Origin of the sequence: Streptomyces tuirus (genome assembly GCF_014701095.1) — a bacterium.
GTDB classification, from domain to species: domain Bacteria; phylum Actinomycetota; class Actinomycetes; order Streptomycetales; family Streptomycetaceae; genus Streptomyces; species Streptomyces tuirus.
Window position 1 is genome coordinate 2,176,730 of record NZ_AP023439.1, and the last position, 57,671, is coordinate 2,234,400.

The 57,671-nt window shown below is 73.5% G+C and carries 48 protein-coding genes and 3 tRNA genes (2 of these 51 running past the window's edge); 32 read left to right on the top strand and 19 right to left on the bottom strand.

The window, feature by feature from the left end; all coding sequences use genetic code 11:
• Positions 1-670, bottom strand: the 5' portion of a protein-coding gene (gene arfA / locus IGS69_RS10095; RefSeq protein ID WP_190898423.1) for an arabinosylfuranosidase ArfA. It extends 842 nt beyond the left edge of the window; 670 of the gene's 1,512 nt are visible here — the first part of the coding sequence; its start codon is at positions 668-670; its stop codon lies off the left edge, out of view.
• A gap of 381 nt (positions 671-1,051) precedes the next feature.
• Between arfA and IGS69_RS10100 the strand changes: the two genes are divergently transcribed.
• From IGS69_RS10100 to IGS69_RS10110, 3 genes are all read left to right on the top strand, one after another.
• The gene (locus IGS69_RS10100) at positions 1,052-1,660 is read left to right on the top strand and encodes a toxin-antitoxin system, toxin component family protein (RefSeq protein ID WP_190898424.1); all 609 of its coding nucleotides are present in this window, start codon (positions 1,052-1,054) and stop codon (positions 1,658-1,660) included.
• Positions 1,657-2,886, top strand: coding sequence for a DUF6545 domain-containing protein (locus tag IGS69_RS10105; protein ID WP_190898425.1), 1,230 nt, complete (start codon positions 1,657-1,659; stop codon positions 2,884-2,886). Before IGS69_RS10100 ends, IGS69_RS10105 begins: the two co-directional genes overlap by 4 nt.
• A gap of 179 nt (positions 2,887-3,065) precedes the next feature.
• The gene (locus tag IGS69_RS10110; RefSeq protein WP_190898427.1) at positions 3,066-4,466 is read left to right on the top strand and encodes an FAD-dependent oxidoreductase; all 1,401 of its coding nucleotides are present in this window, start codon (positions 3,066-3,068) and stop codon (positions 4,464-4,466) included.
• A 75-nt stretch (positions 4,467-4,541) separates the two neighbouring features.
• Here the strand turns inward: IGS69_RS10110 and IGS69_RS10115 are convergent, their stop codons facing one another.
• The 5 genes from IGS69_RS10115 to IGS69_RS10135 form a co-directional block, all read right to left on the bottom strand.
• The gene (locus tag IGS69_RS10115; protein WP_190898428.1) at positions 4,542-5,390 is read right to left on the bottom strand and encodes an SMP-30/gluconolactonase/LRE family protein; all 849 of its coding nucleotides are present in this window, start codon (positions 5,388-5,390) and stop codon (positions 4,542-4,544) included.
• Positions 5,387-6,160 carry an IclR family transcriptional regulator gene (locus IGS69_RS10120; protein ID WP_190898429.1) on the bottom strand — a complete coding sequence of 258 codons (774 nt, stop codon included), beginning with the start codon at positions 6,158-6,160 and terminating at the stop codon, positions 5,387-5,389. The genes IGS69_RS10115 and IGS69_RS10120 overlap by 4 nt, the downstream gene beginning before the upstream one ends.
• A 175-nt stretch (positions 6,161-6,335) precedes the next feature.
• Positions 6,336-7,295: a trypsin-like serine peptidase gene (locus IGS69_RS10125; protein ID WP_190898430.1), complete on the bottom strand. Its 960-nt coding sequence runs from the start codon at positions 7,293-7,295 to the stop codon at positions 6,336-6,338.
• Between the two features lie 374 nt (positions 7,296-7,669).
• Complete coding sequence (locus IGS69_RS10130; protein WP_190898432.1) at positions 7,670-8,923, bottom strand: helix-turn-helix domain-containing protein; 1,254 nt, start codon at positions 8,921-8,923, stop codon at positions 7,670-7,672.
• Positions 8,924-8,925: 2 nt separating this feature from the next.
• Entirely contained in the window at positions 8,926-9,078 is a 153-nt protein-coding gene (locus IGS69_RS10135; RefSeq protein WP_190898433.1) for a hypothetical protein, read from the bottom strand.
• Positions 9,079-9,292: 214 nt separating this feature from the next.
• On the opposite strand from IGS69_RS10135, the gene IGS69_RS10140 reads away from it, so the two are divergent.
• The 10 genes from IGS69_RS10140 (at position 9,293) to IGS69_RS10185 (ending at position 21,160) form a co-directional block, all read left to right on the top strand.
• Entirely contained in the window at positions 9,293-10,288 is a 996-nt protein-coding gene (locus tag IGS69_RS10140; RefSeq protein ID WP_190898434.1) for a DUF3068 domain-containing protein, read from the top strand.
• Positions 10,289-10,506: 218 nt separating this feature from the next.
• Positions 10,507-11,655, top strand: a complete 1,149-nt coding sequence (locus IGS69_RS10145) for a glycosyltransferase family 4 protein (protein ID WP_190898435.1) — start codon at positions 10,507-10,509, stop codon at positions 11,653-11,655.
• A gap of 113 nt (positions 11,656-11,768) precedes the next feature.
• Positions 11,769-12,461: a class I SAM-dependent methyltransferase gene (locus IGS69_RS10150; RefSeq protein ID WP_190904441.1), complete on the top strand. Its 693-nt coding sequence runs from the start codon at positions 11,769-11,771 to the stop codon at positions 12,459-12,461.
• Positions 12,458-16,636 (top strand): alpha-(1->3)-arabinofuranosyltransferase, encoded by a 4,179-nt coding sequence (locus IGS69_RS10155; protein WP_190898437.1) that lies wholly within the window; start codon positions 12,458-12,460, stop codon positions 16,634-16,636. The genes IGS69_RS10150 and IGS69_RS10155 overlap by 4 nt, the downstream gene beginning before the upstream one ends.
• Positions 16,633-17,880: a condensation protein gene (locus IGS69_RS10160; protein ID WP_190898438.1), complete on the top strand. Its 1,248-nt coding sequence runs from the start codon at positions 16,633-16,635 to the stop codon at positions 17,878-17,880. Before IGS69_RS10155 ends, IGS69_RS10160 begins: the two co-directional genes overlap by 4 nt.
• Positions 17,877-18,623 (top strand): class I SAM-dependent methyltransferase, encoded by a 747-nt coding sequence (locus tag IGS69_RS10165; protein WP_190898440.1) that lies wholly within the window; start codon positions 17,877-17,879, stop codon positions 18,621-18,623. Before IGS69_RS10160 ends, IGS69_RS10165 begins: the two co-directional genes overlap by 4 nt.
• 15 nt (positions 18,624-18,638) lie before the next feature.
• Positions 18,639-19,544, top strand: coding sequence for a hypothetical protein (locus IGS69_RS10170; RefSeq protein ID WP_190904442.1), 906 nt, complete (start codon positions 18,639-18,641; stop codon positions 19,542-19,544).
• Complete coding sequence (locus IGS69_RS10175; protein WP_190898441.1) at positions 19,541-19,762, top strand: Trm112 family protein; 222 nt, start codon at positions 19,541-19,543, stop codon at positions 19,760-19,762. The genes IGS69_RS10170 and IGS69_RS10175 overlap by 4 nt, the downstream gene beginning before the upstream one ends.
• Positions 19,759-20,586, top strand: a complete 828-nt coding sequence (locus IGS69_RS10180) for an FkbM family methyltransferase (RefSeq protein WP_190898443.1) — start codon at positions 19,759-19,761, stop codon at positions 20,584-20,586. Before IGS69_RS10175 ends, IGS69_RS10180 begins: the two co-directional genes overlap by 4 nt.
• Positions 20,552-21,160 carry a hypothetical protein gene (locus tag IGS69_RS10185; protein WP_190898445.1) on the top strand — a complete coding sequence of 203 codons (609 nt, stop codon included), beginning with the start codon at positions 20,552-20,554 and terminating at the stop codon, positions 21,158-21,160. Before IGS69_RS10180 ends, IGS69_RS10185 begins: the two co-directional genes overlap by 35 nt.
• Here IGS69_RS10185 and IGS69_RS10190 read toward each other — a convergent pair.
• From IGS69_RS10190 to IGS69_RS10200, 3 genes are all read right to left on the bottom strand, one after another.
• Complete coding sequence (locus IGS69_RS10190; RefSeq protein WP_190898447.1) at positions 21,151-22,551, bottom strand: MFS transporter; 1,401 nt, start codon at positions 22,549-22,551, stop codon at positions 21,151-21,153. The genes IGS69_RS10185 and IGS69_RS10190 overlap by 10 nt on opposite strands.
• 55 nt (positions 22,552-22,606) lie before the next feature.
• Entirely contained in the window at positions 22,607-23,476 is an 870-nt protein-coding gene (locus tag IGS69_RS10195) for an ATP-grasp domain-containing protein (RefSeq protein WP_190904443.1), read from the bottom strand.
• Between the two features lie 174 nt (positions 23,477-23,650).
• Entirely contained in the window at positions 23,651-24,358 is a 708-nt protein-coding gene (locus tag IGS69_RS10200; RefSeq protein ID WP_190898448.1) for a FadR/GntR family transcriptional regulator, read from the bottom strand.
• Between the two features lie 193 nt (positions 24,359-24,551).
• On the opposite strand from IGS69_RS10200, the gene IGS69_RS10205 reads away from it, so the two are divergent.
• The 8 genes from IGS69_RS10205 (at position 24,552) to IGS69_RS10240 (ending at position 36,668) form a co-directional block, all read left to right on the top strand.
• On the top strand, positions 24,552-25,982 hold the full coding sequence (locus IGS69_RS10205; RefSeq protein WP_190898449.1) for an SLC13 family permease: 1,431 nt from the start codon (positions 24,552-24,554) through the stop codon (positions 25,980-25,982).
• 57 nt (positions 25,983-26,039) lie between these two features.
• On the top strand, positions 26,040-27,497 hold the full coding sequence (locus IGS69_RS10210; RefSeq protein ID WP_190898450.1) for an acyl-CoA synthetase: 1,458 nt from the start codon (positions 26,040-26,042) through the stop codon (positions 27,495-27,497).
• A complete protein-coding gene (locus IGS69_RS10215) occupies positions 27,490-28,830 on the top strand; it encodes a carboxyl transferase domain-containing protein (protein ID WP_190898451.1) in 1,341 nt (446 codons plus the stop codon). The genes IGS69_RS10210 and IGS69_RS10215 overlap by 8 nt, the downstream gene beginning before the upstream one ends.
• 81 nt (positions 28,831-28,911) lie before the next feature.
• Positions 28,912-29,283 carry a CU044_2847 family protein gene (locus tag IGS69_RS10220; RefSeq protein WP_190904444.1) on the top strand — a complete coding sequence of 124 codons (372 nt, stop codon included), beginning with the start codon at positions 28,912-28,914 and terminating at the stop codon, positions 29,281-29,283.
• A gap of 32 nt (positions 29,284-29,315) precedes the next feature.
• Positions 29,316-31,004, top strand: a complete 1,689-nt coding sequence (locus IGS69_RS10225; RefSeq protein ID WP_190904445.1) for a VMAP-C domain-containing protein — start codon at positions 29,316-29,318, stop codon at positions 31,002-31,004.
• A gap of 200 nt (positions 31,005-31,204) precedes the next feature.
• Positions 31,205-32,212, top strand: a complete 1,008-nt coding sequence (locus tag IGS69_RS10230; protein WP_190898452.1) for an AAA family ATPase — start codon at positions 31,205-31,207, stop codon at positions 32,210-32,212.
• Positions 32,202-35,459, top strand: coding sequence for an HAD family hydrolase (locus IGS69_RS10235; protein WP_190904773.1), 3,258 nt, complete (start codon positions 32,202-32,204; stop codon positions 35,457-35,459). Before IGS69_RS10230 ends, IGS69_RS10235 begins: the two co-directional genes overlap by 11 nt.
• A gap of 171 nt (positions 35,460-35,630) precedes the next feature.
• On the top strand, positions 35,631-36,668 hold the full coding sequence (locus tag IGS69_RS10240) for a rod shape-determining protein (protein WP_190898454.1): 1,038 nt from the start codon (positions 35,631-35,633) through the stop codon (positions 36,666-36,668).
• Between the two features lie 14 nt (positions 36,669-36,682).
• Here the strand turns inward: IGS69_RS10240 and IGS69_RS10245 are convergent, their stop codons facing one another.
• Together IGS69_RS10245 and IGS69_RS10250 are read right to left on the bottom strand one after the other, a co-directional pair.
• Positions 36,683-37,636: an anti-sigma factor RsbA family regulatory protein gene (locus IGS69_RS10245; protein WP_190898455.1), complete on the bottom strand. Its 954-nt coding sequence runs from the start codon at positions 37,634-37,636 to the stop codon at positions 36,683-36,685.
• Positions 37,633-37,989 carry an STAS domain-containing protein gene (locus IGS69_RS10250; RefSeq protein ID WP_232543475.1) on the bottom strand — a complete coding sequence of 119 codons (357 nt, stop codon included), beginning with the start codon at positions 37,987-37,989 and terminating at the stop codon, positions 37,633-37,635. The genes IGS69_RS10245 and IGS69_RS10250 overlap by 4 nt, the downstream gene beginning before the upstream one ends.
• A gap of 189 nt (positions 37,990-38,178) precedes the next feature.
• Between IGS69_RS10250 and IGS69_RS10255 the strand changes: the two genes are divergently transcribed.
• From IGS69_RS10255 to uppS, 5 genes are all read left to right on the top strand, one after another.
• On the top strand, positions 38,179-38,877 hold the full coding sequence (locus IGS69_RS10255) for an ANTAR domain-containing protein (RefSeq protein ID WP_190898457.1): 699 nt from the start codon (positions 38,179-38,181) through the stop codon (positions 38,875-38,877).
• 89 nt (positions 38,878-38,966) lie between these two features.
• On the top strand, positions 38,967-39,146 hold the full coding sequence (locus IGS69_RS10260; protein WP_190898458.1) for a hypothetical protein: 180 nt from the start codon (positions 38,967-38,969) through the stop codon (positions 39,144-39,146).
• Between the two features lie 52 nt (positions 39,147-39,198).
• Positions 39,199-39,441 (top strand): DUF6411 family protein, encoded by a 243-nt coding sequence (locus IGS69_RS10265; RefSeq protein ID WP_190898460.1) that lies wholly within the window; start codon positions 39,199-39,201, stop codon positions 39,439-39,441.
• 67 nt (positions 39,442-39,508) lie between these two features.
• The gene (locus IGS69_RS10270) at positions 39,509-40,474 is read left to right on the top strand and encodes a YihY/virulence factor BrkB family protein (RefSeq protein ID WP_190898461.1); all 966 of its coding nucleotides are present in this window, start codon (positions 39,509-39,511) and stop codon (positions 40,472-40,474) included.
• 69 nt (positions 40,475-40,543) lie between these two features.
• Positions 40,544-42,421 carry a polyprenyl diphosphate synthase gene (gene uppS, locus IGS69_RS10275; RefSeq protein WP_332836552.1) on the top strand — a complete coding sequence of 626 codons (1,878 nt, stop codon included), beginning with the start codon at positions 40,544-40,546 and terminating at the stop codon, positions 42,419-42,421.
• Between the two features lie 80 nt (positions 42,422-42,501).
• Here the strand turns inward: uppS and IGS69_RS10280 are convergent.
• The 3 genes from IGS69_RS10280 to IGS69_RS10290 all read right to left on the bottom strand — a co-directional run bounded on the left by IGS69_RS10280 (position 42,502) and on the right by IGS69_RS10290 (position 42,916).
• Positions 42,502-42,575: transfer RNA gene (locus tag IGS69_RS10280), tRNA-Ile, on the bottom strand.
• A gap of 190 nt (positions 42,576-42,765) precedes the next feature.
• Positions 42,766-42,838, bottom strand: a tRNA-Asn gene (locus tag IGS69_RS10285).
• Between the two features lie 5 nt (positions 42,839-42,843).
• Positions 42,844-42,916: transfer RNA gene (locus tag IGS69_RS10290), tRNA-Asn, on the bottom strand.
• Positions 42,917-43,076: 160 nt separating this feature from the next.
• Between IGS69_RS10290 and IGS69_RS10295 the strand changes: the two genes are divergently transcribed.
• The 4 genes from IGS69_RS10295 (at position 43,077) to IGS69_RS10310 (ending at position 48,774) form a co-directional block, all read left to right on the top strand.
• Positions 43,077-43,382 carry a YtxH domain-containing protein gene (locus IGS69_RS10295; protein WP_190898462.1) on the top strand — a complete coding sequence of 102 codons (306 nt, stop codon included), beginning with the start codon at positions 43,077-43,079 and terminating at the stop codon, positions 43,380-43,382.
• 171 nt (positions 43,383-43,553) lie between these two features.
• A complete protein-coding gene (locus IGS69_RS10300) occupies positions 43,554-45,002 on the top strand; it encodes a xylulokinase (protein WP_190898463.1) in 1,449 nt (482 codons plus the stop codon).
• Positions 45,003-45,112: 110 nt separating this feature from the next.
• Positions 45,113-46,846 (top strand): ABC transporter ATP-binding protein, encoded by a 1,734-nt coding sequence (locus IGS69_RS10305; protein WP_190898464.1) that lies wholly within the window; start codon positions 45,113-45,115, stop codon positions 46,844-46,846.
• Positions 46,846-48,774: an ABC transporter ATP-binding protein gene (locus tag IGS69_RS10310; RefSeq protein WP_190898466.1), complete on the top strand. Its 1,929-nt coding sequence runs from the start codon at positions 46,846-46,848 to the stop codon at positions 48,772-48,774. The genes IGS69_RS10305 and IGS69_RS10310 overlap by 1 nt, the downstream gene beginning before the upstream one ends.
• A gap of 157 nt (positions 48,775-48,931) precedes the next feature.
• Here IGS69_RS10310 and IGS69_RS10315 read toward each other — a convergent pair whose 3' ends face one another.
• The 5 genes from IGS69_RS10315 to IGS69_RS10335 form a co-directional block, all read right to left on the bottom strand.
• The gene (locus tag IGS69_RS10315) at positions 48,932-50,227 is read right to left on the bottom strand and encodes an RNA polymerase sigma factor (RefSeq protein WP_190898467.1); all 1,296 of its coding nucleotides are present in this window, start codon (positions 50,225-50,227) and stop codon (positions 48,932-48,934) included.
• An 86-nt stretch (positions 50,228-50,313) separates the two neighbouring features.
• Positions 50,314-52,233: a DNA primase gene (gene dnaG, locus IGS69_RS10320; RefSeq protein WP_190898468.1), complete on the bottom strand. Its 1,920-nt coding sequence runs from the start codon at positions 52,231-52,233 to the stop codon at positions 50,314-50,316.
• A gap of 47 nt (positions 52,234-52,280) precedes the next feature.
• On the bottom strand, positions 52,281-53,546 hold the full coding sequence (locus IGS69_RS10325; RefSeq protein WP_190898469.1) for an NAD(P)/FAD-dependent oxidoreductase: 1,266 nt from the start codon (positions 53,544-53,546) through the stop codon (positions 52,281-52,283).
• A gap of 134 nt (positions 53,547-53,680) precedes the next feature.
• A complete protein-coding gene (locus IGS69_RS10330) occupies positions 53,681-54,958 on the bottom strand; it encodes a deoxyguanosinetriphosphate triphosphohydrolase (RefSeq protein WP_190898471.1) in 1,278 nt (425 codons plus the stop codon).
• A gap of 115 nt (positions 54,959-55,073) precedes the next feature.
• The gene (locus tag IGS69_RS10335) at positions 55,074-55,844 is read right to left on the bottom strand and encodes a sirohydrochlorin chelatase (protein ID WP_190898473.1); all 771 of its coding nucleotides are present in this window, start codon (positions 55,842-55,844) and stop codon (positions 55,074-55,076) included.
• A gap of 213 nt (positions 55,845-56,057) precedes the next feature.
• On the opposite strand from IGS69_RS10335, the gene IGS69_RS10340 reads away from it, so the two are divergent.
• Together IGS69_RS10340 and IGS69_RS10345 are read left to right on the top strand one after the other, a co-directional pair.
• Positions 56,058-56,780, top strand: a complete 723-nt coding sequence (locus tag IGS69_RS10340; protein WP_190898475.1) for a SanA/YdcF family protein — start codon at positions 56,058-56,060, stop codon at positions 56,778-56,780.
• Positions 56,781-56,897: 117 nt separating this feature from the next.
• Positions 56,898-57,671 carry the start of a molybdopterin oxidoreductase family protein gene (locus tag IGS69_RS10345; RefSeq protein ID WP_190898476.1) on the top strand. It continues 1,548 nt past the right edge of the window, so only the first 774 of its 2,322 coding nucleotides appear in the window; it begins with the start codon at positions 56,898-56,900; the stop codon falls past the right edge of the window.

The window sequence follows — 57,671 nt, forward strand, 5'->3', positions numbered from 1 at the left end:
CGAAGGTCGGCATGGACTGGCTGGAGGAGCCGCAGGCGACGAGTTCGACGTCCGGGTCGATCTGGCGCATGGCGCGGGCCGTCTCGGCGGCGATCCGGCCGTACTCCTGGGCGGTCTTGTGGCCGGTCTGCCAGGGGCCGTCCATCTCGTTGCCCAGGCACCACAGCTTGATGCCGAAGGGGTCCTTGTCGCCGTGCGCGGCCCGGAGGTCGGACAGGGCCGTGCCGGCCGGGTGGTTGGCGTACTCCTGGAGTTCCAGGGCCTCGGCGACGCCCCGGGTGCCGAGGTTGAGGGCCATCATGGGCTCGGCCTGGGGGCCGATCTTCTTCAGGAAGGCGATGTACTCGGAGAGGCCGAAGCGGTTGGTCTCGGTGGAGCGCCAGGCGAGGTCGAGGCGGCGGGGGCGGTCCTCGACGGGGCCTACGGAGTCCTCCCACTTGTAGCCGGAGACGAAGTTGCCGCCGGGGTAGCGGATGGCGGTGACGCCGAGTTCCTTGACGAGGTCCAGGACGTCCTGGCGGAGGCCGGCCTCGTCGGCTGTGGGGTGGCCGGGTTCGAAGATGCCGGTGTAGACGCAGCGGCCGAGGTGTTCCACGAAGCTTCCGAAGAGGCGGGGGTTGACTTCGCCGATGGTGAAGGCGGGGTCGAGGGTGAAGCGGGCGGTGTTCATGCTTGCCTTTCGAGGTCCGGTTTCGTCTGCGGGTGTGTCGTGGCCGGTCGCGTGGTTCCCCGCGCCCCCAAGAACCGAAGTCAGCTCGTCCCCTGCCCTGCCCTTGCGATCGATGATCAGGAACCGTTCGGTATTTCGGATTGCGCTCGCCACCTCGAACGGGACCGTAAATTCGAAGCGGTTGCGCGTCAATGGTCCGGCCGGATTCCGGACAGGAAGTCCGGTCGGGAGGTCAGGTCAGGAGGTCCGGGCGGGAACGGTCGTTGTCCGTTGAACATCGGACGTCTGATCGCATGACGCGCCCGCTTTCGGGCGCGTAGTCTCGGACCCGCCGGCAGGGGCCGTCGTCGGTCGACGGGCCGGCGGCGAGGAGGGGGAGCGATGGACATCGCGGGCGCGCGGATCAGGGCCGCCCGAGTCACCGCCGCGCTCAGGCGCCCACGCAGTGGCTCAGCCATGCGCGGCCTGGCCGCCGAGCTCGCCACCGCGGTCCGGGCACGCCCCGGGTACCCCGACGACGTACGGTCGCTGTGCCGGGCGCTGTGCGAGGAGATGAGCACCCGGCGCGGCGGACGCCCCGTCGAGCTCCGCTTCGAACGCTTCCCGGACGAGATCGAAGTGACCGGCCTGTGGATGGAGTTCCAGGACTTCGACCTGGTCATCGTCGAGGAACGGGCCGAGGCGGTGCAGCAACTGGTCATACTCGGGCACGAGTTGTGGCATCTGCACGCGGGGCACCGCCATCACCCGGGGGCGGGTGCGGCGGCCGACGCGTTCGCCGACCGGCCCGGGTGGGAGGACGTCGCGCTGACCGTGGCCGCCCGCAACGGCTCCCGGGAACGGGACGAGTCCGAGGCCGACGCCTTCGGACATCAACTGGCGGCGCGCTGCCGGGTCCTGCTGCCGGGCGGACGCCGACCGGACGTCCCCCTCGAACCCCTGCAGCGGTCGCTGGGCTACCGGGGACCGCGAGGAGGTGCGGCTCCGTGACGACGGTGGCGCTCACCCCGGCCGAGTTCGTCAACCAGTTCTATCCGAACTTCTGGTGGATCCCCGCGGGGGTCCTCGCCGCAGCCCTGGCCATCAAGCTGCCGAGCATCATCCGGCTCTGGAAGGACCCGCTGCTGCGGGCCGTCGGCGGGCTGCTGCTGCTCGCCTGCGCGGTGTTCGTCTTCGTGGCGCCGTCGACGATCGCCCGGGTCAACCGGCTCACCGGGGTGGCGAACTTCTCCGGCCCCTGGGTCTACTCGCTGCTCACCGCGTTCTGCGCGTCCTGCCTGCTGCTGATCATCTCCTGGCGCAACGGCCTGTCCGACCGCTCGGAGCACACCCGGCGCGCGATGCGGGGGGTCGTGGCGGTCTATGCGGGCGTGATCGTCGCGATGTGGGTGCTGTTCGCTCTCGCGGAGGTACCGCAGGAGCGGTTGCGGGACCTCGACACGTACTACGCGAACACCCCGTACATGCGCGAGATGATCGTGCTCTACCTGCTCGCGCACACCCTGGCCGCACTGGTCACCAACGGGCTGATCTGGAACTGGGTCCGCACGGACGGGCTCGACTCGCTGCTGCGCTGGGGACTGAAGTTCCTCGGCGTGGGCTACGCGGCGCAGCTGCTCTTCGACGCCGCCAAGATCAGTGCCGTGGTGGCCCGTTGGTCCGGGCGGGACGTGGACTGGCTGAGCACGGCCGTCGCCCCGCCGCTCGCCTGCCTGTCCGCCGTGCTCATCGCGGTCGGCTTCATCCTGCCGCACGCCGGGCAGTACCTGCACGGCCGCTGGCACGTCCGGCTCGCCCTCCACGAACTGCGGCCGCTGTACCTGCTGATGAGGACGGTCAACGGCGCGGGGGTGCCGCTCCTGCTGCGCGCGACGCCGGAACTGCGGCTGGTGCGCCGGGAGACGTTCATCCGCGACGTGCTGCTGCCGCTGGCCCGGCACATCGACGAGGACCGGCGCGCACGCTTCCACGAAGCCGCCCTCACCCTCGGCCACCCGCCCGGACTGGCGAAGGCGCTCGCCGCCACCGCGGCGATCCTGGACGCGATCGAGACCAGGAACCGGACCGGGGAGGACGACGGCACCGGTGCCCGCGACACCACGGACCTGCTGCGCGAGATCGGCGCCGTGTCCCGGGTGCTGCGCCGCCCGGAGGACCTCCGGGCGGTGCGCGCCCTGGCGCGTGACACCACGGACGGCAGGTCCCTCACCGGCTGAACCGCACAGGGGGGCCGCCGACACGGTACGTGAAGGTACGGTGAGAGCCGTCCGGGGCGGGGCCCGCATGGCTCGAAACCGGTGCCGGCGGAGGGTGTTGTGCGCTGCGCGGCTGTGGCCGGACGACGGGGAATGCCCGCAGGGCAAAGGAGCCTTCATGGCTGAGTGCGAGGAGTCGCATGTCGCGTAGAGCAGTCGTCATCGGGGCGGGTCTGGCCGGAATGCTGGCCTCGGCGGCCCTGTCCGCCGTCGCGGACGAGGTGATCGTGCTCGACCGCGACGATCTGCCCGAGGGGCCCGAGCACCGCAAGGGCCTGCCGCAGGGACGTCACGCGCATCTCCTCATGGCCGGCGGGCTGGCCCCCATGGAGGATCTGGTGCCGGGCGTGAGCATGCGCAAGCACCTGCTCGCCGCCGGTGCGCACGAGATACCGCTCGGCTCGGGCATGGTCGCCCTCACGCCCGAGGGCTGGCTGCGGCGCTGGCGTCACCCCGGGCCGCGGATGCTGACCTGCACCCGGGCCCTGCTCGACTGGGCGGTGCGGGGCGCCGTGCTGGACAGCACCGCGGTGGTGATCCGCAAGGCGCGGGTGCTGGAGCTGACGGGGTCGCGGCAGCGGGTGACCGGGGTGCGTCTGTCGACCACCGCCGGGGAGGAGGACCTCGCCGCCGACTTCGTGGTGGACGCGAGCGGACGGGGCTCCCGGATCGTGCACTGGCTGGCGCGACTGGGCATCGACGACGTGCGCGAGAAGACGGTGGACGCCGGCCTGGTGAACGCCACCCGCCTCTACCGCACTCCCGAGGGGGCCGGGCGTTTCCCCCTGACCATGGTGCAGGCCGATCCGTACCGGGGGCGGCCCGGCCGCAGCGGCATGGTGCTGCCGATCGAGGGGGACCGCTGGATGGTCAGCCTCGCCGGCACGCGAGGCGGCGGCGAACCGCCGTCGGACCCCGACGAGTTCCTCCGGTACACGCTGGATCTGCCCGACCCCATCGTGGGCCGGCTGATCTCCGGCGCGGAACCGCTCACCGAGGTCCACGTCAGCCGCAGCACGAGCAATCACCGCCGGTACCTGGAGAAGGTCCGCTCCTGGCCCGACCGCCTCGTCGTCCTCGGTGACGCGCTGGCCACGTTCAACCCCGCCTACGGACAGGGCATGTCGGTGGCCGCGCTGGGCGCACGGGAGCTGCACCACGAGCTGCGGCGGTCCGGACTCGGCGAGCCCGGGCTCGCCCGGCGGGTGCAGCGGCGGGCGGCCAGGCCGGTGGAGGCCGCGTGGACGATGGCGGTGAGCCAGGACGTCTGGTACCCGGGGACGCGTGGAGGCTCACCCGGGGTCGCCGACCGTCTGGTCACGGCGTACACCCGCCGCATGATCCGCACGGCGACCGCCTCGTACCCGGCGGCGTCGGCGCTCTGGGACGTGATGAGCATGACGACGGGGCCGACACGGCTGCTGCGGCCCTCGACCGTGCTGGCGACACTGAGCGGCCCACCGCTGCCGGCGGCGGTGGGCGCGCCGCTGACGGAGAACGAACGGACGGTCCTGCGCCGACTGGACCGGACGGGACGCTGAGGCCGGGGCCCGGGGAGCGGCCTTGGCCCCGCGCCCCCTCCCTCTGCTTCTGCCTCAGGCCCCTGGCCTCCGACGTCAGCCCGCGAACGGTGGGTGCGTCAGTCCCTTTCCCGCCCCTGGCACCACGAACAGGGACCCCGCCAGCGCGGGCGGGTCGGTGAGGCCCGCGCGGGCCGTGGTGATGTACAGGTCGCTCAGGTCGGCCCCGCCGAAGGCACAGGCCGTGACCAGCGGCACCGGCAGCTCGATCACCCGGTCCAGCTCACCGTCGGGGGTGTACCGCCGTACCGCCGACCCCTGCCAGAGGGCGACCCACACGCACCCCTCGGCGTCGACGGTCAGCCCGTCCGGGAAGCCCGCGCCCTCCTCGATCTCGGCGAGGGTCCGCCGCCCGGTGATCCGCCCGTCCGCGTGGTCGAAGACGTCGACCCGCCGGGTCGGGGAGTCGACGTAGTACATGAGGCGCCCGTCGGGGCTCCAGCCCGTGCCGTTGCTGACGGCCACGTCGTCGAGCACCACCTCGACCGAGCCGTCCGCGGTGACGCGGGACAGTGTCCCGCCCCCCGGGGCCTCGTCGTAGCGCATCGTGCCCGTCCACAGCGTGCCGTCGGGTGCGACGGCGGCGTCGTTGGCGCGGCGGCCGGGGACCGGCTCGTGGTGGAGCCAGCGGAAGCCGCCGTCGGGGTCGAGGAGGCCGATCCCGTCGCGCAGGTTCAGCACCAGTCCACCGCCGGCGCGGGGCTTGACGGCGCCGATGTGCTGTTCCGTGCGGCGCACGGCGCGGCGTCCGGTGGCCGGGTCGTAGCGGTGCAGGCGGGAGCCGAGGATGTCGATCCACAACAGCCGGCCGGCCGCCGCGTCCCAGGTGGGTCCCTCGCCGAGCTCGGCCTCGGCACGGACCGCGACCTCGTACGCCGTCGTCACACCGCGCCCCGGTGCCCGAGGTGCTCGGACAGCTCGGCGGCGCCCTTCGCGGCGAGCTGCTCCAGCTCGGCCCGGCGCTCCTCGCTCCAGCGGATCATGGGCACGGAGATCGACAGGGCGGCCACGACCTGCCCGGTGCGGTCGCGGACCGGCGCGGCCACGCAGGACACGTCCGGGTTGGACTCGCGGTTCTCCACGGCGAGGCCCCGCTCACGGATCCCGGCCAGGGCCTCGCGCAGGGCGCCCGGGTCGGTGATGCTGTTGGGGGTCATCGCGACCAGCTCGGCGCCGTCGGGGATGCGCGCGGTGAGCTCCGGCTCGGGGAGGGAGGCCAACAGCATCTTGCCGACGGACGTGCAGTGGGCGGGCAGTCTGCGGCCGGCCGCCGACACCATCCGCACGGCGTGGGTGGAGTCGACCTTGGCGATGTAGATGACGTCCGTGTCCTCGAGGATCGCCACGTGCACGGTCTCGTCGCAGGTCTCGGCGACGGTCCGGGCGACCTGCTGGCCCTCGGCCGCGAGGTCGAGCTGCTCGGAGTAGCGGGAACCGAGCTGGTACGGGCGCACGCCGAGCCGGTAGCGTCCGGGCTGGCCGGGCATCGCAACGATGTACTTCCGGGCCGCGAGCGTGGTCACCAGCTCGTGCACGGTGGTGCGCGGCAGCTGGAGCCGGCGCACGATGTCGGGGGCGGAGAGCGTCCCGTCCCCGTCGAGAAAGAGCTCGAGAATGTCGAGAGCCCGGGTCACAGCTGGTACGAGGCGTCCCACGACCGGCACCCTCCCTAAAGGTCTCAGGCGCCTGTGTTCGAGATTTCAACAGGCGATCGGCATGACGAACACAGGCTAGCCATAGAGGAATGCCCGGGCAATGGGCAGCGGCACACCGGCCGGAGCCGCGTTCCTGCGGCGGCTCCGGCCGGTGGGCCACTGGGAGGGCCGAGGATCAGGGGAAGTCGGCCCTGGCCTTCTTGACGAGCCGGGTGAGGTTGTTGCCGCCGGCGATGGCGTTGTAGCTGCCGAGGAACCCGCCGTTGGCTCCGGCGCTGGCCACGCCGACCACGAAGGGTCCCTCGGGCCAGAAGCCGAAGACCGGGCTGCCCGACATGCCCTTGAGGAAATCGCCGGTCTTGGTGATCAGCATGCGGCCGCCGCCGAGGTCGAAGTCGTCCTCGTCGAGGAAGAAGCCGGTCTGGAAGTTCGCCGCCGTGGCGTGGATGAGCGGCTCGTAGGCGATGTTGAACCAGTTCGCCGTCTCGTTGTCCCAGTCGGAGTCGTAGGTACGGCAGCCGAGGAATCCGAAGCCGTCACCCAGCCTGCGGTCCAGCATCACGACCGCGTAGTCGTCGTCGGCGTTGCTGTAGGTCACGTCCACGATGTGCTCGTAGGCCATGATGTGGGTCCCGCCGGCACTCGCGAGCTGGGTGGAGCCCTGGACCAGGCTGACGGAGACGGTGAGCGCCTGCCAGTCGATGACGTGGCTGGCGGTCAGTACGTGCCGCGGCCCGATCAGCACTCCGGACCCGTTCTTGGAGCCGGAGGACACCCTGCAGGACAGCACCCAGGGAAAGGTGCGGTCGTCGTAGGGGCGGCGGCCGTCGGGATTGAAGACCAGGAGCGGCTCCAGTTCCTGCCCGGCGAAGACCAACTGGGGAGGTTCGCCGACCTCGAAGCGGTTGGGTTCGAGCCGGATGCCGTCCTGCCCGTTCGGCATCGAGGGCGCCAGGTCGGGCCCCGGCTGCTCCTGGGCCGTCGGGGTCTTCACGGGAACGACCGTCGACTTGGGCAGTTCGACGGGCTTGAAGCCGTTGGGGTCCAGGGCGTCGTGCTGGGGGACCTGGAGGGGGGAGGTGCGGATCTCCGCGGCGGACAGCGGAGGGCGGTTGGAGTCCGGGGTGCCAGACATGAGGATGCTCCACGGAAGGGTGTGCCGATGGAGGGGCGCGGTGTGGTGGGGACGCGAGGGCCCGCGCCGGGATCGGGGGCGACCCGATGAAGTTGAATGTTGTGCCGTCCTGTTGAGGACTCCGCGCGGGCGGTGTGCCCTGCGCTTCTTCCATCAAACCTCGGATCCGCCCGTCACGCATATGCACATCGGGGGCTCCACGGCGGCCAGATGAGCCTGCGAACGCGGCCGGGCACTGCGCTGGCGACGGCCTGCGCGGCGTACGTCACTGGCCGAAACCCCACCTTCTCACTCCGACGGGCACCACCATGTCCGATCAGCGTCCCCACCGTACGGGCGCCATCGCCGTCCGGTCCGACTTCTGCGAGGCGTCCTCAGGACCGTCCCCGCCGCTCCCCCATCACCCCCAGCTCCCCTCGCAACCGCTGGGCCCGCAGCACCAGTTCCAGTTCGAAGCGGCGGTCGGGGTCGTCTATCTCGTCGCCCCACAGTTCGCGGATCTGGCGCAGGCGGTAGCGGACGGTCTGGGGGTGGACGCCGAGGCGGGTGGCCACCTCGGGGGCGCCGCCGCGGGTCTCCAGCCAGGCCAGGAGGGTTTCGGCCAGGCGGCGGCCGTGGGTCGGGCCGCAGTGGGTCAGGGGGGCCAGGCACCGCAGGGCCAGGTCGTCGATGAGTTCCTCGGGCTGGAGGAGGACCAGGGCCTCGGTGTGCTCGGTGCAGTAGAGGACCTCACCGGAGGGGAGCAGGCCGCGTTCCATCAGGCGGACCGCCGCCTCCGCCCAGCGCAGCGACTTCGCCGCGTCGGTGAGCGGGACGGGCGGGCCGATCGCGCCGGACCAGCCCGCCAGGGCCCGGTAGACGAGCTCGGGCCTGCCGGCCGCGTCCGGCTCGGGCACGACCATGCGGGGCTGCTCGTACTCCATGTCGAGCAGGACGCCCTGGCCGACCGCGGGGGCCATCGCCTCACGGGCCGGGCGCAGCAGCACGCCCACCGCGACCTTCGCCGGTAAGGGCCAGCCGATGCGGGCGGCGCGTTCGGTCAGGGCCTCGGCGGGGTCGCCGCGATGGTGCTCGGCGAGGAGCAGCTCCATCAGCCGGCGTTGCAGGCGCAGGCGTTCACCGGCCTGGCGGGCCGCCGCCTCGGCGTAGCCGCGTACGGACTGGTCGACCAGGCCGTCCAGGTACTCGTAGCCCGCGTCGACGAGTTCGTACATCGCCGGGGGCGGGATCTCCACGCGCTGGCCGATGTCGGCGAAGCGGCGCCAGGCCAGGCGCACGCCCATGCGGTAGATGGCCTGGAGGGAGTCGAGGGAGCGGCCGTCTCTGCCCTCGCCGCGGCCGAAGTCCTGGAAGACGCCGGGCGGGACGCTCGGGCGTCCCTCCGAGTGCTCCAGGTGCTGCACGAACACCTCGATGGCGCGCCGGATGCCGACCAGGGCCATCGGCTCGCCGGAGTCGTCGAGGACGACGGGCAGATGCGGGTACTCGCGCTGGATCTCGCGGAGGATCTCCTCGGCGAGCGCGGGCGCCTCTGCCATGGCGATCGCGGCGAACCGGCGCACCTGGAAGCGCGGTACGTCGTGCCAGGCCGAGCGGGTCGTGACGGCTGCGGTGCGGGCGGCCGTCACCGTCAACTCCCCTGCGCGTCTCGCTCGTACGTGATCAGGGGGGTGTTCGGCTGGTCGGGTGTGGCTTCGAGCAGCGCGACCACGCCGAGCGCGGCGCCCACGGCAAGGGCGGCGCCGAGCGCGACGGTCAGCGCCGCAGCGAGCAGTCTGGACATCGCAGGGTCAGCCTCTCTGTCCGGATTCGTCCGGAGAACATCCGGAGGTCTCCCCACCCCGGCATCCCGTCCCTGCCTGTCGCGCCCAGTCTCGACAAGCATTGACACCCCGTCAAGAGCGGCCTACGGTTCCCGGCCCAACCGCACGCGCTGTTTCCTCCGCCGTGTCGGCCCTCTCGTACGTCGAGCCGTCCCAAGCCACTGGAGTGCCCGGATGCGCCGTACAACCTCTCCCTTTTCCCTGGTCCTGCTGGGTCTCGGCACGTTCCTGCTGGTGCTGGCGCCCCTGCTCGCCTGGTACGTGGAGCCGCGTGCCGCGGTGAACCCGATCGACATCGACACCACCGCCGTCTACACCGGCCGGGGCAGCGTCTTCGACACCGACCGGATCGAGACGGTTCCCGACCGGACGATCACCGTGACCCAGCGGGTGCGGGGCAACGTCGAGGACAGCGAACGCAGCGGCAACGCCGTCTGGGACGTGACGACCACGGTCGACACCGACAAGTCGCTGCCGGCCGCCGATCCGCACGACGCGCTGGACTTCGTGCCGCACCGCTGGGTGATGGACCGGAAGACCACGCGGCCGGTGCACTGCTGCGGGGAGAAGCCGTACATCGAGGGCGAGGCGTATCTGAAGTTCCCCTTCGACGTGCAGAAACGCTCCTACCAGTGGTGGGACAACACCCTCGGCGACACGGTGGTGCTGCGCTACCGCGGCACCGCGAAGGTCCAGGGCTACACCGGCTACAAGTTCACCGGCTCCGTGCCGCCGACCAGGACCGGCACGCGCATGGTCCCCGGCAGCCTCGTCGACCAGCCGAACCGGCCGCAGGTGCTGGCCGAGGAGTGGTACTCCAACCACGGTTTCGAGCTGGTCGTGGACCAGGCGACGGGCCGGGTGATCTACGCGCAGACCGGCCCGAGGCGCACCCTGCGGGCGCCGGGCGCCGAGAAGGACGCGGCGGTGCTGCTGGACAGCCGGAAGGTCTCGTTCACCACGGCCACCCAGAAGGAGGCCGTGCGGCAGGCGAAGCGGGACAGCGGGCAGCTGCGGATGGTGGGCACGACACTGCCGATCGGGGCGGCGGTGGGCGGCTTCGTACTCGCGGTGGTGGGTGGCGTTCTCATGACGCGCGGGCGGAAGGAGCCGGAGAGCACCGTTCCGGCCGATACGTCCGGAACGCCCCAGCCCACTCTCACGAAATGATGTGACGTCAGCTTCAACAAAGCCCGAAATTGTCACGTCGGTGAGTAGCCGTGGCGAACGTCCGGGCGAAAACTGTCCAACCCCACCCCAGCACATCCCGTCCACACTCCCCTCCCAGGAAGAGCTCAGGCTCCCCACGAGCCGACTCCTCCGTGACGACCACACCCCCACGTTTTCCCCACGCTGAGTTCCGCACCCTGAGACGAGTTGGAGCACCCATGCCCCAGCACGTACCGTCCGCGCTGCGCACGGCGTCCCCCGGCGCGCAGCACCCCCCGGCGCTCCCCCCACATCCGCGCCGGATCGTCTTCCTCGCCCATCGTGATCTGGACAACCCGTCCGCCGGCGGCTCCGAGCTGCTGGTCGACAAGCTCGCCGAGGGCCTGACCCGCCTGGGCCACCAGGTGACCCTGCTGTGCGGGGGGCCCGCGGCCTTCCGCGACTACCGGGTCGTGTCGGCGGGCGGCCCGTACGGGCACTATCTGCGCGCACGGTCGGCCTTCACCCGCCAGGTCGGCGACTGCGACCTGCTGGTCGAAGTCTGCAACGGCATGCCGTATCTGGCGCCGCTGTGGCATCGGGGGCCCACGCTGACGCTGGTCAACCACGTCCACACGGACCTGTGGAAGATGCGCTTCGGCGGGCCGCTGGCACCGGCGGCACGGATCGGCCGAAGACTCGAGCACTGGGCGCTGACCGGGGCGCGGCAGCGGAATCTGCTCGTCGCGGTGTCCTCCTCGACCGCCCGCGCGCTGCGCGCGATCGGGGTGGAGCGGGACCGGATCCGGGTCGTCCACAACGGGGTCGAGGAGCCGGGCCCGCGGGCCGGTCGCTCGTCCGAGCCGCTGTTCGTCGCCGTCGGGCGGCTGGTCGAGTACAAGCGCATCGATCTGCTGCTGCGGCTGTGGGAGCGGGTGCGGCCGGTGACCGGCGGCCGGCTGGTGATCGTCGGTGACGGGCCCGAGCGGGAGCGTCTGGAGCGGCTCGCCGGTCCCGGTGTGGAGTTCACCGGGTATGTGACGGAGGCCGAGAAGCACCGGCTGCTGTGCGCGGCCTGGCTGTTGCTGCACCCTTCCGCCGTGGAGGGGTGGGGCCTGGTCGTGACGGAGGCCGCGGCCCGGGAGACGCCGAGCGTGGCCTTCGACGTGCCGGGGCTCAAGGACTCCGTGGTGGACGGTGAGACCGGCGTGCTCGCGCGCGGCGAGTCGTCGTTCGCCGCGGCCTGGTGCTCGCTCGCCCTGGCCGGGCGGGAGCGGGAGTTGATGGGGAAGGCGGCGCGCGAGCGGGCGGCACAGTTCCGGTGGGACCGGACGGTGCGGGCGTTTCGGGTGGTCGCCGCGGAGGCGGTGAGGGGCTGGGCTCCGTGAGGCGGCTTACGGTCCGTCGTGACTGGTCGCGCCCACGCGGCGGAGCCGCACATGTCGTAGCCCCGCGCCCCCCGGCTGCGCCGAAGGACCCCTCGTTCCGGCGCTCCCTCGCCCTGTTCCGCGCCTTCCTCCACGAACAGGACGATCCCGAGAGCTGCTACTCGCTGCTCGCACGCGACGCCGTGGACCAGGTCGAGGCCTACGACGGTCCGGTCGCCGGGCGTACCGTCCTGGACATAGGCGGCGGCAGCGGCTACTTCACCGAGGAGTTCCGGCGTCGCGGTGCCAAGGCCCATCTGTTCGAGCCGGACATGGCCGAGCTGGGCGAGAAGCCACCCGACGGCACGGTCGTCGCCGACGGGTACCTGCTGCCCCTGCGGGACGGCGTCGCCGACGTCACCTTCTCCTCCAATGTGCTGGAGCACGTGGCCGACCCGGAGACCTTCCTCAGCGAGCTCGCCCGGGTGACGCGGCCCGGCGGGCTGATCTACGTGTCGTTCACCAACTGGCTGTCGCCGTGGGGCGGGCACGAATGGGCCCCCTGGCACTACTTCGGTGCCGCACGGGCCCGGGCCCGCTACCTGCGGCGCACCGGCACGCCCGCCAAGCACACGCTCGGCGAGAACCTGTTCGCGGTGCACATCGGCTCCACCCTGCGGCAGGTGCGCGCCCGGGACGACGTCACGGTCGTCTCGGCGCGCTCCCGCTACTGGCCCTTCCTCGCGGAGACCGTCGTCAAGGCGCCCGGCATCCGCGAGTTCGCCACCTGGAACCTCCTCCTCATCTTGCGGCGGTGTCCCCCATGACGACCACGGTCCAGGCTCCTCCCCCGGCAGCCGTCCCCACCACCGCGACCACCGCGGGCCCGCCCGACGGCCCGCGGTCACGGCGCTGGCTGCTCGGCTTCTGGGCCGTGGTGTTCGTGCTGTTCCTCGCGGTGCGGCCGGGGCGGCAGACCTTCGACACCAAGCTCGGTGTCACGGTCGATCCGGGGCAGTTCCTCGCCGATCTCGGCCAGTTGTGGCACGACCGGGCCGGGTTCGGCGGGATCCAGGACCAGTACGTCGGCTATCTGTGGCCGATGCTGCCGTTCTACTGGCTGTGCGATCTCGTGCGGCTGCCGGTGTGGCTGGCGGAGCGGCTGTGGCTGTCGCTGATCGTGTCCGTCGCCTTCTGGGGGGCGCTGCGGCTGGCGGAGCGGCTGCGGGTGGGAAGCGGAACGTCCCGGCTGCTGGGCGCGGTGACGTATGCGCTGTGGCCGGTGTTCACCACCGTCATCGGGTCGACGTCGGCCGCGGCGCTGCCCGGCGCCTTCCTGCCGTGGGTGCTGCTGCCGCTGACGAACGAGCGGTACGCCGCCCGCGTGGCGGCCCTGCGGTCGGCGCTGCTCGTGCCGTTCATGGGCGGGGTGAACGCGTCGGCGACCCTGGCCTCCCTGCTGCCCGCCGGGCTGTATCTGCTGACCCGGCCGCCCGGGCCCCGGCAGCGCAAGCTGATCGCCTGGTGGGCCCCGGCCGTGCTGGTGGTGACCGCCTGGTGGTGGGTGCCGCTGCTGCTGCTCGGGATCTACGGCGAGAACTTCCTCCCCTATATAGAGACGGCGCGGACCACCACGGACACCATGTCGGCGACCGAGGCGCTGCGCGGCGCCGGGAACTGGGTCGCCTATCTGCACCTCGGGGAGGCGTGGCTGCCGGCGGGCTGGACCGTGGCCTCCTCCGTGGTCGTGATCGTCTGCTCGGCTCTCGCGGCCGGACTCGGGCTCGCCGGACTCGCCCGGCGGGACATGCCCGAGCGGCGGTGGCTGGTGCTGACGGTGCTCGTGGCGGCGCTGGTGCTGCTCGCCGGGTACGGCGGGGCGTTCGGGGCGCCGTTCCACGGGGTGGTGCAGGGCTGGCTGGACGGGTGGCTGTCGCCGTTCCGCAACATCTACAAGTTCCAGACGGGTGTGGCGCTGGCGCTCGCACTGGGTCTGGCGCATCTGGTGGGTGTGGCCGCCGAGCCGCGCGGCGCCCGGCGGGTACGCGGCCGGCGCTTCGCCCCGCTGATCGCGGCCGTGCTGATCCTGCCCGGACTGCTGTGGCCGTACCTCAACGGCTCGATCCTCAACCCGGGTTCGTTCCAGAAGCTGCCCGCCTACTGGCAGGCCACGGCCGACTGGCTCGAGAAGTACTCGCCCGACTCGCGAGCCCTGGTCGTCCCGGCGACCGCGCACGGCGTCTACTCCTGGGGCTCCCCCATCGACCAGCCGCTCGACGTGCTCGCCGAGTCGCGGTGGGCGCAGCGCGACTACGTGCCGTTCGGCACCCCCGGCAACCGGCGCGCGATGGACGCCGTCGAGCAGGCGCTGCTGACCGGTTCCCAAGTGCCGGGGCTCGCCGACTACTTGAGCCGGGCGGGGCTGTACTACGTCGTCGTCCGCAACGACCTCGACCCCGACCAGATCGGCTATGTGCCCACCGCGACCGTCAAGCGCACCCTGGAGCAGTCGGGGTACGAGCGGGTGACGGGCCTCGGGCCGGTGATGACCGGCGGCCGGATCGCGCAGGACGCGCCGCTCCAGGTGGAGGGGCTGTACCCGCGGCAGCGGGCCGTGGAGATCTACCGGCCCACGGGTGCGGACGTGGTCCGGCCCGGGCAGGCCGGGCTCGCCCCGGTCGCCGACACGGCCGTGGTGTCCGGCGGTCCGGAGGCGCTGCTGCCGCTGGCGGAGCGGCTGCGCGGGCGGGCTTCCGTGCTGACCGGCGACAACCACCCGGGGCTCGGCACCCCTGCCGTGCAGGTGGTGGGCGACGGGCTGCGGCGGGCGGACACCCGGTTCGGGCTGGTCAACTCCGGTACGTCTTACACGTACACGCGTGACGAGCGCAACGCGCCGGACGCGCTCCAGGACCCGGGCGAGAAGCCGCGCCAGATCCTGCCCGCCGAGGGCACCGCTCACCAGACGGTGGCCGAACTGCGCGGCGCGCGCTCGGTGTCGGCGTCCTCGTACGGCAACTGGCTGTTCCACCTCCCGCAGTACGACCCGGTGAACGCCTTCGACGGCAACCCGGACACCGCGTGGGCGGAGGGCGCGCCGGACACACCGGACGGGCAGTGGCTGCGCATCGGCTTCACCGGCTCCTACGACATGCCGTCCTCGTTCAAGGTCACGCCGCTGCCGCAGGAGAGCGTGCGCGCCGCCGCGACGAAGGTCCGGGTGGAGACCGAGAAGGGCGAGCGGACGAGCTTCCTCCGGCCGAACGGCATGACCCAGCGGATCAAGGCGCCCGAGGGCGCGACGGGCTGGATGAAGCTGACGATCGTGGACTCCGTGGAGCGCCGGACCGGTCTGACCGGCGCGGGCTTCTCCGAGATCGGCCTGCCGGACGTGCAGGTGACACGCCTGCTGCGGCTCCCGGCGGACGCCGAGGACGCCACGTCGGCCGCGACCGTCGTCTCCCTGCACCGCGCCTCCGACCCGACGGGTCTGTCCGCGACCGGCACCGAGGCGGGCCTGCACCGCCGCTTCACGACCCCGGCCGCCGGGACGTACGAGGTGACGGCGAGCGCGGTGCCGGTGCCGGGCAGGGAGTTCGACGAGCTGCTCTACGAGGTGGCGCCCGAGCAGCAGGCCCGGATCGTCGCCACCGCCGACTCCACGGCCCGCCTCGGCGCGGGCCTGACGGCGCGCAACCTCACCGACGGCGACCTGACGACGGCGTGGGTGGCCGGCGACCGGCCGACCATCCACCTGCGCTGGGAGGGCAAGCAGCCGGTCGGCGAACTGGTCCTGGCCCCTGCGGGCGGCCTGTCCGCCCGGGCCTCCGAGGTGCACATCAGCTCCCCCGACGGCGCGGCCATCGCCGGCGTCGACGAGAACGGCTGGGTCCGCTTCCCGCCGATCACCACCGACCGGCTCGACATCACGATCACCGAGACGGCCCCGCTGACCCTGCACAACCCGGTCGCCGACGAGGACCTGCGCCTCCCGGTGGGCCTCACGGAGGCGTATCTGCCCTCCCTCGACCAGTACCGCACCCCGCAGCCGGACGGCACCCGGACGTTCTCCCTCCCGTGCGGCAAGGGCCCGGACGTGGCACTGGACGGCGAGCTGTACCAGACCAGCGCGAAGGGAACCGTGCGGGACCTGGTGGAGCGGCGGGGCGTGCGGGTGACGCTCTGCCAGGACGGCCGGGACGACACGGAGGTGCGGCTCTCCTCCGGCGAGCACCGGCTGGAGGGCGGGGACGCCGGCCCGCTCGCGCTGACGGACGTGACCCTGACCCGCGGCACGCTCCCGGAGGCCGCGGCGGCCGGGCGCGACCTGCGGATCCGGGACTGGCTGGGCGACCGGCGCGCGGTGACGGTCGGCTCGGGCGCGGCCTCGTACCTGACGACGTACGAGAACTTCAACGACGGCTGGAAGGCCACCCTGGACGGCAAGGAGCTGACCCCGGTGCGGCTGGACGGCTGGCAGCAGGGCTGGCAGGTCCCGGCAGGGGCGGGCGGCAGCGTGACGCTGACCTACGAACCGGCCACGACGTACGACGCCGCCCTGATCGGCAGCGGCGCCGGCATCGCGGTCCTGCTGGGTCTGGCGCTGTGGCGCCGCCGCGCCCCCAGCCCCGACGCGCCGCAGCCGGTGCCGCCGCTGCCCGGGCTGTGGCTCGGCACGGTGGCGCTGACGCTGGTCGGGGTGGTGATCGCGGGCTGGTTCGCGCTGCTGGTCCCGGCGCTCGCGCTGCTCGCCGCGCGGCGGCACGCCCTGCTGGTGCCGATCGCCTTCGCCGCCCTGGCCGGTGCCGGGATCGTCGCGGCGTTCGGGGCCGGGGAGCCGGTGGGCGCGGGCGGGGGCGCGTTCGGGCATCTGGCCCAACTGCTGGCGCTGATCGGCCTGTTCGCGGGGCTGGTGAGCCTGCGCGAGGAGCAGCCGGCGCCGTCGGAGGCGCCGACGCGGCAGCTGCCGGGGACGGAGACCGGGGAGGGCAAGCCCGTATGACGGCACCGGTACGCATCCCGTTCCCGGTGGTGGACGAGGTGTCCCGGCACTGCCTCCAGGAGGCGGAGCCGGAGACGGTCCACATCGAGGTGCACCTGCCTGGCCCCCTCGACCACGCGCGGCTGCGCAAGGCGTTCCTGGAGGCCCTGCACCGGCATCCGCGGATCCTGATGCGGGAGGCGCGGGGGCCCTGGTACCGGCGGCAGTACGAGTGGGAGCTGACACGGGAGCCCGACGTGGAGGTGGTGACCTTCGCCCCGCCGGGTCCGCGCGCCCTGCGCGACGCGCGGACCCGGGCCCTGACGGACGCCCCGCCGCTGTCGGTGTCCCCGCCGGTCCGGCTCGAGGTGGTGGACTCGGTCCTGCTGCTCACCATCAACCACACCGCCCTGGACGGCCCGGCGTGCCTGCGCGTGCTGGCCACGGCCGCCGAGCTGTACGGGGGCCGGGACAACGCCCCCGCGGCGCCCCCGAACCGTGCCGCCGAGCCCCGGCAGGAGGTTCCGGACACCCGGGCGGGCTGGGCACCCCCCGCGCGGGTGGCGCACGGCACCCCCGAGCCCTCCCCCGGCAACGGCCTGCTCGTCACCGAACTCCCCCTCCCGCACCGCCCCAAGGGCTCCCCGTACACCGTCAACGACCAGCTCATGGTCACCACGGCCCTGACCATCGCCCACTGGAACAGGGAGCACGGCGCCCACCCCCGCCCCCTGCGCATCACGATGCCGGTGGACGACCGCCCCCGCGACACCACGATGCCCATCGGCAACGGCACCCGCCTGGTGGAGGTCCCCTACGCGCCCGGAGAACTGGACGTCACCGGCATGCCGGCCCTGCTGCGCCGCACCGCCGAGCGGACCCGCGCCCTGAAGTCCCTCCCGCGCCCCCAACTCGGCCACGGGGCGGCCCTCCTGACCTCCCCCTGGGCGCCCGTCACCGCCCGCGCCGCCCTCACCCGCACCCTGCGCCGGGCCGCCGCGCCCTGGACGTCGACGACCCTGCTCAGCAACATCGGCCGCATCCCCTACCCCCTGGACTTCGGCGAGGAGGCGGGCCGCGCGCACGCGGTCTGGTTCTCCGCGCCGGCCCGCATGCCACGCGGCCTCACGGTGACCACCGCCTCCACGGCCGGCCGTCTCCATCTGGCCCTGCGCTGGTCGAAGGCCCTGCTCAGCCATGGCGACGGCGCCCACCTCCGCGACCTCTTCGAGCACTACCTGCACACCACGGAGGTGACCCCGTGACCGCACCGGCCACCACCGGACCCCCGCCCCGGGACCTGCGCGACTTCTACGAGAACCCCGCCGTGCCGGTCGCCTCCGGCACCCCGCGCAGCCTCCGCCAGGCCCGCATGCTGGCCCGGGCCCTGAGCGGCCCGGCGAGCGCGAGCCCGCGGACGATCATCGACATCGGCTGCGGGGACGGCACCGCCGCCGCCACCGCCGCCCCGCTCCTGCCCGGCCACCGCGTCATCGGCGTCGACTGGTCCCAGGACGCCCTGCGGCGCGCCCGCACCCGCATCCCCCACGCGGTGCGTGGCGAACTCACCGGCGGCGGGCTGCCGTTCGCCTCCGGGTCGGCCGACGCCGTGCTGTTCAGCGAGGTCGTCGAGCACCTCGTCGACCCGGACGCCGCGCTCGACGAGATCCGGCGGATCCTGCGCCCCGGCGGCCATCTGATGCTGTCCACGCCCAACCTGGCCGCCTGGTACAACCGGGGCCTGCTGCTGGCCGGGGTGCAGCCGGTGTTCTCCGAGGTCAGCCTGCGCGGCATCCACGGCCGCCCGGGCACGGAGGTCGTGGGACATCTGCGGCTCTACACCGCCCGCGCGCTGAAGGAGTTCGTCGCCGCGTCCGGATTCACGGTCGTACGGCTCGAAGGGGCTCCCTTCCATGGGGTTCCGCGCCCGCTGCGCCCGCTGGACCGGCTGGCCTGCGCCCGGCCGCAGCTCGCGTCGATCCTGCTGCTGCACGCCAGGAGGACGTAGCCGATGTGGTGGGGAGTGGCCGCGGCCCTGCTGGCGAACACCCTCTACAGCCTGGGTTTCGTGCTGGAGAAACGTGCCCTCACCTCGCTTCCCGAGGTGACGATCCGGCAGCCGGCCCGGCTGCTGCGCCTCGTCCTCGGCAGCCCCCTGTGGATCGGCGGATCCCTCGCCCTCGCGGCCGGTTTCGCCGCGCAGCTCGTCGTCTACCGCACGCTGCCGATCGCCGCCGCCCAGGGCATCTTCGTCTCCGGTTTGGTGCTGCTGGTGCTGCTGTCGGCGCGGCTGCTCGGGGAGGAGACGTCCGGCCGGGAGCGGTACGCGCTGGGCGCGATCCTGCTGGCGCTGCTGATGGTGGTGCTGTCGCTGCGGGAAGGGTCGGACACCGTCAGCCAGGACGCGCCCTACCAGCTGATCCTGCTGGTGTGCGTGCCGTCGCTGGCGGCCGGGGTGTGGCTGTACGCCTCGGCCGAGCGGCGCACCCGCAACCGGCACCGGCGGCCGACGACCGGCGTCGAGTACGGCGTGGCCGTGGGCCTGCTGTACGGGGTCAGCTCGCTGGCCATCAAGGGCCTCTCCAGCCGGCTGACGACCCGCGGCATCGGCGGTGCGGTACTGGACGTGCTGAGCTCCCCCTATCCGTATCTGCTGCTGTTCACCGGTGTGTTCGGCCTGGTCATGTCGCAGGCGGCGCTGCAGCGCTGCCGGGCCTCGCTGATCGTGCCGGTGTGCACGACCGTGACGAGTCTGTTCACGGCGGTGCTCGGCACGCTGTCGTTCGGCGAGGCCCTGCCGGACGAGCCGCTGCGGCTCGCGCTGCGCGTGGCGGGCACGGCCCTGGCGGTGGCCGTGCTGCTGACCATGCCCAAGCACGACACCTCTCCCCACCCCTCCCCACCCGCCAAGGAGCTGGCATCCCCATGAAGCCCGACGACCCGCTGCTGAAGATCCTGGCCTGCCCGCTGGACAAAGGTCCGCTGCATCTGCTCCCGGAGGAGGCCGGGCGGGAGGAGGCCCTGTACAACCCGCGTCTGCACCGCCGTTACCCGATCACCGACGGCATTCCGCAGCTGCTGCCGTCCTCGGGCGAGCAGGTGCCGGACGACGAGCACGAGGAACTGCTGAAGAGGATGGCGCCATGAGCAGCCTGGCGGCCCGCGTCGCCCCTCTGCTGCCCACCCGTCTGGTGGCCGCGACGGCCCGGGCGCTCTACCCGCGGTTCGAGCCGGAGCTGGCCCGGCTCGCCGAGCTGTGCCCCCCGGGCTGCGGTACGGCGGTGGACGTCGGCGGCTGGTACGGGCCCTGGACGCACCGCCTGTCCGGCCTCGCCGAGCAGGTCGTGACGGTGGAGCCGGTGCCCCATCTGGCGCGGCTGCTGGCCGCCGCCGCCCCGCCGAACGTCCATGTGGTCCGGGCGGCGGCCTCGGACCGGCCGGGCATCGCCCGCCTGTGGCTGCCGTCGGACGACTCGGGCGACCGGGGCGTGTCCTCGCTGGTACGGCGCGACATCCACGGCCGCGCGCTGGACGTCCCCTGCGTCACGCTGGACGAGCTGGGCCTGCGCGGCGTCGGCTTCGTCAAGATCGACGTGGACGGCAGCGAGCCGGCGGTGCTGCGCGGCGCGACGGGACTGCTGGCCCGGGACCGGCCGGCCCTGTTCGTGGAACTGGAGTCCCGCATCCAGCCGATCGCGCCGGTGGTGACCTATCTGTCGCTGCTGGGCTACGACGGCTGGGTGCTGCCCGGCGACACCTGGGTGCCGCTGGCGAAGTTCCCGCTGGAGGAGCACCAGGCCGGCGCGTCCCACGTCGTTTCCCACGGCCTGCTCCGCCGCGTCCTGCCCTCCCCGCTCCTGCGCGGCCCCCGCTACGTCAACTCGGTGCTGTTCCTGCCCGACGGCCGCCGCCCCGGCAGGGACCCGGTGGGCGACCATGGGTCCCATGGCCTCCGCAAAGCACCCCGCTAGCCCGTTCACCCCGCTCGACTTCCAGCTGGTGCTGCTGCGCCGCATGGCCGACCACAACCCCGGGCTCGTGGAGGACGCGCGCCATGAGCTGGGGGTGTCGATCGCGGACATGCGCGAGGCGAACAGGCGCTGGCAGGCGATGGTCCGCTCCCCGCGCTCCCGCGCGTCCCTGGCCCGCTATCGCCAGGTGCTGGGCGACCCGGAGTCCCGCACGCCGCGCCGGATCGGCGATCTCGACTGCGAGGCCTGGCGGTGGCCGGTGCCGCTGTGGCCCTCCTTGCGCTTCGAGGTGCTGACCGCACCGAACGGCGCGGTGTGGAACGAGTGGCTGGTCCGCGCCCCCGGCGCCCCGGGCCCGGAGCTGCGCACGCTCGACGATCTCACCCCCTGGTCCTGCACCGTCGACGAGGTGGCCCGGGCCTTCGCCCCGGCCCGCCCCCTGGAGGGCACGGCTCCGACCCGGTGGGGTCTGGCGTTCACCGCGCCGGACGCGCAGGGGGTGCGGCGGGAGGCCGTCGCGGAGTTCACCTGGGGGCTGCTGCAGCGGGTGTCGGTCACCGGCCCTCAGGGCTGAGCCACGCGACTCCTGGAGGGCGGCTTCGCCGGTACGCACCACCACGCGAGGACCGCCGCGCCCAGATAGGCGAGGGCCCCGATGCCCATGCTGATCCGGATCCCGGTGCCGTAGTTCGCGGCCGAGGCAAGGAGGCTGCCGCCGAGGGCGACGCCGGTGGCGCTGCCGATCTGGCGGGTGGTGTTGAACAGGGCGGAGGCTGCGCCCGAGTAGGCCGGGGGCGCGGCGCCCATCACGGTGGCGGTCGTGCCGGTGAGGGCGAAGGAGGTGCCGAAGCCCGCAGCCATCATCGGGGCGACCAGCAGGGCGTAGGCCGGGTCGGCGCCCGCCGCGGCCCAGCCGGCCAGTCCCAGGGCGGCCAGGAGCAGGCCCGAGACCACCAGCGGCCGGTGGCCGGTGCGGCGGGACAGCCGGCCGGACAGCACCGAGGCGAACATGGTCATCGCCACCGCGGGGAACAGGGCCAGACCGGTGCCGAGGGCGCTGTAGCCGCGCTGATGCTGGAACTCCAGGCTGGCGGTGAACACCATGCCGTAGAAGCCGAAGTTGAACAGCAGGCCGATCACGGCACCGCCGCTCATGGCGCGTGAGCGCAGCAGGCTCAGCGGGAGGGCGGGGGACCGGGCCAGCCGCTCGCGCAGGACGAAGGCGACGGCGGACAGCACGGCCAGGCCCAGACCGGCGAGCACGGCCGGGTCGGACCAGCCGCGCCGCCCGGCCTCGTTGAGCCCCCCGGTCAGCAGGGCCACCGCCGCGACGACGGCGATCTGGGCGGGCCAGTCCAGGGCCCGGTCGGCGCGCCGGGGCGAGCGGGCCACGTGCCGCAGGGTGAGCGCCAGGCAGGCGGCGCCGACGGGCAGGTTGATGAGGAACACCCAGCGCCAGCCCACCGTGGAGACGAGCAGCCCGCCCAGCAGCGGCCCGGCGGAGGCCGCGATGCCCGCCATCGAACCCCACAGTCCGAAGGCCCGCGAGCGGACGTCCGGTTCCGGGTAGGCCTGCTGGAGCAGGGCCAGCGAACCGGGCACGATCAGCGCCGCGCCGAGCCCCTCCACCAGCCGGGCCACCACCAGGAAGGGCGTGCTGGGCGCGAGCGCGCAGGCCGCCGAGGACGCGGTGAACACCGTCACGCCCCAGCAGAAGACCCGCCGGTTGCCCAGCCGGTCCCCCAGCGCCCCGCCCGTGAGCAGGAATCCGGCGAAGACCAGGGTGTAGCCGTCGGTGATCCACTGGATGCCGGTGAGCGAGGCCGACAGCTCCCGCCCGACCACCGGCACGGCGACGTTGATGACCGTCACGTCCAGGATCACCATGAAGTACCCGGCGCACACCGCCAGCAGCGGTGCCCAGGACCGTCGCGCGGGCTGCGGGGCCGGCTCGGGAGAGGGCATGGCCTACCACTACACCAAAAGCCCCACCGAGGGACGTATGCCCCACCCGTGGTGGTCAGCCGGCGGCGGTCAGCACCGCCCGCACGACCCGCGGCACCGAGTCCGGGTGCAGATCGAGGAAGAGGTTCGGCTCGATCAGCTCCAGCTCCATCACACACGGCTCGCCGTCCGGCCCGGTGACGAGGTCCACGCGGGCGTACAGCAGCTCCGCGGCGACGGGTACGGCGGCCAGTGCCCGTTCGGCGACGGCCAGTTCGGCGGGGGCCGGCTCCCAGCGGCGCAGATCGGGGTGGGCGACCTTCTCCGCGTCGTACGGCGTGCCCGGCGCGAGGACGGCGCCCTTGACACTCGCGTGCAGCAGACGTCCGCCGAAGAACTGCAGGGCCCGCTCGCCGTGCGTGTCGATGCTGCTCAGATAGGGCTGCACCATGACGGTGAACCCCTCGGCGTGCATGCGCTCGGCCTGCCGTAGGGCGGCGTCCCGCTCCCCGGCCGGATGGCGGGCGGCGTACCGGGCACCGGCCCCGGAGGCGGGCTTCACGACGAACTCGCGGTCGGCGGGCAGCTCGACGGGGTCGCCGGGAGCGAAGTACCGGGTGGGCACGGTGGGCACCCCGGCCTCCGCGAGCTGCCCGAGGTAGCGCTTGTCGGCGTTCCACCGCACGACACCGGCCGGGTTGGCGAGCCGGGTCGCCTTCCCGCACCGCTCGGCCCACGCCGTGAACTCCTCGGCGCGCCAGCTGTAGTCCCAGGTGGAGCGGATCAGGGCGAGATCGAAGGCGGCCCAGTCGACGTCGGGGTCGTCCCAGAAGACGACGGCGGTCCTGGCCCCGGCCTGGTGCAGCGCGTCCGCCAGCACCGGCAGATCCTCGTCCTTGCTCACCTCGCCGCCGGGGTCGTAGGTGACGAGCGCGATGCGCGGGATCCCGGCCACGGCGACTCCACTCTCGGGCAGACGATCGATTCCGGAGCAGGCTAACAACTGCTGCCGCAACCGCGTACCCCCGTTGACCTCCCCCTTTGTCGACTGCTCCGCTCCACGGAGGAAGGGGGTTCCCGGCTCGGGCCGCCGCATCCCCGAGCAGCGCTCCGGGACGTCTTACTCGTCCTCCCCCGGCTCCCAGTCCAGCAGCCGCACCTTCGCCACCGTGCGGACGTGACGCCGCATGGCCGCGGCGGCCTGCCGGGGCTGCCCGGCGGCGATCGCGTCGAGGATCGCCCGGTGCTGGGAGAGGGAGCGGGAGGGGCGGCCGGGCTGACGCAGCGACTCGGTGCGGCTCTCGGCGATCTGCTCGGCGATGGAGCGCATGAACTCGGCGAGCAGACTGCTGTGGGCCGCCGCCGTCACGGCCGCGTGGAACAGCCGGTCGCCCTCGACGCCGTGGCCGCCCGCCTCGATCTCCTCGGTCATCACACCGAGCGCCGAGCGCATCGCCGCCAGGTCGTCCTCGGTGCGCCGCTCGGCGGCCAGTTCCGCGAGCTTCGTCTCCAGCGCCTCCCGCGCCTCCAGGACGTCGGGCAGGCGCCGGCGGCGTTCCACCATCCGCTCGACCGGTTCGGTGTCGAGGCTGTCCCGCACGAGGTAGGTGCCCCCGCCGTGCCGGGCCTCCACCAGGCCCTGGACCTCCAGCACCACGATCGCCTGCTTCACCGAGGCCCGGCTGACCCCGAGCCGCTGGGCGAGATCCCGCTCGGGCGGCAACCGGTCACCGGCCCGCAGACCGCCGTCGGCGACGTACTGGCGCAGCCGCTCCAGCACCTGTTCGTAGAGGCGCTGTTTGGTCATGGGGCGCAAGGCGTCGGTCACGGGCTCCCCCTCTCGCCGGGAGCGTAACACCGGACCTTCACAGTGGCGGAGTGGCTGAGCCAATTCTCGCGCACCCCCTTGACGGGCGCCCGGCCCGCACCCACGCTGTTCGACCAACGCACCTCAAGTGGCTCAGCCACTCGGCCACTGAAGGTGCGACCAGCCGCTCCGGGGCCCAACGACGGGAGCCCGTATGTCCCCCGAACTCATCTCGATCCTCGTCCTCGTCGTGGTGTTCGTCATCGCCACCACCCGTTCCGTCAACATGGGCGCGCTGGCCTTCGCCGCCGCGTTCGCCGTCGGGGGGCTGGTCGCGGACCTCGACGCCGACGGCATCTTCGCCGGGTTCCCCGGTGACCTGTTCGTCGTCCTCGTGGGCGTCACGTACCTCTTCGCGATCGCCCGCGCCAACGGCACCACCGACTGGCTGGTGCACGCCGCGGTCCGGCTCGTGCGGGGGCGGGTGGCGCTCATCCCCTGGGTGATGTTCGCCCTGACCGGCGCGCTCACGGCCATCGGCGCGGTCAGCCCGGCCGCCGTGGCGATCGTCGCCCCGATCGCCCTGAGCTTCGCCGCGCGCTACGGGATCAGCCCGCTGCTGATGGGCGCGATGGTCGTCCACGGCGCCCAGGCCGGCGGCTTCTCCCCGATCAGCATCTACGGCTCGATCGTCAACGGCATCGTGGAACGCGAGAAGCTCCCGGGCAACGAGGTCGTCCTGTTCCTGGCGTCTCTCGCGGCGAACCTGGTGATCGCGGCGGTGGTGTTCGTGCTGTGCGGGGGGCTGAAGCTGTGGGCGCGGGGGGCGGTGACCGAAGGCGACAGCACTGCCGGCGACCCGACCGGGGCAACGGGCGGCTCCGCACCGGCAGCGGGCAGTTCGGCCCCGGCCGCAAGCAGTTCGGTTCCCGCCGCGGGCAGTCCTGCCGCTGAGGCGGCACCGGGGGGCGCGGCGGCACCCGGCAGCGCCCAGTTGCGGACCCGCCCCGCCCCGGCCACTCCCGCCGCGAGCCCGGAAGAAGCCCGCCTCACCCCGGCCCGCTCAGCCACCCTCGCCTCTCTCCTGGCCCTGGTCGTCGCCGTCCTGGTCTTCGACCTCGATGCCGGACTGACAGCCATCACCCTCGCCGTCCTCCTCAGCACCGCCTGGCCGAAGGACAGCCGCAAGGCGACCGGCCAGATCGCCTGGCCCACCGTCCTCCTCATCTGCGGCGTCCTCACCTACGTCGGCGTCCTCGACGAGATGGGCACCATCACCTGGGCCGGCGAGGGCGTCGGCGGCATCGGCGTCCCCCTCCTCGCGGCCCTCCTGCTCTGCTACATCGGCGCCCTGGTCTCCGCGTTCGCCTCCTCCGTGGGGATCATGGGCGCCCTGATCCCGCTGGCCGTGCCGTTCCTGGAGCGGGGCGAGATCGGCGCGATCGGCATGATCGCCGCGCTCGCCGTGTCGGCGACCGTCGTGGACGTGAGCCCGTTCTCCACCAACGGCGCCCTCGTCCTGGCCGCCGCCCCGGACGTGGACCGCGAGCGTTTCTTCCGGCAGCTGATGGTGTACGGAGGGATTGTGGTGGCGGTCGTACCGGCGGCGGCCTGGCTGGTGATGGTCGTCCCCGGCTGGGGATGACCCGGCCGGGTCCACCGCCCACGGACAACGCAGGCAACAGTCAAGGAGATGTGACGCGTGCCCCCTCTCTTCCCGGCCCTGACCGACAGCCCGGCAGGCAGCCCGGCCGACAGCCCGGCCCTCCGGTTCGGCGAGCGCTCCCTCACCTACGCGCAGCTCGCCGCCGCTGCCGGAGCGCTCACGGGCCGCATCGGCGGAGCCACGCGGGTCGCCGTCTGGGCGACGCCCACGATGGAGACGGCCGTCGCCGTGGTCGCCGCGCTGCTGGCCGGAGTCCCGGCCGTGCCCCTCAACCCCAAGTCCGGTGAGAAGGAACTCGGGCACATCCTGTCCGACAGCGCCCCCGACCTCGTGCTCACCGCCCCCGACGACCTGCTCCCCGCACCCCTGCGGGACCTGACCCGCGTCGACGTCGACGTGCACGCCACCGGCCCGGCCCCCGAGGACCGCGCCGCGGACGAGGACCCGGCCCTGGTCGTCTACACCTCCGGCACCACCGGCCCGCCCAAGGGAGCCGTCATCCCGCGCCGGGCCGTCGCGAGCACCCTGGACGCGCTGGCCGACGCCTGGCAGTGGACCGGCGACGACGTCCTCGTCCACGCACTGCCGCTGTTCCATGTGCACGGCCTGGTCCTGGGCACCCTCGGCCCGCTGCGCCGCGGCGGATCGGTGCGGCATCTGGGCCGCTTCAGCACCCAGGGCGTGGCGCGCGAGCTGAACAGTGGCGCGACCATGCTGTTCGGCGTGCCGACGATGTACCACCGCATCGCCGAGGCCGTGACGAGCGATCCGGACCTGGTGAAGGCGCTGACCGGGGCCCGGCTGCTGGTCTCCGGTTCCGCCGCGCTGCCCGTGCACGACCACGGCCGGATCGCGACCGCGACCGGGCGGCGGGTGATCGAGCGGTACGGCATGACGGAGACGCTGATGAACACCAGCGTCCGTGCCGACGGCGAGGCCCGCCCGGGCACGGTCGGCGTGCCGCTGCCGGGCGTGGAGCTGCGGCTGGTCGAGGAGGACGGCTCGGAGGTCACCGCGTACGACGGGGAGACGGTCGGCGAGATCCAGGTGCGCGGGACGAACCTGTTCACCGAGTACCTCAACCGCCCCGACGCGACCGCCGCCGCCTTCACCGCCGACGGCTGGTTCCGCACCGGCGACATGGCGGTGCGCGACCCCGACGGCTATGTCCGGATCGTCGGCCGCAAGGCCACCGACCTGATCAAGAGCGGCGGTTACAAGATCGGGGCCGGTGAGATCGAGAACGCGCTCCTCGAACACCCCGGAGTGCGGGAGGCGGCCGTCACCGGGGAGCCGGACGCCGATCTGGGCGAGCGGATCGTCGCGTGGATCGTGCCGGCGGATCCCCAGGCACCGCCCGCGCTGGAGGAGCTGGCGGACCATGTGGCGCAGCGGCTCGCGCCGCACAAGCGGCCGCGGGTCGTGCACCACCTGGACGCGCTGCCCCGCAACGACATGGGCAAGATCATGAAGCGGGCGCTGGCCCATGGCTGAACGCCTCTCCGCGCGCGAGGTCGTCACCGCCCTCGCCGACGACGCCACCTTCGCCGAACTCCCCGCCCCGGCACGGCAGTCGCGGCCCGACGGCCCACTGGCCTGGCCGGGCTACGACGACTCCCTCGCCCGGGCCGCCGAACGCACCGGCGAGCAGGAGTCCGTGGTCTGCGGCACCGCCCGCGTCGGCGGCGTGCGGGCCGTGCTGATCGCGTTCGAGTTCGGCTTCCTCGGCGGCTCCCTCGGCCGGCGCACCGGCGACCGGCTGGAGGCGGCGTACGCCTACGCCCGAGAGCGGCGCTTCCCCGTGGTGCCCCTGGTGGCGACGGGCGGCAGCCGCATGCAGGAGGGCATGCTCGCGCTGACCCAACTCCAGCGGGTGGCCCGCCAGTCGGCGCTCACCCGGGAAGCCGGTCTCGCGCAGGTCGCGGTCCTGCGCGACCCGACGACCGGGGGCGGCTGGGCCACCCTGGGCGCGGGCGCGGACGTGGTGCTCGCGCTGCCCGGGGCCCAGGTCGGCTTCGCCGGGTCCCGGGTGCGGCCCGCGGACGCCGACCCGGCGGCGTACACGGCCGAGGCGCAGGTCGCCGCCGGGGCGGCGGACGCGGTCGTACGGCCTCAGGAACTGCGCGAAACGCTCGGGCGATGGCTGCGGCTGCTGACCTGCCCCTCCACGACGCCCGCCCCGCCGCCCGAACCGCTCGGCGAGTCCGCGGTCCTGCCCGTCACCGGCTGGGACGCCGTCCGCCGGGCCCGTTCCCCGCAACGGCCGCGCGCAGGGGCCTACTTGGACGCCTACTTCACCGAGAGGGCGGAGATCAGCGGCGACCGCTGCGGCGGCACCGACCCGGACGGCATGCTGTGCGGCTTCGGCACGCACGAGGGCCGCACGGTCGCCTACGCCGCGCAGACCGGGACCGCGACCCGCCCCGCCGGATACCGCACCGCCGCCCGGCTGATCCGCCTCGCGGACCGGCTCGGCGTCCCGGTGCTGACCCTGGTGGACACCCCGGGCGCGGCCAACGACGCGGAGGCGGAGCGGCAGGGCGCGGGCGCGGCCATCGCCGACCTGTTCGGCGCGGTCGCGAGCGCCCGCACCCCGGTGACCACGCTGGTGATCGGCGAGGGGGGCTCGGGAGGCGCCCTGGCCCTGGCCGCCCCCGGCAACACCTGGGCCACACCCGACAGCTACTTCTCGGTGATCGCGCCGGAACTGGCCGCGGCCATCCTCAAACGGCCCCCGCGCGAGGTGGAGTCGACAGCGGACCAACTCCGCATCCGGCCGCAGGACCTGGTGGAGCTGGGGGTGATCCGGGGGACCGTCGGTGGGTGAGTTCGGTGAATGCCCTCGGCGCCATCAAGTACCGTCCGTCACAATGGTGCTGCCCAGCGCATGCGAACGTACGGGGGTGTCGTGGACGGGTTGGTCGAGTTCAGGACCGGAGACGGGGCCGTGGTCGCGGTCGAGGCGGTGGAGGAGCGGTCCGGCTCCCGTCTGGTCTCCCGCGGTGACGGCACGGTTCAGGCGGCCCGCACCTTCGAGGGCGCCCTGGACGGGGTGCGGGCCGCGGCCGAGTCCGCGCTGCGCGTCTTCCGGGACGGCTCGCTGAGACCGGACGGCGTGGAGATCGAGTTCGGGGTGAAACTGGCCGCCGAGACGGGCGCGTTCATCGCCAAGGGCACCGCCGAGGGGCACTTGGTGGTCAAGCTGACCTGGTCCCCGTCCAAGCCGGAGGCCGCCGCATCGGATGCCGCGTCCGCCCCGGGGGCCGGCGCCGCCTCATGAACAGCGCCGTGGACAGCGCAGCGACGAGCGCTCTGAACAGCGCCGAGTGGCACGCCCGGATCGAGTTACGGGGCCGGGTGGCCGGAGCGGGCTTCCTGGTCACCCCGAGCACGGTGCTGACGTGCGCCCATGTCGTGGGCGACGGCGAGGACCTGACGGTGACCTTCACCGAGCGGCCCGGGACCCCCGCTGTCCCGGCCCGCGTCGTCGCGCACGGCGGCTGGAGCGGCGGCGTCACCGACCCCGGCGACCTGGCCGTGCTGGAGCTGGACCGGGAGATGCCGATGGCCCCGGCCGCGCTGGCCCCGGTCGACGCGGCGCACGGCCCGGCGGCCCGCAGGCTCGTCGTCTACGGCTTCCCGGACGGCTGGGACGAGGGCACCCTCACCGAATGCCGGGTCACCGCGGCGCAGTTGATCAGACGCGAGTGGCTCCAGCTGGAGGCCTGGCACCAGGGCGGCCAGCCCCTGGCCCCCGGCTTCAGCGGGGCCGCCGTCACCCTGGCCGACACCGGCGAGGTCGTCGGCATGGTCACGGCCGACTCCGGCAGCGGCGAGGTGCGCACCGGCCGGATGATGCCCACCCAGGTCATGGCCCGCTACTGGCCGGACCTGCAGAGCCTGGTCCCCACCTCCGACCACACCAGTGCCGACCGGGCCCGGCTGCGCGCCCTGGTCGAGAAGGCGGCCCGCGCCGGCCTGGACTGCGACCCGGCGCGGCTGTACACGGCGGCGGCCGACCCGTTCGACCCCGCGCCGCCCGAGGAGGGGTTCGACTCGCTGTGGTCGGCGGCCCTGTTCGTGCTGTGCGAACTCGACGGCCCGGGCGCCGCCCGCACCGTCGCCCGGTTCGCCGACCGGCTCCAGGAACTGCTGCGGGCCCCGGCGGTGGAGCCGTCGGCGCCCGACTGGTCGCCGATCCTGGTGGAGCTCGGGCACAGCGGGGCGGGCGACGGCCTGGTCCGGGTCGAGGTGTCCGCGTACAGCGAAGGGCGGCGGCATCCGGTCGAGTCCGGCACGGTCGAGCAGCACCGGCTGCACGCGTACGTGCAGGAGGGGATCGAGGCGGCCTTCCGCTATCTGACGCCCGGCGCGGACGAGTTGGTGGCGTTCGCGCTGCCGCGGGACTGGCTGGACTGGCCGGTCGACCGCTGGGAGAGCGGCCCGGACGACGACACGCCGCTCGGCTGCGTCTACCCGCTGGTCGTCACCGACCACGCCCGCCGCAAGGCCAGCACCCGGCATGTGCTGACCCGGGCGTGGAAGCGCCTGGACTCCTGGCCGGGAGCGCGGATGCACCGGGTCGAGTGCGGCGGCCCGGAGGAGCCCGGGCGGCTGAGGTTGCGGCTGCGGCAGCGCGACGCGTGTCTCGCCGGATTCGGTGCCGCCCCGGCCGCCGCCCGCACCCGGGCCCACTTCGACATCTCGCTCGCCGCTCCGGCCCCGGTGATCGTGTGGTCGCGGGGCGGCTGCGGCTCCGGGCAGGAGGAGTGCGCCGGGGCGGACGGCTGCACCGGCAAGGCGTTCCTCGACGCGCTCGACGCCCATGTGAGGGCCGTACCGCCCGCCGAACTCCCGCGTCACGTCCTCGCGTTGCGCGAGGAGGCGCTCGCCGAGGAGGACCACTGGGCGCACGGCATCCAGCTGCTCTGGGACGACCCGCGGCTCTTCGCCGACCCGCACGCCGTCACCGCCGCGCACGCGAGGTCGCCGGTGGCCTGACCCACCCGCACGCGACGCGCCCCGGAAGACACCCACCCGCAACGCACCCCACGAAACACCCACACGCGACACGCCCCGGCAACACCCGCCCGCGACGCCCCTCGCGAAACACCCGCCCGCGACGCGCCTCGAGAAACACCCTGCACGCGACGCGCCCCGAGAAGCACCCGCACGAAAACGGAGAGCGGAGACCACCCCCCATGCCGCACTGGTCCGTCTACACCGGCCGCAGCGAGCCGCACGACGGCATCGACGATCTGCCCGCCCCGCCGCCCTGGCGTGCCTTCGACGGCGGGCCGGCCCTGCCGCCGCCGCACGAGGGCGACGACGCGACGGCCGTCTCCCCCGACCGCGTGCACCGGGCGAAGTCGTACGTCGCCGGCGAGGAGAGCGTCCGGCTCGTCAACGCCGCGCTCTGTCTGCGCCGCCCTCTGCTCGTCACCGGCCCGCCCGGCACGGGCAAGTCGTCCCTCGCCTACGCGGTGGCGCGCGAGCTGCGGCTCGGCCCGGTGCTGCGCTGGAACATCACCAGCCGCAGCTCGCTGGCGGACGGCCTCTACCAGTACGACCCGCTGTCCCGGCTGTACGCGGCCCGACAGGGGCAGGAGGGGCCCGGCGGTGTCGAGGACCACCTGCGCCTCGGCCCGCTCGGCACCGCCCTGCTCCCCTACGACCGGCCCCGCGCGCTGCTCGTCGACGAGATCGACAAGAGCGACCTCGACCTGCCGAACGACCTGCTGAACGTCCTGGAGGAGGGCCAGTACGAGATCCCGGAGCTGGCCCGTGCCGCCCGGCACTCCGGCGACGGCGCGGCCGAGGTCCTCGCCGACGGCACGGACACGCCGGTCGCCGTCCGCCGTGGCCGGGTCCGCTGCCGGGCCTTTCCGTTCGTCGTGCTGACCAGCAACGGGGAGCGCGAGTTCCCACCCGCCTTCCTGCGCCGCTGCGTCCGACTGAAGCTGCGCCGCCCCGGGCGGGACCAGCTCACCCACATCGTCCGGGCCCATCTGGACACGCCGAGCGGTGACGCGGACCGCCTGATCAGCCGCTTCCTGGAGCGGGCCGCCGGCGGCGAACTGGCCACCGACCAGCTGCTGAACGCCCTCTACCTCACAGGAGTGGCGGGCCTGGACGCCGACTCGCGCGACGACCTCGCCGAGCAGCTGATGCCGTACCTCAGCGCGGCGGCCGACGGCGATGGCTTCTGAGGCCGGATCCGGGCCGTCCCCGGTCGCCCGGCTGGCGGCGGCCCTGTCGGCGGCGGGCGCCGCTCCGACACCTCGGGAGATCGCCGAACTGCTGTGGCTGGCAGGTCAGTTGGAGCAAGCGGCGGAGGAGCCCCTCGTCGGGGAGCACCCGACCGGGCAGCCCGAGGCCGGCCGGCCGGTCGCGCCCGAGACTCCCGGCACCGCCCCCGGCCCACCCGGCCCCGCCGAGCAGACACCCCCCGCCCCCGCGCACCCCACCGAGCCCCCGGCCCCGGCCGCTCACGACCGCGTCCCCCTCCGCCTGCCCGCCCCACGGCCCCCGGACGGTCCACAGCACCACCCCGGCGGCGGTGGATCGCCGCTCCTCGCGCCCGCGCCGCCGATGCTCCCCCACCCCCTCGCGCTGCAGCGCGCCCTGCGTCCGCTGCAACGCAAGGTGCCCTCCCCGCACGCGCGCCTGCTGGACGAGCGCGCGACGGCCGACCGGATCGCGCGGCTCGGCGCCCACCCGGACGTGTGGCTCCCCGTGCTGCGCCCGGCACCCGACCGCTGGCTGCGTCTGAACCTCGTGCACGACACCGGCCCCACCATGCCCGTCTGGCGCCCCCTGGTGAGCGAACTGCACGCGGCGCTCGCCCAGTCGGGCATCTTCCGCACCGTCACCCTGCACCCGGCCACGCCCGACGGCCGGGCCCGCCAGGTCCCCGTCCTCGACGACAGCCGCACGGCCACCCTCGTCGTCAGCGACTGCATGGGCCCGCAGTGGCGCCCGGGCGAGGCGGGCGACCGCTGGTACCGCACCCTGCGGAACTGGGCCCACCGCATGCCGCTCGCCGTCGTCCAGCCCCTCCCCGAACACCTGTGGCCCACCACGGCGTTGCCCGCCGAGCCGGGCCTGCTGACGGCTCCCACCGCCGCGGCCCCCACGGCGACCCTCGCGTTCACCCCGTACGACGCCTCACCGCCCCCGGCCGGGGCCCTCCCGCTGCCGGTCCTGGAACCGGGCGCCCCCTGGCTCTCCCACTGGGCCGCCCTGCTCGCCGACCCGGGCGGCGCCCGCACACCCGGCGCGGTGGCCTGGCTGCCGGCCGCTCCCGCGCCCCCCGCCGAGCCCGCCCCCGACCACACCACGGCCTCCCCCGAGGACCTGGTCCTGCGCTTTCGCGCGACCGCGTCCCCCGAGGCCTTCCGCCTGGCCGGGCATCTCGCGCTGGCGGTCCCCTCGGTCCCGGTCATGCGCCTCGTCCAGCGCACCCTGGACCGCGACCCGCGCCCCCAGCACCTGGCCGAGGTGATCCTCAGCGGCATGCTCACCGCCGCCCCCGGCCCCTCAGGCTCCTACGCGTTCCGGCCCGGCGTACGGGAGTTGCTGCTGCGCTCCCTGCCCCGCACGGCCCGCGGCCGGACCCGGGAGTTCCTCGCCCGGGTCGGGGGCCTGATCGACGAGCGCGCGGGGCTCGCGGCCGGTCAGTTCCGGGCCGAGACGGGCGACGGACACGACGAGGCCGGCCCGGCGTTCGCCACGGTCAGCGAGGAGACCGTACGACGGCTGGGCGGGACGGACACGCGATCCGCGGCGGAACCCACCGCCCCCACGATCCTCTTCGAGTCCGACGACCTCACCGGCCACCCCGAGGCCCGCATCACCCTCGAGTACGCGGTGCACGAGATGCTCTCCCGCGGCGCGCTCGCCCCCCACCGGTTCGACGTGCGCGTCCGGGGCAGCGGCTACGACGTCCACACCGAACCCGGCACCTACCTCCTGCCCGTGCTGGTCGCCGTCCTGCGCGGCCTGCCCGAGGTGCTCACCGGACTCGTGGACCCGCCGCCCCTGACCGTCACGTTCTGGGACCGGCCCGTCCCGCCGCCCGAGCCGCCGCCCGTGCCCGCCGACATCCAGGTGATCGTCTCCCCGGCCGTCTACGAGCAGTTCGCCGCCAGCTCGGCCGCCCAGGGCCCCCAGCGCTTCCAGCCCCTCTACCAGGACGGCGCCACGGACACCCCGCCCGTCGCCTGGTACTGCCCGCTGTCCCCCGCCACCACCCCCGAGCCCGAGGCCCGCGACCTGGTGCAGGGCCCCTTCATCACACGCGACCTGCGCCGGCTCGGCATACCGGCCCCGGGCCGCACGGCCGTCGTCCACACCCGGCCCGACGGCCCGCTGACCCTCCTCGACCCCGCCCGGCCGCACGACGACAGCAAGCCCCGGCTCGTGACGTACTACGAGGTCGACCTCACCACGCACCAGGCCCACCACCGGGTCTCCCTGCCGAGTTCCGGCAAGGGCGTCTTCGCCGCCGCCGTCGAGCTGTCCTGGCACGTGGAGGACCCGGTCGCCTTCGTGCGGGCCGAAGTCGGCCGGGTGTCCGAGCCGCTGCTCGGCCATCTGCTGGAGGAGGCGGCCCGCATCACCCGCCGGCATCCGCTGCGCCGGGCCGGCGCCGCCCAGCGCGCCGTCAACGCCGGGCTGCGCCGCTGGCCGGTGCCCGGGCTGTCGGTGACGGCGTCGGTTCAACTGGACCGGGAGGGCGCGGCCCTGCCCGGGCCGCAAGGGACCGCTCCCGCGCGGCTCCCGCTGCCGCGGCTGCTCGGCGAGGCCGAGACGGTCCTGGTCGGCTTCGACGGCCCGATGACCCGGCTGTTCTCGGCGAGCACCGCACGCGAGGCCGTGCTCGGCCTGCTCGCCCTGGTCGACGAGCACCGCGACGCGCGGCACGCCCTGCCCGGCGCGGTGCGGGAGACGTTCGCCCATCCGCTGGACGTGCTCCGGGCCTTCGCGCGGGACCCGCTCGGGCCGCTGCTGCGCGAACGCCTCGACGAGATCGAACTCCGGGCGGTGCCGCACGCCCCGGCGACGCACAACTCCGCGCCCCTGGTCCGCACCCTGCACGCCTCCGGCCGCCGCGTCTGTGTCATCACCGACGTCTGCGCCGAGGCCGTCCCCCGCTATCTGCGGCCCTACGGCGCCCTGCCCCTGGCCGGCGTCCACGGACGCGCCGAGGACCTCGCCCTGCTCACCCCGCACCCGGACTGCATGCTGCGCGCCCTCGACACCTGTGCGGGGTCGGCCGCGACGGGCCTGGTCATCGGCTCCACGGTCGCCGAGCTCGCCGCCGCCCAGCGGGCCGGGCTGCGCTTCATCGGCCTCGCCCGGAACACCACCACCGACCGGCAGCTGCGCGAGGCCGGCTGCGAGACCACCGTGACCTCCCTCGCGCCCCTGCTGGAGGCCGCGCGCTCCCTGTGACCCAAAACTGCGAACCCCCCGTTCGGCGGCACCCCGCCCGGCCCCCCAGGAAAGGCGGCCCGGCCCCGTCCCGCGCACGATGCGAAAGAGGCCGCCAACCCGGCGGACCCACGTCTGCGAGGCCCGCCACCTGGCGGCCCCCCACGGTCTGTGCTCTCGGGAGGACCTGCCATGACCGCCAGTCTGGAGCAGTTGCGCCGCTGCCACTTCGCCGTCGACCTGGGGGCGGCCCGCACACGCGTCTACGTCAAGGGCGCCGGCCTCGTCGTCGACCAGCCGTCCGCCGCCGCCGTGAACACCCGTACCGGCGCGCTGATCGCGGTCGGCGAGCTCGCCGAGAAGATGACCGGCCGCACCCCGCACTACATCCGGGTGGTCCGGCCGGTCTCCGGCGGGACCGTCGTCGACATCGAGATGGCGCAGCGCATGCTGCGGCACCTGCTCGGCGACAAGATGCGCCGCGGCCTGCGCCGCAAGCCGATCCTGCGCGCGGCGGCCTGCACCCCGCACGACGCCGACCCGCTGGCCCAGCGCGCCGCGATCGAGACGCTCGTCGGGCTCGGTGCGCGACGCGTGGAGCTGGTCGACACGCTCATCGCCGCCGCCGTCGGCTGCGGGCTGCCCGTGGAGCAGCCCGAGGCGACCATGATCATGGTGTGCGGGGCGGCGGCCACCCAGGTGGCCGTGCTGTCGCTCGGCTCGATCGTCACCGCCGAACGCATCCCGGTGGGCGGAGAGGCCGTCGACCACGCGATCGTGCAGCACCTGCGCCACGAGCACGAGCTGATGCTGCCGAGCCAGTCGGTGCGGCCGTTGCAGCTGGCCCTGTCCGGCAACGGCCTCACCCCGCAGGGCCCGGCCTCCACCGAGATCCACGGCCGGGACGTCGCCACCGGGCTGGCCCGCTCCGTCCAGGTCGACACCGCGGCCGTCCGGGACGCCATCCAGACGCCGCTCACCGCGGTCCTGGACGGCATCGGCAAGGTGCTGCGGGACTGCCCGCCCGATCTGGTCGCCGACCTCGCCGACCGGGGGATCATGATGGTCGGCGGCAGCGCCCTGCTGCCGGGCCTGGACCAGATGCTGCGGCAGGCCACGGGCATGCCGGTGCACATCGCCGAGCGCCCGGACGTGTGCGCCGTGCAGGGTCTCGGCGCGATGCTGGAGGGCCGGATCGCGCCGCTGGCGCTGGACCCGCTGAGCACCTGAGCGTCAGGCGCCGGTCAGCGGGCGAACCAGCAGCGCACGGTCGTCCCGCTGTCGCCCCGGTGCACCCGCACCAGGTCGGCGATCAGATTGACCAGCAGGATCCCGCGCCCGCCGCGCTGGTCGCGGGGCACGGGCCGGCGTCCGGCCAGGGGGTCCGCGAGCCGCCCCCCGTCGCGCACCTCGCACAGCACGTACCCCTCCTCGGCCCACACCCGCAGCACGCCCGAACCCCCGCCGTGCACCACGCTGTTGGTGGTGAGTTCGGCCGTGGCGAGGGCCAGGTCGTCCAGCTTCACGCCGGCCAGGCCGAGCCGCGCTCCCTCCCCGACGGCCACGTGCCGGGCGTGGGAGAGCGAGTCGGAGACGAAGGAGAACGTCAGCGCGTCCTGCACGGGCGCCAGCGGCTCGTTGTAGCGGCTGACGACGTCCTCGGGGGCGTACGCGTCGTTGTCCCGCGCCGTGCGGGAGCCGGGGTGGATGACGGCGGGGTGGGTGGCGTAGGCGTCGGCGACCATGTGCTCGGGCAGCCGCGCCACGTCGTACGGGCACATGATCGTCGCCGTACGGCCGCGGAAGGCGGCGTTGATGAGCGCCTCGTGCTGGGCGCACGCCGGGTACTCGGTGTCGGAGCGGCCCGCCCAGACGGGCTCGCCGATGATCCGCACCCGGCGGCCGGCGGGCTGGGCGTCGGCGAAGGCGCGCAGCACGCCGGGGATGATCCGCCCGGGGTTGCGTCCGGCCTCGCGCATGTCCAGCAGCCGCACGGCTTCGGCGGCGTCGCCCAGCGCGTCCCTGATCAGGGCGAGGTTCTTGCCGGGCACGGCGACGGCGACCGGCTCGCCGGCGTCCAGGCCGTCGTGCACGAACGGCAGGGTGCCGTCGAGGTATTCCTGTTCGTCCCGGTAGAGGAGCGCGGGGTGGGCGAAGGGGTCGAGCGGCCCGAAGGGCTCGGTGGCGGCAGCGGTCATGACGTCGACACCTCGATTCCCCTCTGGCCCGGCCATAGCAGGTCCAGCGTGCGCCGCAGGGCGGGCGGCGGCCTGCGCACCACGAACCGCCGGCCGTCCCGGAGCTGCCCGGCGGCGGCCGCGAGCGCGCCGGCGCCCGCGACGTCCACGAACGTCACGCCGGACAGCTCCAGGTAGTACACGTCATCGTCCTCACGAACAGCCTGCTCCAGTACGCCTTCCCAGATCGCACGGGTCGTCAGACCGACCTCACCGGCCGCCCGGACGCCCTGCTGCCCGGCCAGCGGGAAGACCGCGAGGCCCGGTACCGGGCCGCGAGAGCCGCTCTCCGACAGCTGTTGCCGAGTGTTCAAGGCCGTCTCCCCACACTTCGGGACCACAGCGCTCGTACCCGTACGACAGAAGCTCATTCCCCCGAAAGGTGTGTAGCACGCCGAACGGCGGGCAGGCGCACCTCACACCGACGTCCACGGGGGCGAGTGACGTCGCGCAGTCCGGCGAGCGAGACGAACACGACCGACGAGGACCGACAAGGCGGTGACATGACCTCAGCGGCATCACCACATCTCACCGGAGGGCTGGACACCCTGGTCATCTGTGGCCGCGTCGACGCGGACCGCGCCGAGCTCACCCCGCGGGGTGAGCTCGTTCACGGCTGCGCGGACATCCTGGCCCGGACCCTGGCCGGTCTGCCGGCCACCGTCACCCGGGTCGACCTGGACATGACGGGCGTGCACTTCATGGACACGGCCGGTCTGCAGTTCCTGGACGTGCTCGCCGATCACGGCCGGCAGCGGTCGCTGACGGTGACGGCGACGAACTGGAACGGCCAGCCGCGCCGGATCCTGGAGCTGGCGGGCCTGGACACGACGGACCCGCTGACCGGTCTGGCCGTCACGGGCCCGGTTCCCGCCGTGCCGCCGACCGCCCCCGCCTCCTCGGCGGTCGCCCTGGAACGCGCGGAGTGCCTGCACGTGCTGCGGGAGGAGGTCGAGCAGCTCCGCCAGGCCATCGCCTCCCGCCCGGTCACCGACCAGGCCCGGGGCATCCTCATGGCCACGCACGGCTGCACGTCCGACGAGGCGTGGCACATCCTGCGCGAGACGTCCCAGCTGTCGAACACCAAGCTGCGCGATGTCGCGGCGGCGGTGACGGCGAGCGCGGAGGCGGACGGCCCCCCGCCCTCCCCCGAGCTGCGCACGGCGCTGCAACGGGCGGTCGCACGGCGCCGCCGGGGCTGAAGGCCGAGGGGCATGCGCGCGCCCGGCCCCGGTGCGCCCGGTCCCACGGGGGTACCCGGGGGGCCGACAGCCGCGCAGGGAGGCAGACCATGAGCGATCACACCCCGTCCCGGGCCGAAGGCGACCGCGAGGGCGACGAGCCGGACACGACCCCGCGCCCCACGCCGTCCCAGGCGGAGGGCGACCGCGACGACGCCGACGCGACCGACACGAACACCGACGCCGACGCGGAGGAGGCCACGGAGACCACGGGCGCGGAGACCACATAGAGGCGACTCGACGGGGCACCCGTATCTCCCCGACCAGTCAAGGGAGTTATTCGTGATCATCGCGGTCGTCATCGCCGGGTGCGTGCTCCTGGCCGTGCTCGCCTTCCTCGTCCCCCGTCTCTCGCGCCACCCCGAGCGCGGCACCCAGCGTTCGCTCGGCGCGGGTGCCCGGGCCGGCGGCAAGGCCCCCGGCGTCCTGGGCAGGCTCTTCAGCAAGCCCTTCCACACCAGCTCCCGCGCGGTGAGCCGCAGCGGCTCGGCCGGCCGCCGCACCCGCGGCCGCATGCCCTTCTGACCCGCGCGGCCGGACCGCCCGGCATGCTGATCGGGTAGGGCAGGGCAGGCAGAAGGAGACCTTCTCGATGGGTACCGCTGTGCATGTCCCGCAGACGCGGGACATGATCGGGGAGGAACTCTCCGGGGATGAGGCGTTCACCGCGCTGCGGCGCTACGGGGGCCGCCGGCTGCTCGTCGACGCGTTCACCCGGTTCCGCTACGCCGACGGCTTCACCAACTCCCGCGCCCTCGCCTTCCAGGTGGTCCTCGGCATGGTGCCGTTCACCATCGCCCTGGTCGGCGTCGCCACCACCGTGCACACCGAGAGCGTGGGGCGGATCATCGAACTCACCCTGGGCCGGATCGTGCCCGGCGCCAGCGCGGAGCTGATCGAGGACGCCCTCGACAGCACCGAGCGCAGCGCCGGTTCCGGCGCCTGGGGCGCTGTCGCGATGTGGACGGGCCTGGCCTTCGCCGTGCTCAACCTGGCCTCGGCGATGGCCCAGGTCGAGCGGGGCGCCAACCGCATCTACGGCATCGAGCGCGACCGGCCCTTCCTGGCCAAGTACGGCCGTGGCCTGCTGCTGGCCCTCGCCGCGGGCATGCCGATGGTCCTGGGGTTCCTCGTGCTCGTCGCGGGCGAGGCCGTCGGCAGTGCGGTGGTGGAGACCTACGGCTGGTCCCGTACCTGGCTCGACTGGTGGGGCGTCCTGGACGTGCCGCTGGGCGTGCTGCTCGCCTGGGTCGCCTCGTCGGTGATCTTCCGCTGGGCGCCGCGGCGGGACCAACCGGGCTACACCTGGCTGGCGTTCGGCTCGGCGGTCCATCTGGTGCTGTGGATCACGGCCACCTGGCTGCTGTCCCTCTACGTCGCCGAGAGCGGTTCCTTCGGCGCGGTGTACGGGCCGCTGACGGCGTTCGTCGCCCTGCTGCTGTGGGCCAACCTGACCGGGGTGGTCCTGTTCCTCGGCATCGCCTTCGCCGCTCAGCTGGAGGCGGCCCGGGCCGGCGTCACCGAGGCCGTGCACCCGGACCCGGGGCCGGGTCCGTGACGTCCCCCGGCTGACGCGCGCCCGGCCCCCTCTGATCACCGCGCCGAACCAGGACGTATCGTCCTGGGTGTGAGCGAAGTGCCCCCCGCGACCACAGCACCGGCAGACCTCGAAGCGACCTCCACACCCCCCGGACCGGCCGGCCCCCCGCCGACCGGCGACGACCCGGCCCTGCGGGCGGCCTACCGACTGTGCCGGCGCCGTACGAAGCACGAGGACCCGGCGGAGTACGCGCTGATCCAGCTGGTGCCCGCGGCCCTGCGCCCGGCGCTGCACGCCCTGTGGGCCGCCGCCAACGCCCTGGACGACCTGGGCGACGACCGCACCGCGCCCGCCGCCGAGCGGGCCGCCCGGGTCGGGGCCTGGATCACCGCCCTGCACCGCGAACTGCCCACCGGATCAAGCCCGGACCCGGTCCGCCGCGCCCTGGTGGACACCGCGAACCGCTGGCGCCTGGACCTGTCCGAGCTGCGGGACGCCATGGCCCAGGTCCAGGAGGACACCGGCGGCAGGCACTTCACCGACTGGGCCGAGTGGCGCGCCTGGGGCCGGGACAACCTCCTGCCCTGGTTCGGCCTGGTCCGCACGGTCTTCGACCGGGCCGGAGTCCCCGTCGCGCTGCGGCTGGACACCCGGGAGACCTATGAGGAGTTCCTCGACGGCGTCCGGCTCACCGACATCCTCACCGACCTGGCCGCCGACCTCGCCCAGGGCGACCTCCTGCTGCCCGCCGAGGCCCTCGACCTGCACCCCGGGTCGGCGGCCGATCTGGCCCGGCGCCGCTGGAGCCCCGCCGTCGCCGCCCTGGTCACGCATGTGACCGGCCTGGCCCGCCAGTGGGTGAGCCACGAGTCCCTCACCCGCGGCATGCACCCCGGCCCCGCCACGGTCCTGCACACGATGGCCGCCCTGCTGCGCGCCCAGCTCGACGCGATCGACGCCGCGGGTCCGGCCCTGCTCCGCTCCCCGCCCCGGCCCGCGCTGCGCACCCGGGCCCGCATCCTCGCCCCCGCCCGGACCCGCGCGGCCCTGGCCTGGAGCCTGACCCCGCTGACGGTGCCGCCGCCCCAGCGCCCCGGCGCCCACCGGCCGCCGGCCCCCGCCGGGCCGGCACCCGCCCCCGGCACCTTCCGGCCGCCGCCGCCCCACCCGAGCGGCGCGCGGCCCCCGGAGATCCCGCCCGGTGATCTGCCCGCCCATGTCGCCGTGATCATGGACGGCAACGGCCGCTGGGCCCAGCAGCGCGGCCTGCCCCGGCACGAGGGCCACCGCGCAGGTGCCGCCGCGGTCCGCGAGGTGGTGTACGGCGCCCTGGACCTCGGCCTGCGCCATCTGACGCTCTACACCTTCTCCACCGAGAACTGGCACCGGGACCCGGAGGAGGTCGACGCGATCCTCGACCTGCTGCGCCGCGAGATGACCGAGAACCCCTTCCGCGACCTGGACGTCCGGCTGCGCTGGCACGGCCGCGCCGGCCGCCTGCCGCCCGACCTGGTCGACGTCCTCCATCTGCGCGAACGCACCACCCGCGCCCGCACCGGCCTGACCCTGACGATGTGCATCGACTACGGCGGCCGGGACGAGCTCACCCGCACGGCCGCCGCCCTGGCCCACCGGGCCCGGGAGGGGCGCCTGGAGCCCGGCCTGATCGCCGAGGACGACTTCGCCCGGCACCTGCCCCTGGCGGACCTGCCGGACGTGGACCTGCTCTGGCGCACGGGCGGCGAACAGCGCGTCTCCAACTTCCTGCCCTGGCACGCTGCCTACGCGGAGCTGCACTTCACGCCCGGCCTCTGGCCGGACACCGACCGCCGCGACCTCTGGCAGGCGCTGGCCGCGTACACCCACCGCCAGCGGCACCACGGCGCGACTCCGGCTTCACCCCCTGCCGACGGTCCGTCAGCAGCCCACTGCTCGACGGCCCCTGCCGCGGGGCCGGGCGGGTGATCCGGATGAGCCGCCCTGGAGCGGCACCGCCCTTCTCGCACTCCCGCGAGTAGAAACGGTTCTGCGCGTGTAGCGCGCGGTGGGGCGGGTGGGACTCGAACCCACGGCCGACGGATTATGAGTCCGCTGCTCTAACCGGCTGAGCTACCGCCCCATAGCGGCGTGTCGCGTACATGTGTGCGCGCCGTCTGCCGCAGCATAGCCGCTCATACGATCTCCTGCTTCGGCTGGGCGGCTTCGCACGGCCTACGTGACCTTGAGGACTGCGCCGGGTGCCGCGCGGTTCCCGGACCAGGGAGAAAGACATGAAAAAGGACCCCGGAGAGGGGTCCTCGTTCAACCTGCTCCCCCGACTGGACTCGAACCAGTAACCTGCCGGTTAACAGCCGGCTGCTCTGCCAATTGAGCTACGGAGGACCGAGCTCCCCGGACTGGACTCGAACCAGTAACCTGCCGGTTAACAGCCGGCTGCTCTGCCAATTGAGCTACCGAGGAAGGTCTCGTTTTGCATCGAACGTACCTACCTGGGTATCCGCCAGGGGGCGCGCGTTCGCTGCGACACATACATTAGCGCAAGCAGGGGGGTGCTCCGCCAATCGGTACTCCCCGGCACCGACGCCGCACCGGAGACCTACGCAAGGAAAGGGTGGCCGCCATGCGTTACCGGCTCACGTTCGTCGCCGGAGTCGTCCTGGGTTACGTGCTGGGCACGAGGGCCGGGCGCGAGCGCTACGAGCAGCTGAAGAAGTCAGCCAGGCAGTTCGCTCAGAACCCCGCCGTCCGCAACACCGCGGAGACGGCGGCCCACCAGGGCCGCGAGTTCGCGGGCAAGGCGTACCACGTGGTGAGCGAGAAGGTAGGGGACCGCGTCCCCGAGTCGGTGACGGAACGCGTCCGCCACCTCCGCGACCGAGCCACCCACAACGGCGGCGAGGACGACTGGGGCACGACCAACACGTGACCCTCTGATGCCGATCATGCCAGCGCCCCGAAAGGGGCGCGGGGCTGTGTCGATGTGCGGCTCCGCCGCGTGGGCGCGACCAGCCCCGACGCACCCGCACGCGAACCCGGCGACGCACCCCCACGGCGCCCACGGCCCAAGCCGGCGCAGCGGTACGGCAGAATTTTGGCCATGGGGATAGTCGCCGGGTTGGACAGTTCACCCGATTTCACTCGTATCGTCGTCTGTGACACGGACTCCGGAGCCGTGCTCAGGCAGGGATATGCACCGCATCCGGTGGAGAGCCCCGAGGGCGGCGGCCGGCCGTCGGACGTCGATCCGCAGGCCTGGCTGCTCTCGCTGGGCGAGGCCGCGGGCGGCGGGCTGCTGGAGGGCGTGCAGGCGATCGGCGTCTCGGCGCAGCAGAACGCCGTCGTGCCGCTGGACGCGCAGGGCAACACCGTGCGGCCGGCGATGGTCGGCGGCGACAAGCGCACGCAGGTGGCCGCGGCCGATCTCGTCGACGCGCTCGGCGGGCGCGAGGCGTGGGCGCAGGCCGTGGGCTGTGTGCCGCAGGCCGCGCAGCCGGTCACCAAGCTGCGCTGGCTGGCCCGCACCGAGCCGGAGAACGCCCAGCGCACCGCGATCCTCCTCCAGGCGCACGACTGGCTGGTGTGGCAGCTGCTGGGCCGGCCGGTGCGCAGAACCACCGACCGGGGCGGGGCGTCCGGCACCGGCTACTGGTCGGCGGCGACCGGCGGCTACCGGCCCGACCTCGTGGAGCTGGCGCTCGGGCACCAGGTGATGCTGCCGGAGGTGATCGGCCCGGCGGACGCCGCCGGTACGACGCCGGAGGGGCTGCTCATCTCGGTGGGCACCGGCGAGACCATGGCGGCGGCGTTCGGACTCGGCATCGGCCTCGGCGACGCGGTGGTGTCGCTGGGCGCGTCCGGGTCCGTGATGGCCGTGCACCCCGAGGCGCTGGTCGACGGGTCCGGGATGATCACCGCGCTCGCGGACGCGACCGGCATGCACCTGCCCGTCGTCACCACGCTGAACGCCGTACGGACCCTGCGCGGGGCCGCCGAGCTGCTGGGGCTGCCGGATCTGGAGAGTCTGTCCGACCTCGCGATGAAGTCGACGCCCGGGTCGCACGGGCTGGTGCTGCTGCCCTATCTGGAGGGTGAGCGGACACCGAACCTGCCGCACACCGCCGGGACGCTCGCCGGGCTCAGGCGCGAGTCGATGAAGGCGGAGCATCTGGCGCGGGCGGCGTTCGAGGGAATGCTGTGCGGGCTCGCGGACGCGCTGGACGTGCTGCGCGGCCGGGGTGTGGAGGTGCGGCGGGTGTTCCTGCTCGGGCCGGCCGCCGAACTGCCCGCCGTGCAGGCCGCGGCGCCCATGCTGTTCGGGACGCAGGTCGTGGTGCCGCAGCCCGCGGACTACGCGGCGATCGGCGCCGCCCGCCAGGCGGCCTGGGCGCTCGGGGCGTCGCAGGGCACGCTCGATGTGCGGAACCCGCCTGCCTGGCAGGGCGCGGTGGCGCAGGTGCTGGAGCCCGGGGACGAGCTGGCCGTGGGGCAGGCGGTGCGCCAACAGTTCGTGGCGGTTCGGGAGCAGACGCACCCCGGGGCCCTCTGACGGTTTGACCGCCTGTCGGGTTAATTCGCTTGAGGTAACGCCGGTGGAGTGTTCGACGATAGGGGCCAGGGGCAACCACTCGCCCCGTCGTCCACTCCGAGAGAAGCAGCGTGCTCATACGACTTCTGCGGACCTATCTCAGGCCCTACAAGAGACCCATCACCCTGCTGGTGCTGCTGCAGTTCCTGCAGACCTGCGCCACGCTCTACCTGCCCACGCTGAACGCGGACATCATCGACCGGGGTGTCGTGAACGGCGACACCGGCTACATCCTGGGCTACGGCGGCCTGATGATCGGCATCTCGCTGGTCCAGGTCGTGTGCAACATCGGCGCCGTGTACTACGGCGCCCGTACGGCGTCGGCGCTGGGGCGGGACCTGCGGGCGTCCGTGTTCGACCGGGTGCAGTCGTTCTCCGCGCGTGAGGTCGGTCACTTCGGGGCGCCGTCGCTGATCACGCGGACGACGAACGACGTCCAGCAGGTGCAGATGCTGGCGCTGATGACGTTCACGCTGCTGGTCTCGGCGCCGATCATGTGCGTGGGCGGCATCGTGCTCGCGCTCGGTCTCGACGTGCCGCTGTCCGGGGTGCTGGTGGCGGTCGTGCCGGTGCTGGGCATCTGCGTGACGCTGATCGTGCGGCGGCTGCGGCCGCTGTTCCGGTCGATGCAGGAGCGGCTGGACTCGGTGAACCGGGTGCTGCGCGAGCAGATCACCGGCAACCGCGTGATCCGCGCCTTCGTCCGGGACGAGTACGAGCAGCAGCGCTTCCGGAAGGCCAACACCGATCTCACCGACTTCGCGCTGGGCACCGGCAACCTGCTCGCGCTGATGTTCCCGATCGTCATGACGGTGGTGAACCTGTCGTCGATCGCCGTGGTGTGGTTCGGCGCGCACCGGATCGACAGCGGCGGCATGCAGATCGGCGACCTGACGGCGTTCCTGGCCTATCTGATGCAGATCGTGATGTCCGTGATGATGGCCACCTTCATGTTCATGATGGTGCCGCGCGCGGAGGTGTGCGCCGAGCGCATCCAGGAGGTGCTGGACACCTCCTCCAGCGTCGTGCCGCCGTCGGCGCCGGTGCGGGAGCTGCGCCGGCACGGGCATCTGGAGATCCGCGGGGCGGGCTTCCGCTATCCGGGTGCCGAGGAGCCGGTGCTGCGGGCCGTGGACCTGGTGGCCAGGCCGGGTGAGACGACCGCCGTCATCGGCTCGACCGGCAGCGGCAAGTCCACGCTTCTCGGGCTGGTCCCGCGGCTGTTCGACGCGACCGAGGGGCAGGTGCTCGTCGACGGTGTCGAGGTGACGGAGATCGACCCGAAGCTGCTCGCGAGGACCGTCGGGATGGTGCCGCAGAAGCCGTACCTGTTCGCGGGGACGGTGGCGACCAACCTGCGCTACGGCAATCCGGACGCCACCGACGAGGAGCTGTGGCACGCGCTGGAGGTGGCGCAGGCCAAGGACTTCGTGGAGCGGCTGGAGAGCGGTCTCGACGCGCCGATCGCGCAGGGCGGGACGAACGTCTCCGGTGGTCAGCGCCAACGGCTCGCGATCGCCCGGACGCTGGTGCAGCGGCCCGAGATCTACCTCTTCGACGACTCCTTCTCCGCGCTCGACTACGCCACGGACGCCGCCCTGCGGGCCGCGCTGGGGCAGGAGACCGCCGAGGCGACCGTGGTGATCGTCGCCCAGCGGGTGGCGACCATCCGGGACGCCGACCGGATCGTCGTCCTCGACGAGGGCCGGGTCGTCGGCACCGGACGGCACCACGAGCTGATGGCGGACAACGAGACCTACCGGGAGATCGTGCTCTCCCAGCTGACGGAAGCGGAGGCTGCCTGATGGCGGGGCCCATGGGGCGGATGATGGCCGGGGGCGGCCCCGACCAGCGCTCGCTCGACTTCAAGGGGTCGGGCAAACGGCTCGTCGCGCGGTTCCGGCCGGAGCGGATCACCATCGGCGTGCTGCTGCTGTGCGTGGTGCTCAGCGTCGGCCTCAGCGTCGTCGGGCCGAAGATCCTCGGCAAGGCGACCGACCTGGTCTTCGCCGGCATCGTCGGGCGGGGCATGCCGGAGGGGGCGAGCAAGGAGCAGGTCCTCGACTCCATGCGGCAGCGCGGGGACGGTGACGTCGCCGACATGCTGCGCAGCACCGACTTCACCCCGGGCGAGGGCATCGACTTCACCGCCGTAGGGCATGTGCTGCTGCTGGCGCTGGGCGTGTTCACGGTGGCCGGGCTGCTGATGGCGGTGGCGACGCGGCTGGTGAACCGGGCCGTGAACCGGACCATGTTCCGGATGCGCGAGGACGTCCAGACGAAGTTGTCGCGGCTGCCGCTGTCGTACTTCGACAAGCGCCAGCGCGGTGAGGTGCTGTCCCGGGCGACCAACGACATCGACAACATCGGGCAGACGCTCCAGCAGTCGATGGGGCAGCTCATCAACTCGGTGCTGACCGTCATCGGCGTGCTCGCGATGATGTTCTGGGTCTCCTGGATCCTGGCGCTGGTCGCGCTGGTGACCGTGCCGCTGTCGTTCGTCGTCGCCACGCGCGTGGGCAAGCGGTCGCAGCCGCACTTCGTGCAGCAGTGGCGTACGACGGGCAAGCTCAACGCGCACATCGAGGAGATGTACACCGGGCACACCCTGGTGAAGGTGTTCGGGCGGCAGGAGGAGTCGGCCGAGCAGTTCGCCGAGCAGAACGACGCGCTGTACGAGGCGGGGTTCAAGGCGCAGTTCAACAGCGGGGTCATGCAGCCGCTGATGATGTTCGTGTCGAACATCAACTATGTGCTGGTCGCGGTGGTCGGCGGGCTGCGGGTGGCCTCCGGCTCGCTGTCGATCGGCGATGTGCAGGCCTTCATCCAGTACTCGCGGCAGTTCTCGATGCCGCTGACGCAGGTGGCGTCCATGGCGAACCTGGTGCAGTCGGGTGTCGCCTCGGCGGAGCGGGTCTTCGAGCTGCTCGACGCGGAGGAGCAGGGCGCCGACCCGGTGCCGGGCCTGCGGCCCGAGGAGCTGCGCGGGCAGGTGGCGCTGGAGCACGTGTCGTTCCGCTACAACCCCGACAAGCCGCTCATCGAGGACCTGTCGCTGAAGGTCGAGCCGGGGCACACGGTCGCCATCGTCGGCCCCACGGGTGCCGGCAAGACGACCCTGGTGAACCTGCTGATGCGGTTCTACGACGTCACCGGCGGGCGCATCACCCTCGACGGCGTCGACATCGCGCGGATGTCCCGGGACGAACTGCGGGCCGGGATCGGCATGGTGCTCCAGGACACCTGGCTGTTCGGCGGCACGATCGCGGAGAACATCGCGTACGGGACGTCGAGGGAGGTCACCCGCGGGGAGATCGAGGAGGCGGCCCGGGCGGCGCACGCGGACCGGTTCGTGCGGACGCTGCCGGACGGGTACGACACGGTGATCGACGACGAGGGGACCGGGGTCAGCGCGGGTGAGAAGCAGCTGATCACCATCGCGCGGGCGTTCCTGTCCGACCCGGTGATCCTGGTGCTGGACGAGGCGACGAGCTCGGTCGACACCCGTACCGAGGTCCTCATTCAGAAGGCCATGGCGAAACTCGCCCACGGCCGGACGTCGTTCGTCATCGCGCACCGGTTGTCGACGATCCGGGACGCGGACGCGATCCTGGTGATGGAGAACGGGGCGATCGTCGAGCAGGGCACGCACGAGGAGCTGCTCGCGGCGGGTGGGGCGTATGCGCGGCTGTATCAGGCGCAGTTCGCGCAGGCGGTGGCCGAAGTGGACTGAGTCGCGTCCGGGGGTGCCGGGTGGGGTCGTGGGGCGGCTGTGGGTCCGGTGGGGGCTGGTCGCGCAGTTCCCCGCGCCCCTTCAGGGACGTGCAGTCGGCGCCCCTTCAGGGGCGCGGGGAACTGCGCGATCCGCCCCCACCGGCCCGCAGACCGCATCAGTCCAGATAACCCCTCAGCTGGTCCGCGAAGGCGTGGTCCCGCAGTTTGTTCAGAGTCTTCGACTCGATCTGGCGTATCCGTTCCCGCGTCACACCGAAGATCCTGCCTATCTCCTCCAGCGTGCGGGGGCGGCCGTCCGCCAGGCCGTAGCGGAGTTGGACCACCTTCCGCTCCCGCTCCCCCAGCGTCGACAGGACCGCCTCCAGGTGCTCCCTGAGCAGCAGGAACGCCGCCGACTCCACCGGAGACGTCGCGTCGCCGTCCTCGATCAGGTCGCCCAGGGCGACGTCGTCCTCCTCGCCCACGGGCGCGTGCAGCGACACCGGCTCCTGGGCGAGGCGCAGCACCTCGCTGACCCGCTCCGGCGGCAGCTCCAGGTGGGCCGCGACCTCCTCGGGCGTCGGCTCGTAGCCGCGCTCCTGGAGCATGCGGCGCTGGACGCGGACGACGCGGTTGATGAGCTCCACGACATGGACCGGGACCCTTATCGTGCGGGCCTGGTCGGCCAGGGCGCGGGACATGGCCTGCCGGATCCACCAGGTCGCGTACGTGGAGAACTTGTAGCCGCGGGCGTAGTCGAACTTCTCGACCGCCCTGATCAGGCCGAGGTTGCCCTCCTGGACGAGGTCGAGCATCGTCAGGCCGCGGCCGACGTACCGTTTGGCGACCGACACGACCAGGCGCAGATTCGCCTCGATCAGGCGGCGCTTGGCCATGCGGCCCATGACGACGAGCCGGTCCAGGTCCACCGCGAGCTGGCTGTCCAGGTCGGGGGTGCGCCGCAGCTTCTCCTCCGCGAACAGGCCGGCCTCGACACGGCGGGCGAGTTCGACCTCCTCGGCGGCGGTCAGCAGGGGGATGCGGCCGATCTCCCGCAGGTACTGGCGGAACAGGTCCGAGGAGGGGCTGCCGGAGTCGGTGCGGGCCGGGGCCGGTACGACGACCTCGGCGGGCTCGGCCGCCTCCACGGCCTCGGCGGGCGGCTCCTCCGGCTCCGGTTCCGACTCGGGGTGGTGCGCGGCGCGGCTCTGCGCCGGGACCGCGGACAGGGCGTCGGCCTCCGCGTCCGGCGCGGTGCCGTCGGCGCCGGGCGCGGCACCGGCGTCGGTCTGGGTGAGGGTCTGGGTCTGCACGGGGGCGACCTCCAGGATGATCGCTGCCAAGGGGTACGGCAGCGGCACTTCGGGAGCGGAATCGGCCTCGCCGCTTTCCGTCCCGTACGCGATGAGCGGAACCGCGGGGGTCTGGGACCCGTCGGTGACGGATCGGCCGCGCTCCGAGGACTCAGGCACCGGAACCCAGTGTGGGGTAAGACACATCGTCGCCACGAGGGGCGTGCGATGACTTTTTGCTTCCGGTCCGTGACCGCGCGGTGACCTCAGAGCGCGGCGGCGCCGTGCTCCCGGAGGGTCTGGTCGTACTGCTGGAGGACCCACAGTTCGTTCTGCACGGCGGCGAGCTCGGCCGGGTCGCCGTGGGTGCCGAGGCGGGTGAGCCGGCCCGTGATGTCGCGGATACGGCGCTCGACGGCCCGGCGGCGGACCGTCACCAACTGGGCGCCCGCGTACACCTCGTCGGCGCCCTTCACGCCCTTGTGCAGCATGATCGCCTCGACGGCCAGCTCCGTGACCATCGCGCGGACCGCGTCGTCCGGGGCGGCCTCGCGGACCCTGACCAGGTAGTCCTGGGGGTCGGCGACGCCCGGTTCGGCGCCGCCCGCGTCATGGATGGCCTGGCGGACGGCGGCGTAGGGCGGGGCGGTGAACTCGTCCACGCCGTACGCGTCGAAGGCCGGGGAGACCAACTCGGGGCGCTGGAGGGCGAGTTTGAGGAGCTCCCGCTCGGTGGCGAAGACCGGGTTGCGGAGGTTGAGGGCCGGGCCGCCAGGGGCGGCGCTCTGGGGCGGGCCGGCGTACTGCCGCTGCGGGTGGTGCCGCTCCGGGGCGGGGCCCTGGCCGCCGCGGTCGCGGGCCCAGCGGGCCAGCTGGGCCACGCGCTTGACCACGAACTGGGTGTCGAGGATGCCGAGCATGCCGGCGAGCTGGACGGCCACCTCGTGCTGGGCGCCGCTGTTCTTGATGCGGGCGACGATCGGGGCGGCCTCGTCCAGCGCGGACGCGCGGCCCGCCGGGGTGTCGAGGTCGTAGCGGCTCACGATCTGGCGGAGCGCGAACTCGAAGAGTGGGGTGCGGGGTTCGACGAGGTCGGCGACGGCCTCGTCGCCCTTGGCGAGGCGCAGGTCGCAGGGGTCCATGCCGTCCGGGGCGATGGCGATGTACGTCTCGGCGGCGAACTTCTGGTCGTCCTCGAAGGCGCGCAGGGCCGCCTTCTGGCCGGCGGCGTCGCCGTCGAAGGTGAAGATGACCCGGGCCGAGCCGTTGTCCATGAGCAGCCGGCGCAGGATCTTGATGTGGTCGCCGCCGAAGGCGGTGCCGCAGGTGGCGATGGCGGTCGTCACACCGGCGAGGTGGCAGGCCATGACGTCCGTGTAGCCCTCGACGACGACCGCGCGGGACGCCTTGGCGATGTCCTTCTTCGCCAGGTCGATGCCGTAGAGGACCTGGGACTTCTTGTAGATCGCCGTCTCGGGCGTGTTCAGGTACTTCGGGCCGTTGTCCGCCTCGTAGAGCTTGCGGGCGCCGAAGCCGACGACGTCGCCGCCGATGTCGCGGATGGGCCACATCAGCCGGCCGCGGAAGCGGTCGATGGGGCCGCGGCGGCCCTCCTGGGAGAGGCCGGAGAGGACCAGCTCCTTGTCGGTGAAGCCCTTGCCGCGCAGGAAGCGCGTGAGGTGGTCCCAGCCCTGGGGGCTGTAGCCGACGGAGAAGTGCTGGGCGGCGGCCTGGTCGAAGCCGCGCTCGGCGAGGAACTGGCGGCCGGTGTCGGCCTCCGGGCTGGTCGCGAGCTGCTCCGCGTACCACTCGGCGGCGATCTTGTGGGCCTCGACCAGGCGGATCCGCTCGCCGCGCTGGTGGGAGGGGTTGTAGCCGCCCTCCTCGTAGCGCAGGGTGATGCCCGCCTGGCCGGCCAGGCGCTCGACCGCCTCCGAGAAGGTGAGGTGGTCGATCTTCATCACGAACGTGATGGTGTCGCCGCCCTCCTGGCAGCCGAAGCAGTGGAAGAACCCCTTGCTCGGGCTGACCTGGAAGGACGGCGACTTCTCGTCGTGGAAGGGGCAGAGACCCTTGAGGTTCCCGCCGCCCGCGTTGCGCAGCTGGAGGTACTCGGACACCACGGCGTCGATCGGGACCGCGTCCCGTACCGCCTTCACGTCCTCGTCGTTGATCCGTCCTGCCACGAGGTGAGTCTACGGGGCCGAACTGACACTCCTGACAGCCCCGGCGGCTATGGGACGAGGTCGTCCAGCGGGACGCGCGGGTCCGCCAGGGACTCCGTGTTCACCCTCGCCTTGGAGCGGATCAGGCGCTGGATCTTGTCCGTGACGTCCCATACGTTCACGTTCATCCCGGCCAGCACCCGGCCGTCCTTCACCCAGAACGCGATGAACTCGCGCTTCCCGGCGTCCCCGCGGATCACCACCTGGTCGTAAGCGCCCGCGGGCGCCCAGCCGGAGTACTCCATGCCCAGGTCGTACTGGTCGGAGAAGAAGTACGGCACCCGGTCGTACGTCACCTCGCGGCCCAGCATGGAGCGCGCGGCCGCCGGGCCGCCGTTGAGCGCGTTGGCCCAGTGCTCGACGCGCACCCGCGTGCCGAACAGGGGATGCGGGAAGGAGACCACGTCGCCGGCCGCGTAGACGTCCGGGTCGGAGGTGCGCAGCCGCTCGTCGACGACGATGCCGCCGCCGTGGGCCCGGTCGGCGATCTCCAGGCCGGCCGCTTCCGCCAGGTGCGTGCGCGGGGCCGCGCCGATCGCCGCGAGCACGTCGTGCGCCGGGTGCTCCTCGCCGTCGTCCGTGCGGGCCGCGAGGACCATGCCGTCCTGGCCGACGATCTCCGTCAGCCGCCTGCCGAAGTGGAAGCGCACGCCGTGCTCGCGGTGCAGCTCGGCGAAGAGGCCGCCGAGCTCCGGGCCCAGCACGCCGTGCAGCGGGGTCGGCCCGTGTTCGACGACCGTGACCTCCGCGCCGTACTCGCGGGCCGCCGCCGCGACCTCCAGGCCGATCCAGCCGGCTCCGGCGATGACGAGGTGGCCGTTGTCCCGGCCGAGGTTGGTCAGGACGTGTTTGAGGCGCTCGGCGTGGGCGAGGCGGCGCAGGTGGTGCACGCCGGCCAGGTCCGTGCCCGGGATGTCCAGGCGGCGGGGCTCGGCGCCGGTGGCCAGGAGCAGCTTGTCGTAGCGGACGACGGTGCCGTCCTCGCCGAAGCGGACCGTCTTCGCCGTACGGTCGATCGCGTCGACGGTCTGGCCGAGGTGCAGCTCGATGTCGTGGGCCGCGTACCAGGCGGGTTCGTGCACGAAGACGCTGTCGCGTTCCTCCTTGCCGAGGAGGTAGCCCTTGGACAGGGGCGGGCGCTCGTAGGGGTGGTCGCGTTCGTCGCAGATCAGTATCACGCGGCCGGTGAAGCCCTCCGCACGGAGCGTCTCGGCCGCCTTCGCGCCGGCCAGTCCGCCTCCGACGATGACGAATGTCTGATCCGCGTCGACCACTTGATGCCTCCTCGTCAGGATGTCGCCACTTGCGAGCGTCCCGCACGGAGCGTGATGCGGGAAGAGGGAGTGACCCGATCAGGCCACGGAGGGTCACATTCGGGGGTGCTCGCGTCCCGCCCGTCGCGTCAGTCTCATCCCTGCCCCGTCAGACGGGCGTGAAGCGAACGGGCGGACGTGTCGGTGAGGGAGGCGATCTGGTCCACGATCACCCGCTTGCGCGCCCTGTCGTCCGCCGCCCGGTCGAACAGGGCGCGGAACTGCGGGTCCAGGCCGTCCGGGGCGCGGGCGGTGAGCGCCTCGGCCAGTTCGGCGACGACGATCCGCTGGTCGGCGCGCAGCCGCTCCTGCTCGGCGCGCTGCATGACGTAGAGGTCGGCGACGGCCTTGAGGACCGCGCACTCCATCCGGGTCTCGCGCGGGACGACGAGCTCGGCGGCGTACCGGGTGAGCCGCCCGGCCCCGTAGGCGGTGCGGGTGGCGGTCTCGGCGGCCAGGCAGAAGCGGCCGATGAGCTGGCTGGTGGCGTCCTTGAGGCGGGCCTGGGCGACGGCGGTGCCGTCGTAGCCGTGCGGCCACCACTCCTGGGCGAGGAGCCGGTCCAGGGCCTCGGCGAGCTCGGCGGGGTCGGTGTCGGCGGGCACGTACCGGCCCCGGGCCACCCGGAAGACGTCCCGGCGTTCGGGGTCGGCCTGGAGGCAGTTCGGGTCGATGTGGCCGGCGTGCAGGCCGTCCTCCACGTCGTGCACGGAGTAGGCGACGTCGTCGGACCAGTCCATGACCTGCGCCTCGAAGCAGGTGCGGGTGCCGGGGGCGTCCTTGCGGAGCCAGTCGAAGACCGGGCGGTCGTCCTCGTAGACGCCGAACTTGTGCGACGCCGGGTCGGTGGGGTGGGCGCCGCGGGGCCAGGGGTACTTGGTGGCGGCGTCGAGGGCGGCGCGGGTGAGGTTGAGGCCGACGGAGCCGTCCGGGGTGAATCGTTTGGGCTCGATGCGGGTGAGGAGCCTGAGGGACTGGGCGTTGCCCTCGAAGCCGCCGCAGTCCGCCGCGAACTCGTTGAGGGCCTGTTCGCCGTTGTGGCCGAAGGGTGGGTGGCCGAGGTCGTGGGAGAGGCAGGCGGCTTCGACGAGGTCGGGGTCGCAGCCGAGGGCCGCGCCCAGTTCGCGGCCGACCTGGGCGCATTCGAGGGAGTGGGTGAGGCGGGTGCGGGGGCTGGCGTCCCAGGCGGGGCCCATGGTGCCGGGCGTCACCACTTGGGTTTTGCCGGCGAGTCTTCTGAGGGCGGCGCTGTGCAGGACCCGGGCCCGGTCGCGTTGGAAGGCGGTGCGGCCGGGGCGTTTGTCGGGTTCCGGGGCCCAGCGGTCGACTGACGTCGGGTCGTAGGCCGTGGGGTCTGGTGCGGTGCCGTCCATGTGTCGACAGTACGGGCAGGGGTGTGCTGTACGCCGTCGCGTGTGCCGGGTTCGGTGGTGTGGCGTGTGCGGGCACGTGGTGGCTTGTCGCGCGGTTCCCCGCGCCCTTCAGGCCTCAGGCTGAAGCCAGTTCCCGGACCGCGGGCGACGTCGTCAAGGCCTCCTCGTAGCGGTGGAGGACGAGGTCGGCCATGGCGGGGTGGGTGCCGAGGGGGGCGGACGCTGTCCAGGGGGCCTTCTGGGTGGACTCCGTGGCGAAGCGGCCGGGGGCCGTGAAGTAGGAGGCGAGGGCTATGTGACGGCGGCCCCGGGCGAGGAGGGTGCGGACGGCGGTGTCGACCGTCGGGGTCGCGGCGGCGGCGTAGGCCGGGAGGACGGGGACGCCGAGGCGGGCCGCGAGGAGGTGGGCCGTGCGGGCGGTGTCCTTCTTCGCGTCCGGGTCGCGGGAGCCGGCCGCGGCGAGGACCACCGCGCTGGTGCGTCGGGGTGTCTTGCCCCAGCCGGCCTCCGTCAGGCGGGCCTGGAGGGCGTCGACGAGGAGGGGGTGGGGGCCGAGGGGGGCCGCCAGGTGGGTGCGGGCCCGGGAGGCCGCGGCCATCTCGGGGATGTCCTGCTTGACGTGGTAGCCGCGGCTGAGGAGCAGGGGGACGAGGACCGCCTCCGTGTCGCCCAGGGCGGCGAGCGTGTCGGGGAGCAGCGGGGCGTTGAGTTCGATGTGGCCCAGGTGCACCGGCACGTCGGGGCGCAGGGCGCGGACCCGGTCGAGGAGTGCGCTCACGGTGCTCAGCGCGCGGGGGTCGCGGCTGCCGTGCGCCACGACCACGAGGGCGGGCGCGGCGGGGCGGCGCGGGGCGGGCGTCGGGACGAGGCTGAGCTGACTGGGCATGCACCGATGGTGGCGGTGGCGCGTTGCCTTCCCGTTGCGTGGGCGTCACGGGTGTTTTCCAGCGGTTCACCCTGTGGGGCAGGGCCGTGTGAGGTGCTGTGACCTGCGGTTTCCGGGAAGCGAGTGAAGCTGGTCACGCGGCTGCGGATGAACCGGGCGGCCCGGGAGGACGTCCCTGACTGTCGAGGGGCCGACCTGGGGAGGGACCGTCCGATGCGTTCCGTGACGTTGCGCAGACCGCGGCTGCCGCGCACCCGGCGGGGGCAGCGGAGGCTGGTGCAGGCCGTGATGGCCGGGTGCGTGCTCGCGCTGCTCCCGGCGACGTGGATGTACACCGTGACGGGTGACCGGCTGCGTACGACGGCGGATGTGCCGCGTACCGATGTGGCCGTGGTGTTCGGCGCCGGGCTGTGGGACGGCGAGCCCTCGCCGTACCTCGCGCACCGGCTGGACGCGGCGGCGAAGCTGTACCGGCAGGGGCGGGTGGAGGTGGTGCTCGTCACCGGGGACAACAGCCGCGAGGACTACGACGAGCCCGACGCGATGCGCGGGTATCTGACCCGGCACGGGGTGCCCGACGGGCGGATCGTCAGCGACTACGCGGGGTTCGACACCTGGGACTCGTGCGTGCGCGCGAAGAGGATCTTCGGGGTGGACGAGGCCGTGCTGATCAGCCAGGGCTTCCACATCCGGCGGGCGGTGGCGCTGTGCGAGGCGGCGGGGGTCGCGTCGTACGGGGTCGGGGTGGACGCCGTGCACGACGTGACCTGGTACTACGGGGGCACGCGGGAGATCTTCGCCGCCGGGAAGGCCGCACTGGATGCGGCGTTCCGGCCGGACCCGCGGTTCCTCGGGCCGCGGGAGCCGGGTGTGGAGAGGGCCTTGGCGTGGGCCGAAGACCCTCTGCGCCAGCCGGGCGGCCGTCGGCGTCCGTGAGAGCGGGGCGGCGCTCCCCCGCCTCACGCGGGCGGGACGGCGGCGGGGAGGTTGCCGTCCCGGCCGTGTAACAGGGAACCGGCCCGGGCGTAACACGGCCGACGCACGCTGAACGGTATGCAGAGCACCGTGACGCCCACGCACTGCCCGTACTGCGCCCTGCAGTGCGGGATGAACCTCACGCCCGCGCCGGACGGGACCGTCGAGGTGAGCGAGCGCGCGGACTTCCCGGTGAACCGGGGCGCCCTGTGCGGCAAGGGCCGGACGGCCGCGGCGGTGCTCGCGCCCGGCGTGCGGCTGAACTCCCCGCTGGTGCGCGACGAGGGCGGCACGCTGGTGCCCGCCTCCTGGGACGCGGCGCTGGACCGGATCGCCGCGGGGCTGGGACGCACGCGCGCGGAGTACGGGCCGGACGCGCTCGGGGTGTTCGGCGGGGGCGGGCTGACGAACGAGAAGGCGTACACCCTCGGCAAGTTCGCGCGGGTCGTGCTCGGCACGTCCCAGATCGACTACAACGGCCGCTTCTGCATGTCGTCGGCGGCGGCCGCCGGCATCAAGGCGTTCGGACTCGACCGGGGGCTGCCGTTCCCGCTGGAGGACATCCCGAAGTCCGGCTGTGTGATCCTCGTCGGGTCGAACCTCGCGGAGACCATGCCGCCGTCGCTGCGGTTCTTCACCGAACTGAGGGAGAACGGCGGCACGCTGATCGTCATCGACCCGCGCCGCACGAAGACCGCCGAGCAGGCGGACCTGCACCTCGCGCCCCGGCCGGGCACGGACCTGGCCCTCGCCCTGGGCCTGCTGCACCTGGTGATCGCCGAGGGCCGGGTGGACGAGGAGTACGTCCGGGAGCGCACGGCCGGCTGGGAGGACGCCCGGGCGGCGGCGATG

Bases quoted from the DNA above. Each gene is read 5' to 3' on its own strand.
- IGS69_RS10100 (WP_190898424.1), top strand. From the start codon at position 1,052: ATGGACATCGCGGGCGCGCGGATCAGGGCCGCCCGAGTCACCGCCGCG.
- IGS69_RS10110 (WP_190898427.1), top strand. From the start codon at position 3,066: ATGTCGCGTAGAGCAGTCGTCATCGGGGCGGGTCTGGCCGGAATGCTG.
- IGS69_RS10125 (WP_190898430.1), bottom strand. From the start codon at position 7,295: ATGTCTGGCACCCCGGACTCCAACCGCCCTCCGCTGTCCGCCGCGGAG.
- IGS69_RS10135 (WP_190898433.1), bottom strand. From the start codon at position 9,078: ATGTCCAGACTGCTCGCTGCGGCGCTGACCGTCGCGCTCGGCGCCGCC.
- IGS69_RS10140 (WP_190898434.1), top strand. From the start codon at position 9,293: ATGCGCCGTACAACCTCTCCCTTTTCCCTGGTCCTGCTGGGTCTCGGC.
- IGS69_RS10145 (WP_190898435.1), top strand. From the start codon at position 10,507: ATGCCCCAGCACGTACCGTCCGCGCTGCGCACGGCGTCCCCCGGCGCG.
- IGS69_RS10155 (WP_190898437.1), top strand. From the start codon at position 12,458: ATGACGACCACGGTCCAGGCTCCTCCCCCGGCAGCCGTCCCCACCACC.
- IGS69_RS10160 (WP_190898438.1), top strand. From the start codon at position 16,633: ATGACGGCACCGGTACGCATCCCGTTCCCGGTGGTGGACGAGGTGTCC.
- IGS69_RS10175 (WP_190898441.1), top strand. From the start codon at position 19,541: ATGAAGCCCGACGACCCGCTGCTGAAGATCCTGGCCTGCCCGCTGGAC.
- IGS69_RS10180 (WP_190898443.1), top strand. From the start codon at position 19,759: ATGAGCAGCCTGGCGGCCCGCGTCGCCCCTCTGCTGCCCACCCGTCTG.
- IGS69_RS10185 (WP_190898445.1), top strand. From the start codon at position 20,552: ATGGGTCCCATGGCCTCCGCAAAGCACCCCGCTAGCCCGTTCACCCCG.
- IGS69_RS10190 (WP_190898447.1), bottom strand. From the start codon at position 22,551: ATGCCCTCTCCCGAGCCGGCCCCGCAGCCCGCGCGACGGTCCTGGGCA.
- IGS69_RS10205 (WP_190898449.1), top strand. From the start codon at position 24,552: ATGTCCCCCGAACTCATCTCGATCCTCGTCCTCGTCGTGGTGTTCGTC.
- IGS69_RS10215 (WP_190898451.1), top strand. From the start codon at position 27,490: ATGGCTGAACGCCTCTCCGCGCGCGAGGTCGTCACCGCCCTCGCCGAC.
- IGS69_RS10230 (WP_190898452.1), top strand. From the start codon at position 31,205: ATGCCGCACTGGTCCGTCTACACCGGCCGCAGCGAGCCGCACGACGGC.
- IGS69_RS10235 (WP_190904773.1), top strand. From the start codon at position 32,202: ATGGCTTCTGAGGCCGGATCCGGGCCGTCCCCGGTCGCCCGGCTGGCG.
- IGS69_RS10240 (WP_190898454.1), top strand. From the start codon at position 35,631: ATGACCGCCAGTCTGGAGCAGTTGCGCCGCTGCCACTTCGCCGTCGAC.
- IGS69_RS10245 (WP_190898455.1), bottom strand. From the start codon at position 37,636: ATGACCGCTGCCGCCACCGAGCCCTTCGGGCCGCTCGACCCCTTCGCC.
- IGS69_RS10255 (WP_190898457.1), top strand. From the start codon at position 38,179: ATGACCTCAGCGGCATCACCACATCTCACCGGAGGGCTGGACACCCTG.
- IGS69_RS10260 (WP_190898458.1), top strand. From the start codon at position 38,967: ATGAGCGATCACACCCCGTCCCGGGCCGAAGGCGACCGCGAGGGCGAC.
- IGS69_RS10270 (WP_190898461.1), top strand. From the start codon at position 39,509: ATGGGTACCGCTGTGCATGTCCCGCAGACGCGGGACATGATCGGGGAG.
- IGS69_RS10295 (WP_190898462.1), top strand. From the start codon at position 43,077: ATGCGTTACCGGCTCACGTTCGTCGCCGGAGTCGTCCTGGGTTACGTG.
- IGS69_RS10300 (WP_190898463.1), top strand. From the start codon at position 43,554: ATGGGGATAGTCGCCGGGTTGGACAGTTCACCCGATTTCACTCGTATC.
- IGS69_RS10310 (WP_190898466.1), top strand. From the start codon at position 46,846: ATGGCGGGGCCCATGGGGCGGATGATGGCCGGGGGCGGCCCCGACCAG.
- IGS69_RS10330 (WP_190898471.1), bottom strand. From the start codon at position 54,958: ATGGACGGCACCGCACCAGACCCCACGGCCTACGACCCGACGTCAGTC.
- IGS69_RS10335 (WP_190898473.1), bottom strand. From the start codon at position 55,844: ATGCCCAGTCAGCTCAGCCTCGTCCCGACGCCCGCCCCGCGCCGCCCC.
- IGS69_RS10340 (WP_190898475.1), top strand. From the start codon at position 56,058: ATGCGTTCCGTGACGTTGCGCAGACCGCGGCTGCCGCGCACCCGGCGG.